Here is a 57671-nt window from a genome sequence, read left to right as displayed (position 1 = left end):
ACGATCGCCTCTAGTTTCAGATCGACTACTCCTAAACTCTCGTTTCTAGTCGCATTGTTGCCTCGAACTTCATACTCACTTGCCATGTTTTTTCTCCTCTGGGTTTAAATGGGCTCACGATCAGATTCGATAAACGCGAGCAATGCTGGGTAGTGCGTGTCTAAGATGAAAGGGCGGCCGGTACGGATTTGCCTCTAAGAAGCCTGTTCAAAGGCAGGTTGATATGCAAAGAGGCCCGGAACGCCGCCAGTCATCAGAAACAGAATGGCTTCACCTGCTTTGTAGGCTCCGCCGCGAACGGCCGCTAGAAGACCCGCGAACGCTTTACCGCTATAGACCGGATCTAGCAACAGTCCTTCCGTTCTGGCTATTGTCCGAACGGCATTCAACATTGCTGAGGTCGGAAGGCCATAACCATCACCGAGTTGATCACCACGAACGTGAATCGCGTCCGGGTCGATCGATTTCGTTGGGTCAAGGAGCGCTAGCGTCGCTTTGGCAAGCTCGTGAGTACTAAGTTGTGCTTCCTTAGCCGGATTAAGAACGGAATACGAACTGATCATCGCGGGATTCATCCCAAGCAAAGCAAACCCAGCCGCGAGACCGGCGTGCGTCCCGGAGCTTCCGTTGGGAACGATGATTTGGGTAAAGCCGCCTTCAATTTCTTGCTGCTGCTTCATAAGCTCTACTGCACAATCGGCATAACCAAGACATCCGACAGGATAACTACCGCCAGACCCAACCAGATAGGGCCGCCTGCCCTCACTCTTCAAAACTTTGACTCGATCCGTCGCAAACTCCACGGCGCTCTCCGTACCAGAAAGCAAGTGAATTTTCGCTCCAAAGATTTCGTTGAGGAGCATGTTGCCGTTGCGCCGATACGCTTCATCACTCCGGGGTACAACCTGGGTCAGGACCAGTTCGCATGTCATCCCAATATGCGCTGCAGCTGCCGCACTGAGGCGGCAGTGATTTGACTGCAGGCCACCGACCGTGATGAAAGTATCGGAACCTTGCGAAATCGCATCACCCAACAGAAATTCGAGTTTCCGCAGCTTATTGCCGCCTCCACCGAGACCCATCAGATCATCTCGCTTTACATAGAGCCGTACGTTGGTTTCCAACTCCCGCTCAAGGCGGTTCAACCGTTGAATTGGCGTGGGGCTGTTGAAAAGCTTCTTATGTGAGAAGCGCTCAGAAATAGGTAAGTTCTGTGAATTCATGCTTCACGCCCTCTTTATTTATGAGATCAATAGGCGACGACGTCGATGGCAATCTCTGGATCAGCCGAACGTGAACACAAAAACTTCAGCTCCAGCGTCGAGAAATTCGATGTCAAACTGCCGGTCAGCAATAGGCTCTGGTTGTCGAATGAGTTGATAGAGTCGCTGTTCGATGATCGTGCCGTTACCCTCAGGATCGATATCCCCTCCGTGAGCGGCGAGTGGCGGCTGTTGATCAATGAGCACGCGGAATCGCACAGATGCTCCTCGGCTAGCCGGTCCCATGACCAGGTGAAGATCACGAGCATGGAACCGATATGAGATGCTCCCATTCATCTTGTTGAGGACAGCACCCTCTGCACGTATTGTCCAATCACCCGAAAGGGCCCATTGATTGAGTTTCAAGTGCGCCGGGAGAGCATAGTTTTGACTCTCATTTGTTGCCGCCCCGCCGGGTGATTCAAAGCTCTCTGATCGCTCGTAGCCGACATAGGTTTCCGGAGATCGCAAGCTGTTCCAATTGGCAGGAGCTTCCACGCCACGCGCGTCGACCGAACTAAAGCCACTAGCGACGCTCGTTTTTCCGATTTCCCTGAGCAATTGTTGGACGACCAGTTCGGCTCGATCATAGTTGCCTTCACCGAGCTGATGATGGCGAATGCGTCCGGTTGCATCCCCGAAGTAAAGCGCTGGCCACGCGTTGTTATTGAAGGCGCGCCATATCGCATGATCGTTATCGATCGCGATCGGATAGTCGAGCTTCATGCTTTTTATGGCCCAGCGAACGTCATCGAGGTTCTTTTCAAATTCGAACTCCGGTGATTGGATACCGACGACTACTAATCCCTGATCTTTATACTTCGCCGCCCATGCCCTGAGATAAGGAAGTTGACGTAGTGAGTTGATGCACGAGAAGGTCCAGAAGTTAATGAGAACGACCTTTCCGCGCAGGTTTGCGGTGGTGAGCGGCCGCGAGTTCACCCACTCTGTCGCGCCGGCGAGAGAGGGCATCGAACCTTCCGGAACTAGTCGAACCGCGGACTCGTTCGATTGGGCATTGGCGCAACCGGTCAGACCGAGGTGGGTGGCAACAATCGCCATTGCCGAAGACCCCAGAAAGCGGCGACGATTTTGCTCGAGTTTTGTCGGAATTTGCCGCTCTGTCGGTAGAAGCTTAGACCGCATTATTCAGAACCTCGGGATTGCCTTTCATGACGGCGGTGCACGATGACCACCACCGCCCGGTCATGTCTGGTTTTCTCAATAAAATCCAGCCATTCGGACACTTGCGATCACACCATAAACATTAGGGAGAATCTATGGGACAAAGGTATTGACCTCACGGTTTTGCCCCGAACCGGGAACGACCCTCGGTAAAACCGAGACCAAAGGATGATGGACGCGTGCCCCAAAAGAGGCGCATCCTTATCGGATGGGGCACGAGGCGCGAAGTACCGGAAAACCGGACGATCCAGGATGTGCCACTAGGCCCGACGACTCGTCTATCGGTGAGGCTCGATTTCGCGAAATTTTAGATGGAATTCCCGGGTTAGTGATCACGGCGGCCGCGACGGGCGAACTTGAGCTCTTTAACCTTCAGGTTCTGGAATTTTTCGGGAAGACACCCGATGAGCTACGAGACTGGACGGTAGGCGCGATCGTCTACCCTGATGACCTTGCCCGTCTGGTCGAAGCCTTCACGCTTTCGATGGCAACTGGCTGCCCTTACGACCTCGAGTATCGTCTTCGTCGCTTCGACGGCGTCTACCGGTGGTTTCATGGTCGCGCCCTTCCAGTCCGAGACCCGGAGGGTCATATTCTCAGCTGGTACTTTCTACTAACAGATATTGAAGATCGTCGACGAGCAGAATCTCTATTGGCCAGCGAGAATAGGCTGCTCGAGATGGTTGCGGGCGGTAATTCAATATCGAAGATACTCGACGAGCTTTGCGGGTTTGTCGAAGCCACGGTTACCGGTTCCTACTGCAGCGTCGTATTAGTTGACAGCACTGGAACCCGCCTAGAGCACGGTGCAGCGCCTAGTCTTCCGTCTACCTTCGTCACCGCCATTGAGGGCCGCCCCGTAAACATTGAATCTGGCCCGTGCGCGATGGCAGCTTACCTCAACGAGCAAGTAATCTCCGCGGATCTCGCCTTGGAAACGCGCTGGAAAGAATACGAATGGTGCCCCATGGCATTGGCGCACGGACTGCGATCGTGCTGGTCGACTCCCATTTCTTCCACGATCGGAAAGGTTCTTGGCGCATTCGCGATCTACTACACGGAACCGAGAATACCGACAGTCGAAGACCAAGTCCTAATCGCCCAGTTCACTCACATCGCGAGTATCGCCATCGAACGGCAACAGTCACAAATGTCGCTGTCGCGGGCACTTCATGAACTTAAGACATCGGAAGGCCGATTTCGCACCACCATCGACGCTATACCCGGGCTCGTTTGGAGCGCCGGTCCCGACGGAAACGTCGACTTTCTGAGTCAAGCGTGGTGCGACTACACTGGCGTCGGCTTGGAGGGCGCAGGTGGGTCGGGCTGGGCAAAGACTCTTCACCCAGAGGATGCGGAGCGATTGACAGGCTATTGGGCATCTTTGTTGGCGTCCGGAGAGTCTGGCGAGTTTGAAGCGAGGTTCCGTCGTTTCGATGGCAGCTGCCGCTGGTTCTTGATTCGGACCCTTCCATTACGAGATGAGACTGGCCGAATCATCAGATGGTACGGCTTGAACACGGATATCGAAGATCGCAAACAGGCCGATTCTCTGCTTGCCGGCGAGAAGCGTTTGTTAGAGAGGGTTGCTAGCGGTACCCCACTGGGATCGATTCTCGAAGACCTTTGTCACTTTGTTGAAGCCACTGTCACTAGCAGTTATTGCAGCGTTCTATTGGTCGACCCAACACGCACTCACCTTCAGCACGCAGCTGGGCCGAGCCTCCCGATCAATTTCAATGCGTCTGTTGATGGCCTTCCTCTAGTCGTCACATCGGGACCCTGTGCGACGGCGGTGTGCCTGAATGAACAGGTGATCGCTGCCGACATTACCCTTGATAGACGGTGGGCAGAATACGCATGGTGCCCTATGGCTTTGGCGAACGGATTGAGGGCTTGTTGGTCGACCCCCATATCGTCGACCAACGGAACAGTCATCGGGATCTTTGCCATCTACTACAAAGAACCCAGAACGCCCACATCTGAAGACCAGGCCCTAATCGGCCAGTTCACCCATATTGCGAGCATTGCAATCGAGCGCGCGCAAGGTGAGGCGGCGTTGACACGCAGCGAAGCATTTCTTGCAAAGGCTCAGCAACTTAGCCTGACCGGAAGTTTTTCATGGCGAGTCGCAACCGGCGAAATAACTTGGTCGGAGCAGGCCTATCGCATCTTCGAGTTTGACCCGGTGCGGGCAGTGACGCTCGAACTCATCGGCTCCCGCGTTCACCCGGACGACATCCCATTAATGCACGACATGGTGGCCCGCGCGCAAGCCGGCAAAGACTTCGAGTACGAGCATCGGCTCCAGATGCAAGATGGTTCGATTAAATACCTCCATATGATCGCTCATGGAATTGTGGACGAGGTGGGTCAAATGGAGTACATCGGTGCTGTCCAGGACGTAACGGAACGTCGGCTATCGGACCAGGCGCTGAGCAAAGTTCGTTCGGAGCTCGCCCATGTGGCCCGGGTCACAAGTCTAGGAGCCATGACCGCATCCATCGCGCACGAAGTGAACCAGCCGTTATTCGGCATCGTGAACAATGCGAGCACCTGTCTCCGCATGTTGGCGGCCGATCCTCCCAATATCGATGGAGCACTCGAGACCGCGCGACGCACGCTTCGCGATGGAAATCGCGCCTCTGACGTCATTAAGCGGTTGCGCGCGCTCTTCAAGAAGACGGAAGCGATTGCCGAATCTGTAGATCTAAACGAAGCTGCGCGCGAGGTAGTGGCGTTGTCGCTGAGCGACTTACAAAGAAACCGCGTCGTCCTACGTTCGGAACTCGCCAGCGACCTCCCGCCCGTTATTGGCGATCGTGTCCAACTTCAGCAGGTGATACTGAATCTTCTGCGAAACGCATCCGACGCAATGAGTTCCGTAACTGACCGTCCCAGACAACTGGTGATTAGGACCGAGGGAGACGAAGGCGATCGTGTGCGTTTGACGGTCCAAGATACAGGGGTGGGACTGGATTCCGAGGCTATTGATAAGCTCTTCCAAGCTTTCTACACAACAAAGATTAGCGGTATGGGAATCGGGCTTTCAATAAGCCGCTCCATCATCGAGAAACATCACGGACGTCTATGGGCAGCGCCGAATACCGGTCCCGGAGCTACATTTTCTTTTTCAATTCCTCGAGGACCCGGGGCTGTAACCGGTGTCGACAGTCTCGACACCATTAGGACGCCCGCCGCCGCGACCGAAGCGGCCGCGTCATGGGGAACCCGTAATGTCTAGACCTTCACTCGTGTCACTTGTAGATGATGACGAGTCCGTACTCGAGTCACTTCCTGACTTGCTGAAGGAATTTGGCTTTGCGGTCAATGCGTTTTCATCTGCTGAGGAGTTTCTTGCGTCCGGCAGCGTCAGCGCAACTAAATGCCTGATCCTCGATATCGCCCTGCCCGGCATGACCGGCCCTGACCTTCAGCGGGAGTTGACTCTTCGGCGGCAAGAGATCCCAATTGTTTTTATTACAGCAGATGAAGATGAGACCATTCGACCGCGCATGCTCGAACGGGGCGCGGTCGACTGCCTTTTCAAGCCGGTTAGTGAAGCGACCCTTCTCAAGGCACTTGACAGGGCCCTCTGCGTAAACTGACTCACAAGTCGCATTGTCTTGACGAGGACTTATGAACATAGCAACGGGATTTCAACCTGCTTCGAGACCATTACATATGCGCCAAGCGACACCTACCGTGTTTGTTGTAGACGACGACATCTCCGTACGCGAATCGTTGGAGTCGTTGATACGTTGCGCAGGCTGGCGTCCCGAGGTGTTCGCTTCTGCGGAGGAGTTCCTTTCCTGCCCTCGGACCCCAACTCCAAGTTGTCTAGTCCTAGACGTCGGTCTTCCTGATCTCAATGGCCTCGACTTACAGAAGCGCATTGCCCTGGACCGCATTGATATTCCCATTATCTTCATCACTGGGGCAGGCGATATTCCAATGTCGGTTCAGGCCATGAAGGCGGGTGCCGTCGAGTTCCTAGAAAAGCCGGTGAGCGAAGATATTCTATTAGGCGTTATCGGAAATGCTATCGAACGAAGCCACATTACCCTGGGCCACCAAGAAAAAATGCGAGCGATCCGCGATAGTTATGCCTCACTCACTCGCCGAGAACGGGACGTTATGGCACTCGTTGTGACTGGCCGCTTGAACAAACAGATCGGCGGAGAACTCGGCATCAGTGTGATCACCGTGAAGACTCATCGAGGCAATGTTATGCGGAAGATGAAAGCCGACTCTCTCGCAGACTTAGTCAAAATGGCCGTGCGGCTCCGCCTGACGGTTGCTCCAAAGGTCTAAGCTTGAATGCGCCGAACTCGTTAGGGCTAGAGAGCTTTATCGATTTTCCCGTTCTTTGACCTCCGTATTTCACGGCCAGGCCTTCTTCAGACGCGAAGAGCGTGTGGAAAGTTCCTTTCAGTACAGCGATCGCGAGGACGCTGCAGAGTGTGCTGATCATTGACCGACGAGTTCCGATATGGAATCAGTATTCTGATAGATCGCGACTCCAAACCGCCTCGCGCTGTTGTCTACTCCGAGAGAAGTTGTATCCATCTCTTTGGGTCGTGTAACGATCGCCAGTTGCACTGGATAGGAGCAGTGCGGGCAAGATGTTGGGTAAGTTGAGCCCTGTACCCCGCCAACCGGATGACAAAAGGCTCGCAGGCATTCTGGGCACGATAAAGCTACGGCTGGCCCGCCACATTCATGAACCGGCAGGTTAGCCACCCAAATCGGTACCGGGCACGCATCCAGTCCCGTGAGTCTCTCTCGTGGATCGACCCTAGGATCTCAAACAGTCGAGCTGCGCCATTTGAACCTTTGGCGTAAAACGCGTCCGCCGCCACACCTGGAGGAACGAACACGCCTGAGTACGCTCCACTCATGGCGACGACTGCGATTGCTGGGAATCGACGTCGGACGACCGACAGGAGTTCGAACCCCGACATGTCGGGCATATCGAGATCAGATACGAGAATTCCAGGAATTCGATCTCTTACCATTGCCAAGGCCGAGAATCCATCTGATGCCGTACGAACGGTGTAGCCCCGTCTTCTCAATATTTCTGAAAGCCCATAACGGATTGTCGGATTGTCATCTGCGAGGACAATATCACTCATCTTTTTCGTCATCGTTTCTCCTAGCGTTGACCGCCCGACTCGTATCGCCCTGCAGGAGAACTCAGGGATAACTTCGGTATCAGATTGTGTCGAGCAGCCTCGAACGTCTCCCAATCAGCGAGGTCCGGCAGTGAGGGAATGGTGATTGTCTCGCCCAATTCGAAGCCGGCAATTGCGGCTTCGACCATATCTTCAGCATTCATGACAACTTCTGCTGGGAGTCCATCGAGTGGGGTCGCGGACAGGTCCCAGAAGTCTGTCGCGGTCGCACCCGGCACGACCGTCTGAATGCGGATACCGCGCCCGCTGAACTCCTTGTGGAGTGAAAGGCCAAAGGCCAGAACGAAAGCCTTGGTGCCTCCATAGACTCCATTCAACAATTCAGGAGCAATACCGAGTGCCGACGAGATGTTGATAACCGCTCCTTTGGCCCGTGCCACAAATGCTGGCATGACCGCATAGGTCAGCCTCACAAGAGCGGTAACATTGACTTCGATCATCTGATCAATTCTGTCGATATCGGCGGCGAGGAACGGTGTTGGCACACCTACGCCTGCATTGTTGACGACAAGAGTGATACCTGCATCCGTCCGTAAGACCTGCTCGACCTGAGCGAGATTTGCTCGGTCACCCAGATCCGCGACAATAATCTCAACGGAGCGGCCGGTATCTTCCCTCACGCGCTTCGCTACCGCGCTGAGGCGCTCTCGACTCCGAGCGACAAGGATGAGATCATATCCACGGCTCGCTAGCTGATCGGCGTAGATAGCACCTATTCCAGAAGAAGCTCCCGTTATCACCGCCGTACCCTTTGAGCTCGAACGGATGAGGGCCTTACTTAAGAAGCGCTGCCGCTCCCTATTGGTTATTGCGGACATCGTATTTCTCCAATGTGTTTGAATTTGATTTCGTCGCGATGACATGGGCGGACGTGCGCACTCAACACGCACGCCCTACGTCGCTCTAACTGCGTAATGGATGGAACGCCGCTCGCATTTCTTGGGAGAACAGCGCAGGCTGTTCCCAAGCGGCGAAATGACCGCCCTTCGGAGGCCGGTTGTAGTAAATTAGCTTCGGATACGCCTTCTCTGACCAACTTTTTGGGGCTTGGTAAATCTCGTCCGGAAACGCGCTGACAGCGACCGGGATGGAGACGCCCCTCGGATCAAAAAAGCCCCCCTTATATTCCCAATAGAGGCGAGCCGCGGAGACCGCAGTCTTGGTCAACCAGTAGAGCGTAATATTTTCAAGAACATCATCCCGTGTCAGCCCCTCCGTCTGACCGTCGAACACCTGAGCGATGAGAGCTTGACTACTCGCGTCGTGATCCAGGATCCAAGCGGCCAATCCGATTGGCGAATCCTCAAGGGCATATAGCGTTTGAGGGCGGCCCGACATCTCTTGCGCATACCCGAGGCCATGCTTGTAGAAAAAATCGAGCTGCTCCCACGCCCGATCCTCGTCGGCTGAAAGTGTGTATGGCGGCGGTTGTCTTAGCTGGAGTGCCTGCTCAATATCCGCCGGGACAGTGGCCGCCATGTTAGTGTGAATCCCAATGAGTTCGGGAGGCAACTGCAGAGCCATCATTTCCGTAACCGAGTTACCCCAGTCCCCCCCTTGCGCGACGAAGCGACTGTATCCAAGGCGTTTCATCAGTATCGTCCAAGCGCGAGCGATGCGGTTCGGATCCCAGCCAGTTGCAGTTGGCTTTCCCGAAAACCCATAACCCGGTAGCGAAGGGATGACTACGTCAAAAGCATCTTCTGCCGTTCCACCAAATTTTGTAGGATCGGTCAACGGACCAATGATCTTCAGTTGTTCAATGATCGATCCAGGCCAGCCATGGGTGATGATTATCGGCAACGCGTTCGCATGTTTTGATCGGACGTGAATGAAATGGATATCGAGCCCGTCGATCGTCGTAACAAATTGCGGCAGGGCGTTTAGCCTCGCCTCAACTTTCCGCCAGTCATAATCCTCTTCCCAATATTTCGCGAGCTTTTGCATGGTCGCGAGTTGGACGCCTTGCGTTACGTCGCTCACTGTTTCCTTCTCTGGCCACCGCGTCGCGGAAATGCGCCTGCGCAGATCCACGAGGTCCGCTTGGTGAACGTTGATACGGAAGGGGCGGATGGATGTCGCTCCGCCACCCGTATTCGACCCTGTGCGGACCGGAGCGCTCTGTGCAGCGCGAGCGTCAGTGGATCGGGCCAGGCCGAGAACGGTGACTGCGCCTGCAGCAGCTGAAGTGGCAAGAAAACTTCGCCGAGTCGATACGATTGTTTCGAATTCTGTCATGATCTTTCTCCTTAAGAAACTGCCGCTGCACGCATCCGTTGAATTAGATCCGTTACGCAGTTGTGATCACACCAGAACGGTTGGGGCGAATCTATGGGACAAAGGTATTGATTGATACCTTGGCATGAGTTGTTCAGAGCCGACCAATTTGGCTAAGAGCGAAGAAGATCGCACGGCTGGTTAATCGCCGAGGTGGCCCGGATCTGATGCGCAATTGGGCGAGTGTTTGATTGATGACACTAGGTCCAAACGCCTTCAGACCGGACGGATCAATGGAAGTTCCAAGATATCCGGACCGGCGGCAAGAGGAATCCACGTCGACTGTTTCCCGATCGGCATCTGCCTTGCGGGCTATGGATTGAGCAAATATTCTTCGATCTTCCGCAGGGTCTAATCTGCCTTCGGCCTGCATACTGTCGCGCAGTGCGGCAAAATCATTCAAAGCCATTTGCTTACTGGCATCTAGGAGTCTTCTCATCTCTTCGCCTTCGGCTCTAAGCTCGGAGACGCTTCCAGCGTTTAGCACTCTGACGATCGCATTGTTGATAGAACGGATGACATCTTCTTTGCTTGGCGGGGTCTTGAAGAGACACATTCGGAAAAAATCGTCGGACCACGGTAGAACCCCACAAGCCTCGGGATTATGAACTCGTGGTAGCGCCTGGACTCCCGCAAATGCACTCTCCGCATCCTTCGTTCCCAACTGAGACAGCAATTCAAGAATTGCAATAGGCGCGAGTAGCAATTGAACGGCTATTTCCGCCGGCACGCTTTCGGTGTGGAATGCCTGGCCGAAATAATGAAGGACGTTTGTATCGGTGTATATCTTCACCACGTGGGGCATCTCCTTCGTTCATTGCCCGTCAGACAGTGACATATCAACTATGGTTAGTCATTTTCGACCGCTATGGGTTCGTTGAAGCTCCTAGAGCGAAAACTCGGGGACAATGATTTTATCCATTCCCAAAAGTTTCGCGGCTGAGACCGTCTCGTGTTCATCACTGTATTCACTTTTCCGAATCCGATAGTCATGCCTGAGGACGAACGCCAGTTTTAGATCGAACCTGTCTAGCGTGGATTCCAGCCATGGGCGATCGCTCACAGAAAATAGCCCATGTCCGTCGTACCGAAACTTAAGTCGACGCAATGGACCGTTAATCCAGCTGAATCCTGAAAATACTCTGCGTCCCCCACTCTCCATACTCCAGCTGTGTGTGTCTGTTACCGCCGAGCCATTTTGTGCGAGAGGTGCAGACGGAAAGACAAGAGATTCCAGCCCTCGCCAATATTGCCAGCAATTGATGTTGGCGGAATGAATCCTTCCAAGCAAAGGAAGAAGTAGAAGATCGCCAATCTTAATTCCCTCGTGGTCGTCTGGCGTCCATTCCGGCAAGGGCGCATCGAAGATCGAAAGCAGTTTGGGATGAAGGCTGTCAAGGGACCAGGTTGGTCGTTGTAACAGGCTGAAGATCCGCTCAGCGCTCGGAAGCTGTTTCCCCGCAACTCGGTATCCAAATGGAATCAGAGAGAAGTGGGAAGATTGCAGATCTTCCTTTTCCGAGATAAGCGGCCCCTCTGCGAAGATGAGGGTTCCTTCGTCTAGCGCGGTGAGTGCGAGAGCACCAGTCCTCTCCCAGTCTTCGGAAGATTGCAGGTTCTCCACGGTTTGGGAAGCCTTAGGCCACCACTGCGGCCGTTCCTTTGAACCTATATCCCAAAAGCTGAGATCAAGAGGACAGACGATCGCAGAAAGTTCGCGGAGGGAAGATTCATCAATGACCCTTGCCGACGCCAGAGCTTCGTGAACTCTAAGGTACGCCGACTTGAAGATCTCAGTCGTGAGCGAAGATCCACACGGAATGATGCCGTCGCGATGGTCGGATACGTACCTGCCAAACTCCCGAGCATCCGTTCGATTGCCGATTTGCTCGCTCAGACGATCGAAGGTCCAACCCCAGAGTCGCAGGGCATCGGTGTTCGTGGAACGAGCGATGTCGCTCAGATTGCGGTGGTAGATCGGAGCAACATACGCCTGGTTGTATTTCGTAAAAAACTTGCTCGGAACATAATCGGACGGGCAGGCGAAGACCTCAAGGGCATGGCTGGAGAGATCATGGTTGGATTTTTCAGTCATAATTTCATGCTCCCTAAGACCAAGTCCAAGGCGGCGCAGCGCACCTTCAGGTGCGGTACAAGTTCGGAATCGGGCCAAGCATAACCTCGATTGCGGGCGTATACGATTGGATACAACAGCGTAATGAGTTGGGATTCGAGATGGCATGCTGAAAGGCGATTCTCCAACTCACTTCGAATCGGTCCACTCGTTTCCTGGTTGAGCAGTAATTCTCCCAGGACTTGAGCCGCGCGGGAGCGCACCTCGGGATGAACATGGAAGAGCCTCGTGAACAGCGTGGCAAGAAGGTTGCTCTCGTTGCGAGTCCAGAGGACCACAGGCAGTTCAAGGTTCGCCATCAGTTCGATCAACCTCTGGACACCTGCTGCGATGAGTTTCACGGCTTCCTCTGGACGGCCCACTGAGAAAAAGACTTGCGCACCTCGTCGCACTGGCAGTGCTCCCAAGCGTTTGCGATATCCCGTAGATTCGACCGTTCTGTGAATGAAAAGATCAACGTGCTTCGGAAAGTGCTTTTGAAGGTAATTAAAGACAGTCTCAGTTTTTTCCGCTTGCGTGTAAAAGCTATTCCAAACGTGAACCTCTAGTGCTCCGGCTATCAATGCCTCGAAGGCCTGCGCCGGACCCTCGAATTCGAGCACCAGAGGGAGAAGTCTGAGTTTCAGATCTCCTGACCAGGAACGTACCAAGCGCTGGTTTACGGCCTCGTTCATGCAGTCGTAAGCAGCTTTGCGGTCCTTGAGAATCCAGAAGTCGAGCCACTGTTCGCAAAATTCCTTCATGTAGTGATCGCTCCGATTGCGCGTGCAGAATTCGATGAACTGCTGAGGTGGAACCTCCTCGGGATTTGTTGATCGCACCACTGATTCAATGAGTCCCAGTCCCTTTTCCTGCATGGAATGACCGGCGTTCGAGTTCGAAGACGTGGGAACTTGAAGAATGGGATCGTGGTCGACGGCGCGGAGTTTGGTGGCCAAATCCGCTGCGTCACTGTCCTGTGTCGCGCGCTTGGCGATTTGATAGCGAGTAGCAGAATCAATCGCACTGGATAGAAGCGAAGACACCCACACATCCGATATCTTGCCGAATTCAGCGATCTTTTCGTATACGCTTTCTGCCTGGTAGAAGCGTTCTTCGTCCATCATTTGTTGATAGATCGCTGCCGCGATTGCCGAAGAACCCAATTGCATGCTGATGCCGGCGAATTCTTCGACGAGGTGGCTTGTTTCATCTCCATCGGTCACGCGTCCTATGACGTTCACCGCCGAAGCAATACGATCCAACAAGGCAGGCAATTCAGCGATCCCATGCTGAACAGCGAGATTGAGGGCTTGCAGTAGTTCGTGGAAAAAGATGTCCTTGTGATTTCCGTAACCGAGGAGATTGTCGATGGCGTTTCGCAAGGAGCGTTCACTCAGCTGAGGAGACCCGACTCTTCGAGCAAGAGTTGCAACTTCCAAATAAGCTTCAGCGCGTTCAGGAAACTCTAGGAGGCGCGTTTGTAGAGCTTGCAAGCGGGCTTCGACAAACAGCACAACGGACTCTTGGTGAAGAATTTGAGCATCGCAGCTCAATAGAAGCTGGTACTGGTCGTACTCTTCGAATCCGCTAATAGACTTGATCTTGGCCAGCGTGCCGGAGTCCACTGTCTTCTTTTGGAATGTAAAACGGAGAGTGAGGCAATCGCCCAAGATGCCTCGCAGCGCGCGTTTGTAGCTTGTCCAGAGCTCGTAATCTTCCCAGCTAGGGTCGCCGGGAGTGATGAGATCGACCTTGTCGAGCTCCGACAAAGGAGTACAAAGGTCGAGATCCGCTCCCGCGAGAGCCTCTCCCATAGCGAAGCCCATCGAGGCGACGTGACCGGCTGTTTTGCCGGCCCAGCCTTGTGTGCGAACGTCCTTGATCCAGGACTCCAACGCCGCGCGATCGCCAGCGGAACCGGCAAGAAGACCGTTAAGCCACGCGGACCGAAGTGCTCGGCTGAGGGCAGCGCGTTCGTCATCCTTGAACCTTTCGATCGACAGAGGAAGTTCCGGGCGCTTAGGCCACGTAAAACGTGTAGGACTTGTTTCTTTGAGAATGAGCTTGTAGCCCATTTGAGCCCAGGACCCCTCGCCATAGGCTCGGGAGGTGTATGTTCCGGGTTGCGAGAAGCTGGCAAACGCGATCTTCTCACGTAGCTGGCCTCTTTGATCCTGCGTGACAGGCACCACTTCGACCGCGGCTAACGCGTTGGTGAACTGCTGCGAGGTCAAAAGGGCCGAGATGTAATCTTGCGACACGGAGAAGCGGGCTGGTTCCAAGTTGAAACGGCTGATAAAGGCAACGACTTCTTGCAAAGAGGTTCGGGCGATAGCCAGCGCACTCACGTAATACTTGGCTGCGCCCTCCAGAGCGGAAGCATGATTCATGCCCCCCTTTGCATTGGCGATAGCTTCAAAGCGCTCGAGGAGTTCGTCAATGATCGATGGCAACTCTTCGCCGGGCGCGCGGTGTGCGAGTTCCAGCAAAACGTCGCTATTGTCCCGGCTGAATTCGATGAAAGGCAGCACTCCTGGAGTTCGATCCAGCCTCTGAAGGCCGACCATTGAAAGCGCGTCACTCCAGATGGTGTCGTTAGCTTCTGGGTTGTATTCCATTTGATCCGCTGACATGCCGCGGAAGAGTGCTGTGCCGTAATCAGACTGCAGCATCGCGGCGTGACACGCCAAGCGGAGCAACTCTTCAATGGTATGAAGCGGATTTCCATCCTTGATCGAGTCGATGATCCACGTTCGATTCGTCGATTCGATCAGAGGTACAGGATTGCCGGCTTGGAACTCCTTCGCATTGAGCCAACGCCAACGCAGCGACGGATTCGCGTGCTCTCGTAGCCATTGAATCAGGCGTTCTAGGCTGACTGCTTTGTAGGTTTCGGTCTCCATGTGGTTGGTGACGAACTCCTGAAAACTGGCATGAAAGAGCGTGAGACCGTGGGAAGTTTCATTGACGAACGGCCGCAGACTTTCAAGTGCCCGCTGTAGATCCGGTGCCGTTCCACTAAACAGAGCGGGCATCGCTTCGCGAGGCACTGCAAACCCTGCGACAGCCAAGACGATGGCGAGAACCTTCGTTTCCGGGCCAAAGGTCTGCCAGATTGTCTCGTAGTAACTTCCCAGATCTCCGCCATACGGTATCAGCTGATCGAGGCTGTGCTCCAAAATGATGCTCTGCCGACTGATGTCCTCTAGTTGGATAAGGCAATAGTGAGCGTGCAAAGGCAGGCCTTCCGTGATCTCAACGAGGCGATTCGCGACAGACTCAATCGCGTGTTCCGGAACGTCAATCGCGGGATGGGTCCTCAACATGGCCTTGCAGTCGTCCATGTTCATCCGAGGCACAGGATACCGGCGTTCTGAAGGTATTTGTTGAAAGAGAGCGCGCACCCTTGCCGACGTGATGTGCCGCGTGCCGAAGATAATCGAGACATGCGACGGTGGCGGTAAGAGCTGCTTTAGGATCAGCGCAAGTTCATCCTCATCTTCGGTGCGGAGCACATGATCGAGCCCGTCCAGAAGAATGACTAACCTTCTTCCGTCTTGGTGGAGTTCAGCAGATGCAGCGGTGAGGATGTCATTGAGCTTATCGAGCGAAGGGTTTATCGGTACATCGGTATATGTTTCCAACTCCGCGATGAGAGCGTCGGCCGTCCGACGTGAATTCAAGCGCTCGAAGATGGAGTCATCGTTACCATCGAGGAAGTAATGATGGCGAATGCAGGGGACATTTTGGAGCTCCAAGTATTCAGACAGTTTTGCTAAGAACGTGCTCTTGCCGGAACCGGGTACGTCGGACAGGATGTAATCGCCACCGTCAAGCGAAAGCAACTGCTGCGCGAACGCCTCCAAAAGATTGCCGCCGAGTGGAACGTAGTCAGGGGCAACCGGGAAGGCTTCGCTCAATCGCTCGACCTTGCGCCAGCCGCATGCCCGTTTGATGGTTTCGAGGTCGACTTTGATCGTAGTTCCGTCGGCGTTTCGCCGCGTAGACCAGATCGAAATTTGATCTAATAGAGATGAGAAACCCTCAGACGTTATGTTGAGTTGGTTCGCCCGTGCTCTTAGCGCTTGCTCCGCTGGATCGATGTCCGGGCTGTTGAAGCGGAACGCGATGGTTGCCAGGAATGCGTCGAGGCGTTCGGAAGCCTTACCAGTCTGATTACGGAATGATTCGAACGTAGTCGAGTTGTTGTGGCGGAGCTTGGTGGACTCAATCTTCTGCGGAAATCCAGCACTGAGGACTGCAGCGAAGTCCTCTGCCGGTGGTCTGTTTGTATGGAGGACGGCCTCAATTGATTTGTATTGCGGGTCACTTTCAACAGACAGCCAGGACTGAAACCATTTTTCGAAAAGTGAGCGGCTCCGTGAGGTTTTCCTATAGAGTAGATCGTCGAGTGACAGGCCAGGTCTATCGGGTCTTTCGGTGACGTGCTTTATCTGAACAACAGACAAGGTCTTATCCGACCTAAGGACTACTACATCGTCGAGGAATCCGTATTCCTCGGCTTCGAATTGAATCCAAAGGAAGTCCGCCGGATGCTCCAACCATGACAAAGCCGCATCCATTCCGTAGAGGTCTTGGTATTGGAACCCCTCGCGAAGTTGTCCGGATTTTGTCAGTGGTGACATCGACAAGTTCATCACCTTTAGAGAAGCTCCCGTAATGCAACGAATCGGGCCCGTACCTCATCCCAGGACGGGTGTGAGCCGAAGCAGAGGACTTCGCATTGACCCCTATATTCTTGGCCGATCTGGACAAGAAGCTGTTCATTTGGAAAGAGGGCATCACTGTTGGCGAAGCTCATCTGCGCAGGATGAAAGTAGCTTTCGGGAAAATGGGCATTGCTGATGAGGTCGTAGTCCCGTTTGATAGCGGCGTATTCCGTTGTTCGGAGCATCTCCAGAACTTCGGGCTGCTGGGAGAGCTGGTAGAGATCGTAGTAGTGCCGTGCATAGGTTCCCAGAGGACGTCCATCCCGTTTCAAAAGCTCGATCTTGCTGTGAATCGCGAACATCTTTTCAACGAAGGTGCGCCTGAAGTGCAGTAAGCGCATTGGAAAGGAGCTTTCATCCTCCGCGCCGAGCGTGACTCCTGTCTCCAAGAGGAACTCACTCAGATAGGAGGTGAGTTCGACGTTCGTGGTAGGTTCTCGACCGCTGGCGGTGCCGGCTTCAAGCAGTACTCTGTTTGCAACTTCGCCTGGGCCACCGTAAAGCTGCGGATAAGAGAAACGGTCGTTGCGTCCGAAACTGCCGATGGTCCGGCTCTCGTCTGGCAAGAACTCCAAGGCGGGGTGTGAGGCGACCGCGTCCCGGAGATTCTTTAGTTCGCGGTCGATACCCCGTTTGGTGAGTGCTGGTTCGAAGGCGAGTGGGTCAAGAAAGATGTCGATGTCTTCTGAAAATCGCTGGATGATGTTCCAGCCTTTGGAGAGACTGGTCCCTCCTTTGAAGATGACCTTATCGCCTGCGATTGTAGCGATGATGCGCAACACCTCAGTGACGTAATAGTCCTTTTCAATAATTGCTGGGCGCAATCCTCGCGCCGCAAAATGTTCCGCGGCACGAAGAATCGCTTGGGAGAAATCGGGATGCTCAAAGAGTCTCACGTTGTGAGAGCTCCTTTGCCTGCCATTTGCGTGCGTGCTTCAGAGAGGCGAAGTATCCGAAATCGAACCGGGACAATGGATTCAGAGAAGTTCGCAAACGTCTCTGGGCGCCTGGATGCTGACCAAGCTCCTCTGCAAATGCCCCAAGGAGAGCGCGAACGCGAGGTGGCTCCGAATCGGCCACTTTGAGCAGACGCTCCAGCAGGCGATCGGTCTTAAGAAGGGCCAATGTCTTTTGGGTCGTCTGTTCGGGCGACAACTCGCTGGACTTGCCTCTCTTGCGCAGGAAATCGAGCAAGGCTGCGTCTTGTTGGGAAAGGTTTTTCCACGCCTCGGGGCGGCGTGAATGAACTTTGGTTTCGGTACCGATGAGCTTTTTGGGAAGGCTTAAGGAGTTGGTTGCAACTTCACTACGTTTGGGGATTTGGGTTGAGAAGCCGAGCAAATTAGCGGCTGCGATCCCGGTTGGAAAGATCGCTTTATTCTGTTCCGCCAATTTCTGTATGGCTCGGGGGTTTGGGCGGCTAGGACCAAAGGGGGTAGGGCGGGACCGATAGTAGATTCCTTTACTCAGCCGTTGCAGGGTCCCGTTGCGGGTAAGACGCGAGAGTGTCTGGGCAACGGCGGGAAAAGGCTGCTCCCGAAAGTCCTCGTGACGCCACAACCGCTCCCCGCCGCGTTCGATCTTGCTGCGGATGGAGCTGGCGGTACTGCGGGTTTTGGCGGACTGTGCCATATCCCTACTGTGTGTCTTTCATGATTGAGTGTCAAGTTTTTTTGCGATAAAATTTGACACTAATCAAAAGAATCTACATGTTTTCAATGGCTTGCCATGTTTAGCTACGAAGATAGCCCCAAGCAGACTGAGACTAAATCGCAATCCCCGGCTCCATTTCGATCGCTGAAGTTTTGGTCACACTATGTCCGAGGCTGGTCGTGAGCGAAGAAGCATTATTCGTGAAGACATGGGCGTCGTGGGCGGCGCGCGACACGGAGACGTATGCGAATCGCGGGTTTATCAGCTCGGGGTGTACGTTGGTGTCGATGTTGACGAGCACTCGGTCAGCGGTAAGTCCCTGGGAGCTGTGGCTGGTCACGGCATAGCCGTGGTCGAAGTGCCGCATCTGGTCGGCGTCGAAGGCAACGGATTTTCCGTTGTCCATGCGAACGGTGAGCTGCCCGTTGCTGGTGATCTGTTCGACGGTACCGAAGTCGCGGTTGGCAACGCCTAACTCTTTGGATGGGGCTGTGAAGCTTAGACGGTCGCCCACCGCAAACTCTCGTTCCAACTCGCGGTAGATGGTTACACCGTATAACCGCGCAGGGTTGTAAGTGACCGTGGTTCCGTCCTCTTTCTGGACGGTGAGCAGGTTGTCTTTCGGCTCGGTGGCGATAATCTTGGTGTAGCTTTGCTTTTCAATGCCGATGTCCTGACTGCCTCGCGGATAGTGGAGTACATCACCCACGGCATATCGAGCGGCCCAGGTCCGGTCGGCTCCGGTCATATCGGAACGCGGCGCGAGAACGCGCATCGCATGATCTTCCCTGGCGACTGTGCCGAGGGCCTGCAGCTCAGAACGCACGGCCTGGTTGATCTGACGGCGCGAAGCGTTGTCCGGCGAGACGACGATAGTGTTGTCCGGATTGGCGGCGTAGCTTCGCGCAATCGCGCCTATACGCTGCTGGGCATCGGCAATCTCCGTAATGCGCCCCTGTTGTTCCAACAGGGCGATGCCCTCCGCGACTTCGCCGCGCGACAGATGCTCGACCGCTTTGAGCAGGTCCGGGGCGTCTCGTTGACGCACGATCTGGTCAAGTTGGGTGGTCTTCATCCCAGCGTTGACCAACTGCTCGAAGGGTTTGCCCGCTTCGACGCCCTGATGCTGACGGGTATCTCCGATGAGCAACACGCGGTCGTTGGATTCGAGTTTGGCGAGGAAGTCGCGGACCTGTTTCGTGCTGGCAAGACTGGATTCATCGAGCATGTAAAGATGACGGTCGGGGTTCGGCTGGCCGGAACGGACGAGAAAACCCTGTAGGGTGTCGGCAGAGATACCGGCGGCGCGGAGCTGGTTGGCGGCGCGGGATGTCGGAGCGAAGCCTTCGACGACATAGCCCCGTTTTTCGGCTGCTTCACGAACCCATTTCAGAAGGGTCGTTTTTCCGACACCAGCCCGTCCCTCCAGCCCTTGCACGACATCGCGCGAGGTCAGAATTTCCTCGGCGGCAGACCGCTGTCCGGCATTGAGATGCTGCTGCTTTTCGGTATGAGCGACGGCAGATTGTATGGACATGATCTGCTCGGCGCGACCCTGCCCCTGTTGCATCCGGCGTAGGATTTCTTTCTCGGCACGGATCGTTTCGGCGGTCGTGAAGCTGCGGCCTGAGTCGTGCTTCTGTCCGGGCACAAGCTGGAACTCACCTGCGGTAACACGAGCCTCAAACCCAGCGCGAACTTCCGAGTACGTTATTTCACTCATACCGCGTCGCAAAGCGTCGCGGAAGAGGTCGCGTTCATCGGTGACGGCCTCGCGCTCAAAGCTGCGGTCGCGGGCATAGGTGACAGCCTGCCGTGCAACCTGTTGCGAACTCTCCCGGTCATGCTCGGGCGCATATTCCTGACCACGTTTCCGTGCTTCCAGCACAACTTTGTCGGCCTGGTTGCCGAACCCGGCGGCGATCTGTCGATGAGCGGCCAGCACCTCGGCGGGTGAGTGGATTTCCTTCTTATCCCGGGTGGAGTGCGCGGCGATCTGCGCGGCCTCCGGCCCCTGATAGCCGGTCTTTTCCAGATGTTCGCGTATCTGCTGGCTGCGGGGGCTGGAGGCGTCAAGGTACTCCTGGGAATAGCCTTTGATCTCCGGTGCGCCACTGCGTCCCGGCTCAATCTCGTAGCCAAGACTGCGGAGGCGATACGTCAGTTCCGATTGATAGACGGCAGTGGCAAACTGTTGTGACTCGAACAGGCCACGTTCCTGCAAGGCCCGCGTCTGTCCGTTATCGCGCACGGCGACATTGAAGATGACGGCGTGTGTGTGGAGCTGCGGCGCGGCGTAGCCGTCCACGGGGCGCGCGGTGTCATGCTCGAACTTCGCGGCGATGAACTCGCCGGTGGTTTCGGCGGCGTGGTTGCCGCCGATGCGGGCTTGCGTGTACCTTTCCAGTTCGCTCAAAGCGACGTTCACCGCTTCCCGGTGCGCGTCCCTCACCCGGTCATCCTCACCGACGAGCGCGGTGAGTGAAACCGACTTGGGTGCGGAGAATGTGGCGTCCCAACCGGCACGATGTTCTACCGGCGCAACTGTCTTCCCATCCGCGCCTTCGTACTCCTGGACGACGCGATGACGTACAAGCTGTTCAGCGGTGTGGGGGTGCTGGCCGTCCGCAAGCCGCGCAAAATGCTCCTCCTTCACGGCCCCGGCAAGGTCAAACTTTTCAGCCAGCTTGCCATGCCACTCGCCCAAGGTCCGGTCGTCTTGCTTCCAATAATTCTGTTCATCAGACATGAACTCTTTGGCGTGGTACGTCTGCGCCTGCGATGCGGAGAGAGGTTTGGAGATCGTCAACATAGTTAATCTCCCAACGAGAATCCTGTCTCGACCGGCTCGTCTTCGCTATCGCCGGGAATGCTGGTTGCCGTTATGTCAGCAGACTTCGGCGGCTTCTTCGTCAGCGTCTTCGGATCGAAGGTAAGGTCATCGTCGTCCAGCGGACGCGGCACAAACGCGGGCTGCGTGGCGGGAATGTCGTGATAAACAAACGAGAATCTGGCGACGTGGTTGCCTAATTTAAGAAAGGCGTGCCGGTCGGGGAGACCGGAGATTTCCGAGTCCAACACCAACGGCTCGACCTGGCGCTGCACACTGAAATTATTGCCTGCCCGCAGCCCGGTGGAGTGCGTCTCCTGCAGCCGCTCGATCTCAACTTTGCCGATGGCGTTCGACATCCACTCGGCGGCCTTGGGCTCCGTGGTTTTAAGGAATATCTTCGTGGCCGGCTGCGACAGCATGACCTCAGCGAGATGACCGTAGATCATCTCAAGCTGGGCCTTACCCTGAAAGCCAAGGATGAGCGGGTTCTTCGCTTTTCTGTTCTCCGTGATCGCAGTATGCAACTGCGGCAGACGTTGCAGACTCGCCAGCTCGTCCAGCACGAACCAGACGGGATGCTGGCTCTCTTTCGGCTCGTTCAAAAGACGCAATACGAGCAGGTCAATCCATAGGCTGTGAAGCGGACGCAGGGCCTCGCGTTCGCTGGGCTTCGACGTAAGGAAGATCCATCCTTTGCGATGGTCTGCCCATTCGGTCGCCGTCCAATGGCTTGCGACCTTGTCTTTCCGTGGAAGTATTCGCAGGCTATCGGCGATCAACCCGAGTGAGGCCAGTACGCCGTTGCGCTGCTGCTGCGCTCCCTTCGCAATCATCATCGCCATCTCCGTGTTCTGGACGCGGCGGTCGATTTCGTCGGGGTTCGCCATCCACTCGACCAACTCCTGCGGCGTGGGGCCGAAGGTCAGCAGATGGGCAAAGATTTTCTGCGGAGTCTCGGTGAAAAACTCGCCCTTCTTATCCGTGGTCGGTTGGTATAGGGACGCGGCAATCGCTCTGGCCTCGGCGCGGCGGCGCAACTCTTCGGACGGTCCCCAATAGGGGCAGCGTGCATCGAGCGGATTCAAAATGATGTCGCCGCGGCTAGGGTCATAGAATCGCTGCACAAACTCGCAAGCCGGGTCGTACACGATGGCAGAATGACCGCGCTCCCTAATCTGTACGAGGAGCTGCATAACCAGCCTGGACTTGCCCGCGCCGGTATCGCCCATGATCTCGATGTGCTGTCCTTCGGCGCGTTGCGGGATACGCATGAGGTGCTTCGACTCGGTGGTTGTGAACCCGACGCCATCGCCTCGGACGGCTTTGTTGAAGCCTTCTGGTGACACGAGCACCGGCCCTTTCAATAGCCGCCCGTACTTCATCTCTTTGAGCCGCCGAACGTCTTTGCGGACAGCGAACGGAAGCTGGAGAAGAAACACGGCGAGCCCTGACCACAGCGGTATGCCGAAGATGCCCAAGAGAGAAGCACCGTCATAAACGAAGCGGCGAAGGTAGTCATGAAGAGGGCGGTTCATGTAGGCAACCTTCGGTCCCCGATAGAGAAAGGCGATGCCGGAGGCATGGGCCGCTGGGGAGAGCGCCAGGGGTATCGGCTTGCCGATTAGCTGCGGTGTAGAACCGGGTTGCACGTCGGCTTCCGTGACAGGACGGGTGTGACGCTGGCGGTCGGCTACCGTAACAAGCTGGTACTCGCTGCTCTGGCGGATGGTGCCAAGGAAGCCCGTTTCGGCATAGCAGGAGAGATAGTAGCGTTGCAGCGGAGTCATGACAAAAGCGAGGTGGAGGTAAACGCAGACGACGGTCACCATGAGCGCAACGAACACGGCTCCGAAGCTGTAGACGGGATAGTGCGGCGGGTGAACGATGGTCTCTTTGCGTCCCCATTGTGTGTCGGTCATGGCTGTTCTGTCATCCCTTCCGCATAGCTGGCGAGCATGTCTGCGGCCGCTTTGCGCTTATTGGTTTTCACGTACCGGAGCATTTCTTTGAACTGCTCCGGTGTCATCTTTTCGCCTCGCAGCAACGGCTCAAGGGTGTTGATGAGCAGGAGACGCAGGGCTTGCACTTCGGCAAACAATGCCGCACCATCGCCGTGTTGCGGTCCGTTCGTGGCATCCAACAGAATCTCCCGCGCCCACTCGCGGAGGTTCTTTCCGCTGCTTGCGGCAACCCGCAATAGCGCTCTTTCTTCAGTGCGGGTAAACCGCGTGGCGATGCTCTGCGTGCGGGTCTCCCGTCCCTTCAGCCGCTGGAGGCGGCCTTCGATTTCAGAGGTCTGTGAAAGCATCGCTGATCCTTCTGAGGCCAGCTTCTGGCGCGGTTCCCAATGGAACCGCCAGAATTTAGCCTCGGCGGCAAGCCGCTTGTTTTCTGTATGTTTCCTGCTGGAACCAAATTGGTTCCAAACGCAACCCTGCGAGGGATGGAGTGTCAACATTCTTCCGGTGCGAAGCACCGCTGTGCTTCTGCCCCGGAATGAAATGGAGGATCATGCGCTCTTCGCCGGCGACAGGGGAGCGGCGACAGGCCCCGGAAGATGCTTCGGAGCAGACGGCTCTGAAGCCTCCGCAGCTGGTGCTTTCCGGATACGCAATGTCGAGGCGACTTTCCGGGCTTCTGGACTCTTCAGGAAGTCCTGGAAGTCGCGATCCTTGCTAAAGACATAGGCCAGAGCTTGCTCGACGACATCATCTGCGCAAGCGCGGATGAATGCCGCGTACTGATCAACCTGCGTTGCGGTTGAATCAGTGAGACGAATCGAAGCGCTGATCTGACGGGTTTGGACAACTTCTAGCAGTGGCATTGTGGTTCTCCTTTGAGGTATGAAGTGAATTGAACTTGTTGCGGGAAATCATCCGCTGCGCTGTGGTCGCAATCTCTCGTGCTCTGGAGGAGCAAAGACCAGGCGCAATCTGCGGCGAACGCCGGCGTTTCACCATGGCGATTACGTCCTCAATCCCCTGCCCTTCCAGCAAGCAAATGCGAGCAGAAGCAATGTCCACAGTGCGCCGCGCATAGTAAAGCGCGTTCGGCTTGTCCGGGCGTCGGGAAGCGAGCGCGAGCGTGATCTTGTCGCAATCTTCTCCGACGGAAAGCTGTTGGAGCACCCACGCCCAATCCCTCTCCGACGGGGTGTTTTTGTAGGATGGGTAATTGCGCGTCACGCCGCGAGGGGTTGGCACGGATACGACAGCGGAGCCAGTCAGCCGGAAGTCGTCGGGGTGATAGCTCGCGTCGCCGAGGTATTCAACGGTGACAGTGTGCGCGGGATCGTACTTGCGATTGTGGAATCCAGGTACGCGAAGGACGCGATTCCGATCGGTGCAAGCCGGATCCCCGCCAAAGGCTATGGTGAGGAGTTTCAGATCTTCTTCCTGCTGGTCGAAATCGAACCCTTCGACCCTCCAAAGCACCTGATACTTGTTCGGAGATGTCGACAGAATTGCGGTCGGAATTGGGACGGCGTCCGATGTCCGCAGAGCGGTGACCCGTTCATCTCCATCGACGTCGATGTCGATATAGAGATGGCGCACCTCCGCGATGCAGTCCTTCGTCCGTCTACGGCTGCCGGCGCGTAACGGATTCGCGGCGACATAGACGTTTGCTCCGTTCTGATTCTCGTGGCGAAGCCATACAAGATATCTGGAAGACAACGCTTGCTCCAACCGGACGACGCGCTGGGGCACAGACGTGGGGTTCTCCCTACGGAGGAGAACTGCAATCGTCTCGGCAGGGTTGAAGCATCGGGTTAGGAATTCTTTCGCGATTGTGGTATTCATTGGGCGCCTCAAAGGTTGGGAAGCCCGGGGTTTACCGGGCTCCCGAGTTGACGGAAGGAAAGCGGCTTATGCGGCCGCTTCCATAGGAAGTTGGGATTCGGTCTCCTGCTCCTCCGAACCGGCCTTTTCTGCCCGGTCCAGCTTGAGGATTGAACTTACCCGGATCTCCCAGATGGTCTTCTTCTGGGCTGGCTTCTTGCCGACCTTCTCCGTCTCGTACTCCCGGCTGCGAAGCTCGCCCTCCACCTGCAGATGAGCGCCTTTCTTCAGCGTGCCGGCGAACTCCGAGAGCTTGCCGAAGACCACGCAACGGTGCCATTCGGTGTGCGAGATGTACTGGCCGTCTTTCTTGTAAGAACTCTTGGTTGCCAGCGAAAGTGTGGTGAAGCTGCGGTTGTCGTTGGAGCGAACCTCTGCGTCGTTGCCGAGGAATCCGATGAGGGTGACTTTGTTCTGGTACATGGTGGTGATCTCCGTTTCGTTTTGAATTGCCCGTATCCTGCTCGGGTCACACCTGGCGAAGCCTAGCGAGTGGGCCCGGCTCCCAAGTGCCAAGCTCTGCATTTACGGAGGGTCCATCACGGATGGAAACCGTAACCCGTAGGGCGACGAAGTCGAAGCAGAGGAGCGCCGAGCCGCAGGGCGCCGGATAGCCCCGAAGCGTGACCCCGAGTAGAGGACGGGATAAGAGGCGGATGAATCCCATTGGACCGAAGTCACCCGTTCGTTTCTCGGCGGCGGATGTTCGCCCAAATCGCAGCTCCACACTGCTGGCTAGAGTTCTGTTGAAAGACGGCATTTTGCCACGGCCGTTGCGCCTTTCGCGGCTCAGGGACGGCACGCGCGGGGCGTTCAGGGACAGGTGGGGCTTTGCTGCCGAAATGGGAGCATGAAGGGACATCGGAAAGACCTCAGATTCGGGTTGGGTTCTCTAGCGTTTGGACGGGACGTTAGGCTGCGGAAGCGCGGTAGACCTCCTCCGTCTGGAAGCTCTGGTCTGCATGGGTGTAGCCATTGACGGTTATCAACTCGCGGACTCGTCGCCGGCCTGTGTGGTCGCGCTCGCAATAGAGCACGAAGTCGATGGCTTCTGCGGTCTCCGACCGGATGAAAGCGTGATTTAGATTCGGCCTTGCACTCAGGGCAAGATTAGAGAGACGACTGAGAGCATCCCACGCAGATTTGGCATGGATCGTCGATAGCGTTCCGCCGTGGCCGGTGTTCATGGCCTGTAGCAGGTCGTAACCGCATTCGTTCCGGATTTCTCCCATGATGATCCGGTCAGGACGATGACGAAGAGCCGCGGCCAACAGTTCACTCGGAGTGATGGCAACCTGCCCGGGAATCTCTTCCACGGCCTCCCAGCGAACGGCATTCTTGTGCGCGATCTTCAGCTCCGCCGGCTGCTCAATGATTAGCAGGCGCTCGTCCTCCGGGATGTGGTCAAGGAAGGCCTTCATCAGTGTCGTCTTGCCTGACCCGGTTCCGCCGCTGATCATGCCGTTCTTCTTTTTACCGATGAACTCGACGACGGTGTCCCGAACCTGCTTCGGCATGCTGCCCGATGAGATCAGCTCATCCGAGGTGTACCAGCGGTTGAATTTGCGAATGGTCAGCGTGGGGCCGTTGATGGACGAGGGCGCCCCGACAACAGCCACGCGGGAGCCGTCTGGCAGGCGGGTGTTGAGAATTGGGTTCTGTGTTGTGAGGTCCTGTCCAAGGATCCGAGCCACCCGCTCAATGGCCGCCTGCAACCGATCGTTGGTATATGGCGTGGACAGTGGAATATGCTGAACGACGCCGGCCCGATCCGCATAAACTCCCGTGGTCCCATTGATCATCAAATCGGAGATCGAAGGGTCGAGGAGCAACGCACGCAGTTCTTCAGGAAAGAACGGAAGAATCAACTCGTAGCTCATCTGGATTCTCCCTCTGCTGGCTTCGGCGCTGTGATCGAGACCGCGGCTGTTGTACCCGGCGGTATCGGGTCAACCGAAAGCCGATTCTCGTGAAACTCGGTAATGGTCAATCCGAGCGGATTGATCGTCTCAAATTGAGGGAAGATCCGGGCCTGATCGCTGACCTGCTTGGGATTGAGGTAGTACGTCACGCTGAGCAGCCAATGTTCCGTCCGTGGCTCCCGCGAGTTCCTCGGCGAGTAGAGCTTATCCAGGGTGACAAGTGCCGTCCCCCGAGCGATCGTCGCGCCCTCAATCGTCTCTTCGGACATGGACGTGATGGTGACGTTCTTCACCTCCACATCGCTCTGTTCAATCTGCCCTCCGACGACCTGAGAGACTAGGTGACTTTGGTTGTCCTGGGTCATTAATTGCGAGGCTAGAGCCTGGGACAAGAAGTAGTAGTTGAGCGGGTACTTCTTACCAATTGTTTCCCGGGCAACTGTATAGCGATAGTTCGCCCAATCCGTCAGATACGTACGCACCTCGCCTTCGCGGGGGCTGTAGTTGAGGTCGGTGTATTGGATGGCCTGCGCCCTGCCCATCTCATCTATTCGGATATACCGGTTGGCGATGGGCCGATGAGCCAGAGAGAGGATCAGACCAAAGGCCCCGAGCAGGAGGATCGTTTCTGTGCCAATCACGAACCTGCTGAGTTTGCGCTCGGCGTAGTGGGATGAATAGACTTCGTTCCCGATCTCATCGGCAAGCATCGCCTGATTCGGAGTAAGAGGAATCTCAATTGGAAGAGTGCGGCTGGACATGAGGCACCTGATTCCTTTCGGCGACCGCGCGAAAAACCACGGTGGCGTAAATTGCCCCTGCAACTAAGCACCCGAGGAGGACGATCAGAACTAGATACCGAAATGGTCGTGTTAGCCCGAGCCTGCGAAACGCCAACACATGGAGTAGAGGTCTGAACATGGCTTATGCTCCTCCCGCGATTACAGCTGTTGATACGACGTTGCTGATGGCGCTTCCCATGCTTCCCGCCATACCCGCTGCCCCACCGAAGATCGCCTGCGTCATGCTCGGGATGAAGAGCATGTTGACGATGAAGGCGATGAACACCATGGTGCACGGGATGAGATTGGCGAGCCACATTTCCATCGAATAGTTGCCGTTGAAGGTTTGCTGAATGAAGGCGTTCATAAATCCTGACCAAACGAAGATGAAGGCGGCGGCAACAGCGCGGATCATGGCAAAGCTTATAAGCACGTCGAGAAAGTGGAAGAATTTCGCTCTAAAAGTTCTTGTCATCAGCAGTGGGACAAAGATCGGTCCAAAAAGCGCCGTCACTCCGTAGAGGATGAAGGCGCTGCAATTTATAAGAAATAGGATGGCGGAAGCGAGTCCAAGGAGTATCTGGACAAGGAAATAGCAGAGGATTTGAACGGGTGCGGTAATGCTTGGCATTGCTGTGTTGTCGCCGGCGGTTTTGAGCAGATGGAGGAGCGAGTCCAGGGAGCTCTGGTCGAAGGCAGCGACCATTGCCTGAGCAATATAAGAAAAGAAGTGATTGATGCCGAAGCTCGCGCCAGGAAACGGGTTCACCCAGTAGTTTTCGAGCAGGCAGCAGATGATGAGTTGCAACAGGAACTTCGTCAGATCACCGGCTTGTACGGGTTGATGGTGCAGGCGAAATGTCATGGTGGATGTTTGCCAATTGATGACCATACTTATCAGGGTGAAGAGAGCAATGCAGCTGAGCTCCGTCATGCCAAGCTGCGTGAGCGCACCACCATTCTGTGTGGTGAGGTTCGTCAAGTTATTGGTGAATTGATAGAGCCAATCCACACCGGAACTTGCGCTCGGAAGTGCCTGTGTTAACAACACAATAGAAGCCATGACGGTGTCTCTCTCTGGTTTAGGGGATGTACGTCTTCCAGGTCTTACCTTCGTGAGCGGCGGCGGAGTTGTGGCGTTTCTTATCCGCCTCGACCTGCCTCCGGAATGCTTCGTCTCTTTCCTTTTGTTCCTCAGCGTTTTTCTGCTGTTGCTGGAGAATTGCGGATGCCCTGGCGACGGCTGCAGCGGTCTTCTCCGCTTGATCTCGTTGATAAATCACGGCACCGCCGATGACGGTCAGTGCCGCAAGGATTGCAAGGAGGATCTTCGTGTTGATGACGTTCAGCATTGGGTCTCCCGGATTACGGCAGGTAGCTCTGCCATGTACTTCCTTCATTGGCTGCGCTCGTGTCGTTTGCCGCTCGCTGTGCCTGAACCGCTGCAACCGTGTTCAAGTCCTGAGCGGCGGCATTCCGCTGTTGCATGTTTGCCACAGTCATCTGCGAAGCAAGACAGATCTGCATCGCCGCCTGAGACTGCATCTCCGTCAACTGTTGAGCCTGAGCGGCATTGATCAGGTTCAACTGCTCGACTTCACTATTCGTTGCCGACGTCACGTCGAACTGTTGCTGAGACAGGGCGCTGTTTGCCGTGGCGTTCTGGCTGCGTGCCGACCGGTACTGCCCGACTGCGGTTAGGCAGTCCGGCGAGACGGAATCGGACATTTCGACCATGGCGAGTTGGGAGAGCTGTGGGCTGTTGCCCACTGTCTGACCCTGGAGATAAGTGCTGGTGGTGCTGTTTACCGGGACACTGGCCGTCGTCCAGGCCGTCGTCGAGGAACTGGGCGAGTTGCTGTTCAGGGCAGCGCTGAACCCAGAGGTTTCACCAAATGTATTGGTAACGTGAGCGTTTTCGAGAGCGTTGAGGGTGGTCTGCCACTGCTGCTTGAAGGAAAAGTGGGTGACGTTGTTCTCGATGGTATGGAATTGATTGAGGGCGGTGGTCGCTTGTGAGACGAGGCTCGCGTAGCTTGTGGGATCGAAGACGATGTCTCCCATACCAAACAACGCGAAACTCGGCATGGTGGTCGCGAGCAATAATCCACCCGCGATCAGATACTTCTTACGAATTTTCAGTTTGTAGTTCATGGCGGCTCCTGCACGGTTAGGGTTCATTGCACTCAGAGCAGACAGTTTCTGTGCACTCCGAAAGCTTGGAAAACCGATTCTTCCGTGTGCTCCTTCCCTGCTCCCCGACAGACAGGTCGGCGTTTTAGTTACAAGGCCGGATCGACACGATGTTCCGCATACGAAGGAATCAGGATGTCGGTGCCGATGTACACACGGGCGCGGGACCCTTCCTTAAGCGTGATGATGGGCAAACGATTCAGGAAGTGATTCAGGATCTGTTCCCCTTCGTTCGCCGATTGCGCGGAGATGCCATTCCGGATCTGGGTCGAGGGAGAGAGGACATTGCCGTCATTACCAATCTGCGCAAGTCCACCCAGACCCCCTACTATCGCCGCGGCCGCGAACGCCTGGAGGTAGCGGTTGTCTACCTTTGTGGCGAGGCCAGTAGTTCCCAGCGGGTCGAGGCCGATATATTTGTCCAGCTCGATCGAGAACCCGTCAGGGCAAACAGCTCGGTGGAATGTGACGAACATCTTCCGCTGCTGGGCATTGCTAACACTCTGTACCGTTCCGATCAGGCGGGTGCCCTGGGGCAGGAGAAGCTGTTGATGATCGTGGGAATAGTAGTCGGTGGTAAGCATGATCAGGATCGGCCCGGTCAGGCCACCGTCAATGTGATTGGTGACGACCCCCTCGAAGACTGTTCCCTCGAAGACCCGGTAAAGCCTTCCTTGATAGCTGTCGAAGCTATATGGCGCCATCGGGTCGGCCTTGCTTGCCGACTTCCCTTCTCGCAGCCCTGTCGGCTTTGCAGCTTCGGGCATGTCGGGAGCAGGAGCATCCCCTGAAGCCTTCGAAGGCCCCTCCTCCCGTTCAGATAGGCCAGCGGCCGTTGGTGAGATCACTGGGACAGCAGAACTTACATGGCTGAAATCGATGGCGACGGTGTCGCTGTTCAAAGCATCCTGATGTAGCTTCTCGCGTTCCAAGACCTTCTGCTTGGCTTCAGCGTCAGCCTGGGATCGGTCCGAGGTTTGCTTTGGCGCGTTGGGGCTATCGCCGTAGATCGCATCCCTTTGCGCGGCCGTCATATTCGGCGCCCCCTTTGCTTCGGGACCAGGGACGGCCTCCGCCTGCTGAAGTTGTTGCATAGCAGCTGCGAGCTCCTGTTGCCGCTGCTGGTCTGCGGCATCGTTGCGAGCTTGTATCTGCTGTTGGGACTGAAAACTGGACACCTGTTGCGGGTTCGCAGTAGCTGGGCGCATCGGCAATGCACTTGCCGGTGCCGATCTCTTCTTACCGCTGAAGAGGCTGGATACGTTGGCGATACCGATCATCGCTACGATCGCAATGAGCGCAATCATAACCGGCGTGCTTTTCTTGACCGGACCTACAGCCTCACGCTGGGCCGGAACGGTTGCAGGCGAGTTTTCGTTGAGTTCAGGCATGGCTAGTTCTTCTCCCCACTTCCGGTAGAGGTCACATGAAAGTCCACACGTTTCTTACCGATCGCAAGGTATCCGTTGTCGAGTTCCTTTGGGACCGTATAAAGTCCGTCGCTGTAGTCGAAGTTGATGAGCGAACCCTTGCCGTCTTTCAGCTCATAAAGCACCGGCGTTTCCTGGAATTGCCCGCGGAGGTAGGTAAACTTGTCATCTCGCCAGATCTGCTGCAGACCCAGCTCCTTCGCCTTTTTGGCGTCCCAGGTGTAGTCGAAGTGGAGGCTGCCGGGATACTGGCTCCGGTAAGCCTCGGCTTTGACCTCTTCGGCCTTGAGCTCGGCGGTCTGCGCCGCCCTGGCGACGGCGGCATCCTGCTTAGCCTTCTCCAGTTCAGCTGCCGGTACAAAGACCGGCATTGCCACCAATCTGTCCTGGGAAGCCTTGTCCCCTAGCAGAAGGAAGATCTTCGAGTCGAAGTGGCTGTCGGCATCGCCCGAAATTTCCTGGAGCTGCAGGGTGTACTCGTTTCCGTGATCCGAAACGATGTGGATGTCGGTCGTGACGCTGGCGAGTTTGGGCTTGACGCTGATAAATCGACTGGCCACATGTCCGGCGTCGAAGACCCAATCGACCGTGTCTCCGCCGAAAACGGTTGCGACCTTCTCCTGATCCGGAAGCAAGATAAGGGTCGATTGCAGCAGGCCGGCGCGGATCACCGGTGGGGCTTGCGCCTCGGTGACCGTGACCGACCGGGGCGCATTCGGCTCAAGGTGTCGGGTATCGGGTTTAGCCGAGGCCTTGGCGATCACGCAAGTAAGGGAGAGAACGGACGTCACGGCGAGAATCGTTGGCGGTTTCATAAGGCCCTCTTTTATGGCAATGGATTGGCTACACTGCCTCTCCCTGGGCGAAGCGAGCGATGCCCTCGGAGAGTCCGTACTTCGCTACCAGCTTGGTCCGGCGTACCCGGTCTTTCGGTTTGGTCGAAAATGTCGCATAGCTGCGGCTGTCTAAATTCAGCGTCACGACCTTGGTAAGGCCATCGCGCCGGATGTAGAGTCCCTCGCGATCCTGAAGACTCTCAAACAGGGCGATCTGCTGTTCGTTCATCTTGAAAAGCTCGGCATACCGCTTCCGGTTGAACGTCGCATCCTTTAGGAACAGAAACGATGTGCAGGAGTTCACGATACTGTCGGCATTGGCTCCCAGGTCATCGGCGGACTGGCCGATCAGGGTCACGCCGCCTAGATTCTTGCGGACGGTCTTGATGGAGGCCAACGCCCCGTCGAGCAGCTGCTTGTTCTTCATTGAAGAGAAGATCTCTTCGATCAGGATGTGTTTCGGAACCCCGAGATTGGCGGGATTGAAGAGAACGTCATTGATGCGGCGCAGTAGCCAGACCATGAGAGGCTCGATGAGATCGGCATACTGCTCGTTGTTCACTCCCTGGAAGTCGAAACACTGAAGGCGAGAGAGGGAAAGACTGTCCTCGATGTTGTCGAATACGGCGTTATAGATTCCCTTGCCCACCCACTTCGATAAGTAGCGGTCGAGCTTCTTCGGGAGGAAGAGATTGGATAGCCGGCGATTAGCCGTGTCGAGCAGGTACATATCCTGAACCGCTTTATGTATTACGTCGTCGTCCTCGGGCTCTAGCTCCGCGCCTCCATTTGTCAGCAGCAACTTCACGAACGAGTACAGAAACTTGATGTTGGTTTCGGTCGGCTCCAGGGCGAACGGATTCACGCGCGGACCGTCCTTGCCGACACGATCGACCTTGCCACCATAGAGTTCGACTACACTCTCGTAGCTGCCTCCGATATCGAAAATGTAGGTGAATCCGCCGTATTTCTGTTCCAGGGCCACGAGGGCGTTGCCATGGACCGACTTCCCGGTCCCTGTCGGACCGAGGATGAGCATGACCCGAACACCGTCCACATACACGTCCTGAAAGAACGGCGTCCGTGTGCGTGTTTCGAATACATTCAGGTATTCGTTGTCGAGATCTTCACAGTGCGGGTGTCCGATGTGAGGAGCGAACACTGAGGAGAGCCGCGCGTGGTGGTCTTCTGCTAGCCACATCGGGAAAACATTGAACTTTTGGTTGCCAGGAAACATCGCGTAGAACGCAGACAGATTTCCAAGGGTCTCTTCCATGACTTGTGCGCGAGCATCCACAAAGGCGCGGTGCACAGCGGGAGCGACCGTGCGAAGCTGTTCCGGACTATTTGTTGCGACGAGGAGCCTGAGCGAGAACTCGCCTTGCGCCTTCTTGTCGAGCGAACGGATGACATCGCTGAGATCGTCGACATTGTTGTTGGCGGCCCTTGCCCCTGCGCCCCTATCTAGCGAGGCCGTGTCCCGTCCGCTCATCACGCGAGTCAAAACTCCGACCTTGAAGAAGGAGATGAACTTCTCCTGGGCGTCTATCTCACTGCGAGCAGCGGACGTCGACTTCACGCGCCATGTCGAGCAAAGCACACTGTCGCAGTCGAGTGTCAGCAAATTCGAGAAGAGGCACGGGCGCGAAGCCTCAGGCGTTGTCTTCAGCGAGAACATCTGGACATGCCGTTTACCGACTTGCACGTGGTCACTGTGCCAGGCAACAGCGCTCTTTACAATCTGCCGGTCCACGCCTGTGTCGCTGTGGAGTTGATCCTGGCCAGCCCACTCCTCGAGGTTGAAGATATAGCTGAAAAACTGGAAGGCGGCGTTCTTCCCGAGGAGGCGGAGTCCAAACGAACTGCCGAGGTGCCCTAACAGGAGCATTGCGGTCTTTTCGAGGTTCGAAAGCATTCGCGACGTTTCTACCGCATTATCTTTCGGCGTCCGCTGGAATTCCTTCGCCTTCGACGGCTCCAACGTGAGGCACCAGTGAAGGTCGATGCGACGGAAGGCAGCATTCTGTCCGAGGAACACAAGACGGTCACTTGCGAAAGCATCGGTGACCTCGTTTAGATACTTCTTTTGCCGAGGTAGCGGAAAGCCGGACATGACCCGCGTGTATTGATAGAGGCAGGAGCCTTCTGGTAGTCCGCGCAAAGCACCCTCGATCGAGCGGACGCGCGATTCCAACTCCAGGTCGGTCAGGCCTTCCTCGTCGACTCCCGTGAGAGAGAACAGGCATCCGTAACCGCCGCCTTTCAGAGCAAAGACGCTCGGCCCGACAAAGCGCGATATCGGAACGATGCTGCAGGCGGCGCCGGCCTTCACAAACCACGGATTGTGTTTGAGTCGTTCAGTGTTTGCGCGGGTCATAATAGCTCTTCTGGCTGAGGGCGAGACCCCAGAGTTGGAACATCTTTGGGTGGTTGCGAACGATGAGCCAAGCACCGCCGGCCAGCGTCGGGAAAGCGAGGATTGCCAGCATTCGGAACCCAACGAGGAAAACCGTTACCGTGACGAATACGATCGCCATCCATGCTGAGAGGTCCAGGCCAAGTTTGGCCCTCGGTCGATTCAGCGCTTGGTTTATGGGTAACGGCTCTCCCCGCTTGGTCGTTTGCATGGCAGCTCCTACATCGACTGCCCGGTGAGAGAGCCGATCCAGCCCGCTCCCCAACCGAGTACTCCGGCGCCGAACAGCGCACCGAAGAGACCCGGAATAGCATCTTGAAATCTTCCCGACATCATGCGGATTCCGGCGAAGATCAATCCGCCAAAGCAGATGATCGCTCCGGCGTATATCGCAAAAGTCTTAAAAGTTCCCATAAGCGTTTGGGCGCCCGAGAAATCCATGGTGCCCTGCGCTTGGGCGACACTTGCGAACGCAAGCGCGAACAGAGCTGGAGCCATCATGCGACCGCTCTGGGCGAGCCGACGCGAGATGGGTTGTGTCCACTTATTCTTGAGTGGCCAGGTGGGAGCGGAAAACGTTTGAAGAGAAAAAACGAGACGCTTGTTGCGGGACATCGGCACCTCCAGCGACTGTGATCCAGTCGGGTATGCCAGGAAAATAAGACGTAATGATGCCCTGCGTCCAATTCATCTTTTCGATGCTGCTATCAGTCCGAAAGATGGGCTTTCAGTCTTTCAGATTGCATCGAAGAGTGACTGGCTTTCGAAACTGTTTCGTTTTACGGATTGCGGCTTCTTCCGGGTCATGCCGCTCGCTGGGGGCGAGACTTTTTTAGGAGCCCAAACGGAGCCGTACTCGCCTGCACGCTTCTTTAATTCACGTAGCAACATGGCGAGAGCGGGGTGCTGCGAGATTGGCTTCAGCACAAGTGCCGTATCAATCGTCCACTCGGCTCCGTGGATAGGGCGGGTTGTGAGCCCGGGAAGCAGGCGAGTGCCCGGACGAACCAAAGCGTAACACTGCCTCTCTTGCACCATCCATTGAATGTGCTCCCTGTTCGTCGTTGGATGGCTCTTCTTAGGCTGTATGCCCACACCCTGCAAAAGTTCCAGCATCCGAATATATGCGATGTGGTGAACCTTGGGGTATTGAAAAAGGGACAGCTTGCCGTTCAACAGATGCGTAGGAACCGCTTCATGAGAAGCCAATGGATCATCGCTACGCATGCAAACGGAGAAGACTTCGCGCTCGACAATGCAGGTCATCAAGTCTGAGCGGTGTTCTATAGGCAGCGTCACGAGAGCGCCGTCTAGTTCACCACTTTCGACCCGAGCCTCAAGAGACAAAATGTCGTCGCCGTCGGAAAGGATGTCGCAATATGGAAAGATTCGGCGGATCGTATCGGTGATCGAACCTAACGTTCGCTTTGCTACCAGCGATGAGAAGCCGAGATTAAGAGGTGTGATTTGCCCAGTGCGGAGCGCCTTCAGCATCTCGATGACTTCTTCTCGAAGAATCAAGAGGTCTCGTCCGGCGACCAAAAGAATTTCACCATAAGGGGTTAGAGAAACTCCATCTCGATCCCTGTTGAAGAATTCAAGTCCTAAGAACTCCTCAAGTTGCTTGATTTGCGTGCTGATGTTGGACTGCGTCGTATGGACGCGGTTGGAAGCGGCAGTCATCGTTCCCTCTTCCGCGACCGCTTGAATGTACTTTAGGTGACGAAACTCCAATTGATCTGAGTCGCTCATATGGCCCCCGATTCCCAGCAAAAGCGGTGAACCTACTAGACGCTGATCGTTCTCACGCCCCCATAATGAACATTTTCCACAGAGTACCTTGATAGTTAACGCTTGGTCAACACCATTCTTCTTAGAGATTGCGCCATCGTTGCAAAGAATTGGACTTTTGGTGACTTCGGACCGACTCTGTGGGTGACGGAGTCAGTTTCTAGCGATACTCCGTACGTCCATAGCGTCTGCGGGAGGAGTCAATATGAGGTTTCACAGTTTAGCTATCGAGAGTTCGGGAGACCCAGCGTTCAACGGCCTGGCGAAAGCTCTAGCAGGCGAAGTCGCGACGCTACTCAAAGCCGAACTCAGCCGGCTTTCGTCAATAGATGTGCAACCCGTACTTCTCGACGTAAAACGGACGGCCATTTATCTGGGCAGGTCGGAGCAGTCAGTCCAACACCTCATCTTCCAGAAAGAGTTGCCAGTGGTTCGCAAGGGGCGTCGAGTCCACCTTCATCGCAGTGATCTTGACGCCTGGATAGAAAAAAACAAGTATTGAATACGCGCTAGCACTTTCGTTACACTACTCCTATGGCGACCAGTAACTACGGAACGGGGACCATCTACCAACGTGGAGACGTATGGTGGGTCAGGGTTTACGTCGACAACAGGCCGGTCTCGCGATCTAGCAAATCAACGAAGAAGTCAGACGCGATCAAGTTGCGTGATCAGATGCTTGCCAAGAAGCACCGCGGTGAGATTACAGGTGGAACACCAGACAAGGTCCTTATCGGTGAACTTCTCGACGATGTTCTAAAAAGCGACATTGAAGAATCGACCCGGTACATCTGGAAAGTCGTGGTGGAAAAGAACCTCAGGCCGTTCTTTGGCTCCATTCGTGCCGCTAGGCTCTCAACGGACATAATGGAGCGGTATCGAGAAAAGCGCGTCAGTGAGGGCTGTGCTGAATCGACAGCAAATCGTGAGTTGTCTGTATTGAGAACTGCATTCCACAATGCTAGGAAGCGAACTCCTCCGAAGGTGGTTGTCGTTCCCTACTTCCCTATGGTGCAGGAGACGACCGTTAGGAAAGGCTTTCTTAGCGACGACCAGTACGCAGCCCTTCGTGATGCGCTGCCGGACGAACTAAAACCACTCTTCGTGTGCGGATACGTCACGGGCATACGCAAGGGTGAACTAACAGACATTCGATGGCAGCAAGTTGACTTCGACGGAGAGCTTCTCGCTCTGGAACCAGACGAAACGAAAAACCGTGAGGGCCGTACGGTGCCGATTCTCAAGGGTGACATGCGTAATTTGCTGCTCGCGGCGAAACGGGATCGAGATGAGAATTGGCCCGAGTCGCCTTGGGTCTTCAGCCGGGAAGGAAACAAGATCAAAAGCTTTCGCGTATCGTGGCAAAACGCCTGCAAAAAGGCTGGAGTCGCCGAACTCCAGTTTCACGATTTGCGTCGTTCGGCCGTGCGGAACATGCGTCGTGCGGGAGTACCGCAAGTGATACGCATGAAGATTAGTGGGCACAAAACTGACTCAATGGAGCGGCGTTACAATATCGTAGACGCCGAGGATTTGGGCATCGCTAAAGAGTTTATGGAGCGCCGCATGAAGATGGCGGAAACTGTCACGGTTTTGTAACGGTTGTACGAAACGGCGTGAAACTCGGGGATACCATCGCTCTATAAGATTGAACAACTTAGACACCACGAAACTCCATAAAACGTTCTGTTTTGGCTTGAGGTGCTAGCGCCGCAAGGCATAGGGGTTCAAGTCCCCTCCTCCGCACCAAATTTTGGAATAGAAGAAGTCGACCTACATAGGTCGACTTTTTTGCTGCCCTCGTGAAGGTTGGAGCTGCCCCGGACGCAACAACGGCGCGTCATCGACGCGCCGTTGCTCTTGCAAACTTCAGAAGCTCTACGCGAACGAAGAGACCGCAGCCGCTTCATCATCCTTGACGTCGAACACCGTCACCAGCTTCGTGATCACGAGCAGGTCGCGCACCTTGCTGGTCAGGTTCAGCAGCTTCAGCTCGCCGCCCGCATTCTTCACGCCGGTGTAGGCGCTCACCAACTCACCAAGCCCCGAGCTGTCGATATAGTTCACCTCAGCCAGGTTCAGCACAATCTTTTTCTTGCCCTCGGCCAGTAACTTGTGCACCTCTTCACGCAGCGTCAGGCCGCCCTCGCCCAGGGTGATCTTCCCACTCAAATCCACAATGGTTACGCCGCCCACTTCCCGGGTCGTAAATTTCATGCTCATGCTGAAAGCTCCTTCTTCACTCGGTGTTTGATCAATTCAATTTCCGTGCCGGGATTCAACTGGTGAAAGTGTACCTCATCCATGATGGCCTTCATCAGGAATATCCCTCGCCCCGAACTGCGCAGAATATTCTCCGGCGCCAGCGGGTCGGGCACCGAATCCGGATCCAATCCCGGTCCTTCATCCGCGACCTTAATCCGCAGCGCCTCGTCATTCAGCTCGTAGCTTACGTGCACCTGCTTGGCCGGGTCCTTCTTGTTGCCATGCAGGATCGCGTTGATGACGGCCTCGCGCACCACCATCGCGATCTGACTGGAGGTGTCTTCATCGAATCCAGCCTCACGCGCCAGCCCCTCGGCCTTCGCCTCCACAGGGTCCACGCTCGAGAGCTCAGACTCCAGCGTCATGCTGCCACGGTTTGTCGTTGAATCGGTCAAGACCGCCCGTCCTCCAGTGGAGTGTACCCTGTCCGATTCCAACTACGGAACAAGGGCCTACAAATATTTGTGTTTCTATCGAGATGCGCACTGGCCGGAAGGTCGCGCCATGAGCTAGGATCACTGACATGCCGGACAACATAGCCATGGACGACCGGGACGAAGCGCTGTTTGCCCAGCAGCAGGTTGCTCGGCTGCAGGCGCTGCTCGAGGCCAGCCGGCTGATCCATTCGACCATCGTTCTTGACGATGTATTGAACACGGTGCTTAAGATCGTTGTCCGCGAGCTGGAGTTGGACGGGGCGTTTTTCAAGCACTTCCTCAACAGCTATGGCGATGTCCCCCAAACGTTCTCCGTTCCCGACCGCGATGCCGTTGGCCACCCGCTGGTTGAACGTACGGGCGACACAGACCTGTGGACCCGTTTTCCGCTACACGACAAGGCGGGCGCAACCTTCACGGAACTGATTGTCATTCGCCCGGCAGGTCGAACGCTGACGCTGGATGAACTGGACTTCATTGAAAGCCTTGCGATCCAGGCTGCGGTAGCGATCGAGAACGCTCGTTTTCACGAACGGACAGTGCAATGGCAGCGGGTGGAGAGCGACCTGGCCTCGGCGCGCCAGGTCCAACGCAGTCTGCTGCCGCAGGAGATGCCGAATATCCCGGGCTATTGCATGGCTATCAAACAGGTCACGTGCTATGAGGTGGGTGGCGACTACCTGGACATCGTGCCGATGGCCAACGGGAAAACCACGATTGTGGTGGCCGATGTGGCGGGCAAAGGATTGGCGTCGGCATTGGTGGGTACAAGTTTCCGCTCGGCGTTCCGGGCCATGGTGAACTCGGGTATTCCTCTGCTCGAGATCGCGACGCGCATGAATCTTCTGCACTTCAATGAAGGGGAGCAGTCGAGGCGGCGTTATGTCACTGCTTTCTTTCTCCAGCTGGATCCCGAGACCGACACGATGGACATTGTGAATTGCGGTCACAATCCGGCGTTCCTGATGTCGCTGAGCGAACCTGGAAGCGAGCCTGTGCTGCTCAAGAAGATTGGAGCGTCGGGGACGCCGGTAGGCTTGTTGCCTTTCAGTACCTACGAGGTCGAGAGTTTCTCTTTACCCGTCGGGTCCCGGCTACTGCTTTATACGGACGGGATGACAGAAGTATTTCGCAGCGACGTGAAGGGTGGGACTGATGACGAGTTCGGCGAGGATCGTCTGCTGCAGACGTTTCTAACGTGCCCGGCGTGTATTCCGGAGAAGATTCTGGACACGGTCTGGTCGACGCTGGACGAGTTTGGCAATCAGGAACAGTCCGACGATATGACCGCTATGGTGTTAATGAGAGAAGCGTAAGCGAGGCTGCCAGTGAGCGATAAACCGAACCGCCGCAAAGGCGATAAATTCAGCAACAGTATCGAGCTGCGACTTCCCTCGCGTCTGGGCTACGAGAAGGTAGCGATGAACACCGCGGCCAGCGTGGCGCGCCTGATGGGTTTCAGCGACGAGCGCGTCGATGATCTCAAGACCGCCGTCGCCGAAGCCTGCATTAACGCGATGGAGCACGGCAACAAGCTGGACGAGGCGCTCATCGTTGGGGTGATTCTGTCGATGGACGCCAACTCGCTTGAGGTCAAAGTCACCGACAATGGCAAAGGTCCCCAGAGCAAGACCGACGCCCCTGATATCGACAAAAAGATGCTGGGCGAAGAAGACGCCCGTGGCATGGGTATGTTCCTCATTCAGGCCCTGGTAGACGAGGCCGAGTGGGTCAGTTCTCCTCCCGCAGGCAGCTATGCCCGCATGGTCATTCACCTCAGCAACCCGCCGTCTAACGCGCCCGTCTAGCTATAGAATGATCTCGACAACGATCCAGATAGTGGAGAGAGCATGCCCGAATTAGTTACCCGCGTTACCGTCGAAGAACTCCCTGCCGCCGCGGGGGATCCCATCACCGTGATGCGTTTTTCGGGCGACATTACCAGTGCCTCGCAACCAGCCGTGATGGGCACCTACGAGGGTCTGCCAGATAGCGTCAAACGCATCCTTTTAGACTTTTCAAAGGTGGAATACCTCAACTCCAGCGGCATCGCGCTGGTCATCCAGATGATGATCGCCGCCAGCAAAAAGGGCCAGAAGATCCATAGCTTCGGACTCAGCCCTCACTTCAAAAAAGTCTTCACCATGGTCGGCATCACGAAGTACACCACTCTGCATGAAGATGAGGCCACCGCCTGCGCCGCGTTTGATTAGGTTGCGGGCGTGAGCATGCTGTCCTGCACGGCGTTCGGAGCTATTCCGGCTTGAGAGTGGCTTGTTGCCAGTGATACACTCAAGGATGGAATACGGTGTCTGCGCCGCAATGCGCAAGGTTAGTTTTCGGCACCATCCGACTATTTCGCCGCTCTTGCGGTCCTAAGGCTAATGCTTCGACCATGTTTATTCTTCTAGTGATCCTGCACGTTATCGTTTGTCTGTTCCTCATCGGCGTCGTCCTCATTCAACAGGGAAAGTCGGCGGACCTTGCTGGCGCGTTTGGCGGACAGGGTTCACAGACGGCATTCGGACCTCGCGGTGCCGCGAATTTGCTTACGCGCCTCACGACGTGGTCGGCCATTATTTTCATGCTGACTTCCATTGCGCTGACCGTGGTGATGTCGCGAACGAGCAGCAACCGGTCTGTGCTGTCGAACCTGCCTAGCCAGTCGACGCCTGCGAAGAAGTAATTGTTAGCGTTCAATCTCCAAAGCGCGGGCTGCCAGCCTGCGCTTTCGCTTTTTTAGGCCAGACTGTATTGAGCAAAGGAGCTCCGGTGATTCGCGAAACCTTGGCTGTGGGATTACTCGGCTGCAATTGCTCGATTCTTGGCGACGAGCAAACCCGGGAAGCCATCGTTGTGGATCCCGGATACGACATTCCTCAGATCCTTGCGCTGCTCGCGAAACATAAGCTGACCGTGAGGAAGATCCTGGTGACGCACGCGCATATTGACCATATCGCGAGCGCAGTTCAGTTGAAAGAAATCACCGGTGCGCCGATCCTTTACAGCCAGGCGGACCTGCCGCTAGTGGCGATGATGGACGCGCAGGCTGGGATGTTTGGATTGCCTGTGCCCACGGTTCTTCCGCCGGATCATTCGCCCGCGGATGATGAGGCTGTTGAAGTTGGCGGGATCAAGGGGAACGTGTTGTACACGCCCGGACATTCGGAAGGCAGCCTTTGTCTCTATGTACCTGATGAGCATCTGCTGCTGGCGGGCGATACATTGTTTGCCGGAGGAGTCGGACGCACCGATTTCCCGGGAGGAAATACCGGGAAGCTGCTTGCGAGTATTCATGACCGGCTGTTGACCCTTCCCGATGAGACTCTCGTGGTTCCTGGACATGGTCCGATGACGACCATTGGGGCCGAACGGCAGACGAATCCGTTTCTCGTGTGAGGGGAGGACGGCGGCGTCTACTGTTTCGGGAGAAGTGAAAGGCCTGCTGCCCAGATTTCGGGGGGAGTTAGAAGGCTGACTACTGCTCTTGCATCACCTAGGCCATAGAAGTCGCCGGGCTGCACGAGTATTCCGCGATCGAGCGCGGCAGCTACGAATTCCCTGCCCTCAAGCGTGCGCGGGACGCGAAGGACTGCCGTCCAGCCGGCCTGCAGTGCGAGCCTTTGGACGGCGGTTCCCTCAAGATGGGTGTCGAGAAGTACCAGATTGGCGCGCATGCGTTCGCGAATCTGTTGCTGTAAGGCGTGGCGTGCTGCCAGCCAGTTGGGCAGAGCATGCTGCACCGGAGCGTTCATCGAAAGGAAAGTATCGGCGATGATCTCGATGCGCTGCATCGCCTCGTCTACTAGCGAGAAAGGACCGCAGGCTACGATCCAGGAGGCTTTCATCTGCGGCAGGCCGCAGACTTTGCTGATGCCGCTCAGGACGAAGGTGAGGCAGCGGGATTCTCCGGTCGCAAAACTCGGCTGAGGTCCTGCGATGGCATAGTCGAGAAAGACCTCGTCGACGATCAGGGCTAAACCGCGGGCTGCACAAAGGGTCTCAAGCTCGGCGCGTTCCTGCTGCGAGGCAAAGTTCCCCGTTGGATTATTGGGGTGGACGAGGATAATTGCCTTCGTCTTGGCAGTGATGGCTGTTTCCAGAGCGTGGAAATCGATGGACCAGCCGTGTCCTGAGGCAAGGTCGGCATTCGGATCGTAGAGCAGCGGATACTCACGAAGCTGTACGTCATCCAGCCTCGCGATGAAGTCGAAGAGCGGATAGCTTGGGCTGGCAACGAGTACCTCGTCGCCTGGATTGCAGAGGATGCGGAAGAGAAAGCTGTAGGCTTCACTGGTGCTTGTGGTGAGGCAGATGTGGTCGAGCGGAATGCTTGCTCCGGCGTCGCTGTAATAACGCCCGACTGCTTCGCGAGCCGTAATCATGCCGAACGGTTCGGGCTCATATTGGAGAGCTCCGGGATTGTGCAGAGGGGCAAGAAGCGCGGCTTCGTCGTACTCGAATCCGCAGTGCGTTGGGTTGGAAAGGGTGAGGTCAAGGAGCTCGCGGCCTGACGCGCGGCGCTCGCGGATTGCCGCTGTCAGCTCATTCTCAGCAAGGTTCCAGTTGGTGCGCTCGGAGAAGTTCATCAGGCCTGTTCAAAGTCTCTCATGTCGCATCGATCGATCCGCTCGCCCATAGAATGTAAGTATGGCGGATGAATCAAAGATCAAGATCAGCGCGGTGTTGTTTGACTATGGGATGGTGCTCAGCAGCGTTCCGGAAGAGCTACATTGGCGGGCCTTGGAGCGGGTTTTGGGCGCTGAACAAGCTGACTTTCAGACGGCGTATTGGAAGTACCGAGATGCTTATGATCGCGGCGCGTTGAGTGCGCAGACTTATTGGGAGTCCGTCGCCAGGGAGCTTGATAAGCCTATCGACGCTGAGGTTTTGCGTGCCCTGATCGATGCCGACACTGTCGTTTGGACGCAACCAAATGTGGAGATGATGGAGTGGGCCGCGCGGTTGAATCGGGCTGGGATCAAGACCGGAATTCTTTCTAATATCGGCGATGCGATGGAGCTTGGCGTACTCGGGCGCTTTCCCGCGCTGGGTGAATTCACACATCACACGTTTTCGCATCGGCTCGGAATTGCCAAGCCGGATGCGGAGATTTATCGGCATGCTGTGGTGGGGCTGGGAGTGCCGGTGGGGGAGATTTTGTTTGTCGATGATCGCGAGGAGAATATTCTGGCTGCGCGCGCCGCGGGGATGGCGGCGGTGCATTACTCAGGACACGAGGGGTTCGTGGAAGAGATGCAGCGGATCGGGCTTGGATCGTTACTCTACGTTTAGCGGCTGGAGTTCGATGGGTACGCGCTCCACGATCTCAATGCCAAAGCCCTGCAGCGCGGGGACGTGCTTCGGGTGGTTGGTGAGCAGGCGGATCTTGCGGATGCCGAGGTCGGAGATGATCTGGCCACCGAGGCCGACCTGGCGGAGGATGCGCTGGTCGGGGGCGCCAAGAGGCTCCGGCTCCGCGCCACGGATTGTACGGTGGATGCAGAGCTTTGCGGGGTGAGCGGAGCGGTCGATGGTGAAGCCGCGCTGGGTGTGGTGAAGGTAGATGAGGGCACCGACGCCGGCTTGGGCGATCTCGCGGAGGCTGGCGTCGACAGTTGCGCGGCAGTCGCAGGCGGTGGAACCGAAAACATTGCCGGCGAGGCAGTGGGTGTGGACGCGGACCAGGACTGGCGTGTCGGACTTTGCGGCGGCGGTGAGGTCGCCGAAGGTGAGGGCTACATGGGACTCGTCGCGCGCGCCCAGATCGCTGACGGTCTGAATATCGCTCTCGTAGGAGAGCATGCGGAAGTCGCCGTATTCCGTGGGTAGAATGCCTTCGGCGATGCGGTGGATGTAGCGCTCGTTGGCCATGCGGTAGCGGATGAGGTCGGCTACGGTGACCATTTTGAGTGAGTGAATCTTGCAGAACTCGATGAGGTCGGGAACGCGGGCCATGGAGCCATCTTCGTTCATGATCTCGCAGATGACCCCGGCGGGGATGAGGCCAGCCATGCGGGCGAGATCGACGGAGGCTTCGGTCTGACCGGCGCGAACGAGGACTCCGCCTTTGCGGGCACGGAGGGGAAAGACATGGCCGGGACGGGCGAGGTCGTTGGGCGAAGAATTCGGGTTGATGGCGACCTGGATGGTGCGGGCGCGGTCAGCGGCGGAGATGCCGGTGGTGACACCCTCGCGGGCCTCGATCGTCTCGGTGAAGGCGGTGCCGAAGCGGGAGGTGTTGTCCTGGGTCATGGGGCCGAGACGCATGTAGTCGGCACGCTCTTCGGTAAGGGTGAGGCAGATGAGGCCGCGGCCGAAGCGGGCCATGAAGTTAATGGCTTCGGGGGTGCAGAACTCGGCGGCGATGGTGAGGTCGCCTTCGTTTTCACGGTCTTCGTCGTCGATGAGGACGATCATGCGACCAGCTTTGAGCTCTTCGAGGGCTTCGGGGATGTCGATAAATCCAGCGGCGCGGTCAGTCATATCTTTACTGTCTACCGGGGTACCCCTCCCCCTCTAGTTGTTTTTTGCTCCCACTTCTATTGTAGCTACTGGCGTGGGGCACTATGCCAGGCTTTAGAAGTAGCATCTGCCGCGGAATCAGTAGCTTAGGCTGGATTCTTAGCGGCAGGGTTTGACGGGTTTAAAGGGTGGACTCAATCTCAAAGCCCCAGGCTTCGAGGAGAGCTTCGGGGATGTACTTTGAGTTCTTATTACGGCGGGCCCACTCGCGAAGGCGGGTGGAGCGGATGTACTGGTCGGGGGTGAGTTTGTACTCTTTGACGACCATCTCGAAGGACGTGATGGTGGGGACGACGGGGCCAATGGGCTCCGGCTTGCCCCAGTTGGGATTGCCGCGACGTTTTGCCATGGATTCGGTTCCTCGCTATTCAGGCGGCTTGTTGCCGCAACACTTCATTTTACCACTTTTGGGCGAGTGCAATCGCGGGTGGTTCGCGTGGAAAGCCCGGAGCTGAACGTTTGCGCCAAGCCCCCTCGTCAGGGGTGGTTTTTGAGCGGCGTCGGGGTCACTGTTCCGATTTGCTACAGCATTCCATGTCGGCCTCGTGGTGCCGATACAAGCCTTCAGAAGGGATTAGACCCGCTTGTACCGATGGATGAGCGCCGACGTTGAGATCTGCTCGCAGCTTGAGGAAGACCCGTCCCGGGAGCAACCGTTACCGGGCCCACGGAACATCGACCGAAAGGAAGTTCTATGAGGAAATTAGCGGCAGACCGCAAGCTGATGGCATGCCTGGCGGCAATATTAATCGTTACAGCGATGCTTGGAGTGGCGTCAAACTACGTCCTCTCCGGGGTAAGCCGGACGTTCGAGACGGCGGTGAACTCGACCGCGCAGAAGCTGTGGCTGGCTGGCGACATCAATATGGCTGCAGGCGATATGCTGGCGGCTCAGCGGGGGATTTTGCTGTACACGGATGCGCAGGAGGTTGCTTCGAATGTGAGGCTGTTTGACCTCCGATCCATGCAGGTGGATCGAGATGCAGCGGAATTGAAGTCGCTTTCGGTCAATGACGAGGAACTGAAGATTATTGGCATTGTGGAAGACAGCAATCGGTCTTACCGGAAGACCGTCCATCATGTGATCCGACGCGATGCGATGAATTCCCAGGATTTGAATGAGGTGGCGAACGCCTACAAGAGCATCGACGAGATCACGGACCAGCTCGAGATTCTGGAGAAGAATTATCTGGGTGATGCTCTCGCCAAAACCCGGGTGAGATTGGAGTATGGCCGCATCGCGTTGGGCGGGTGTGCAGGGATTGCGCTTTTAATCGTTCTCCTCGCGCTGCAGGCGGTGCTCAGTATCGGGAAAGCGCTACGAGGGTCGGCGAAAGTAGCTCGCGATTCGGCGGAGCAGGCGCTTGCCTCGGCTGCATTTTCTGAGTTGCTACTCAACAGCATGCCCTGTGCGGTCTGCATATTAGACGTGGATGGAAATCTCAAGCGAGGAAACAAGAACTTCCTCGGCTATTCTCGTGCAGATATGCTTGAAAAAGGAGTCCTGTCCATTGTGGAACCAGAGAGCCTGGGGGCTGTGAAGCAGGCACTCGTGGCTACATTGGAGGAGGGCTATGCCGAAACAGAGGCCTACCTGGTAAGCAAAGACGGAACAAAAATCCCAGCCTATCTAACCCAGACCCGATTTGTATACGAGGGAGAGCCATGCATTCTGGGGGTGGGATTTGATATCAGCAAGCAGAAGAAGGCTGAGCAATACAGCCGCCTGCAGCAGGCGGCTTTGGAGTCGGCGTCGGAAGGAATCGTGATCACGGACGCGGCGGGAAGGATTGAATGGGCCAACCATGCGTTTACCACGCTTACTGGTTACGCATTGGAAGAAGTGCTGGGACTTAATCCGCGCATTCTGAAGTCCGGAATGATGGACCGTGGTTTTTATCGAGCGCTTTGGAGCACGATCCTAGACGGCGAGAAGTGGTCTGGCGAGTTGTGGAATCTGAGAAAAGACGGCAACGTGTACTGCGAAGAGATGCACATTGCGCCGGTGCGGGCTCTGGATGAAACCATCAGCAACTTTGTTGCGGTGAAGCACGACATCACCGAACGCAAGCAAGCGGAGCAAGAGGCGGAGCGCGCGAAGGAGGGGTTGGTATTGCTCAACAAAGAGCTGAGGGAGGCGAATGAACATATTCTCAAAATCTCTCAGACCGACGCGCTGACGGGGCTGGCGAATCGGCGGACGCTTGACGAACGGATGCGTCATGAGATGGCGCGTGCTGACCGGCTGGGATGTGGCTTCAGTGTGATCCTGGGCGACCTGGATCATTTCAAATCGATCAACGACGAGTTTGGGCATTTGGTGGGAGACCGGGTGCTGGTGGCGGCTGCCGGTGTGCTAGCCGACCAGGCTCGACCTTACGATCTCCCAGCACGATTCGGAGGCGAGGAGTTCCTGGTGCTCTTGCCGGAGAGCTCGCTGGAGGACGCCATGATGATCGCCCAACGCATTCGAACCGCTATTTCCGGAGTTGCGGTCTCGGAGGTGACGCGGCAGATCACGATGAGCCTGGGAATCTCTACATGGGGACACGGAGACACGCTGGGCGCGCTGGTGGGCCGCGCGGACGCCGCACTCTATCAGGCGAAGAAGCGAGGCAGAAATCGAGTGGTGGCACAGAGAAGCGATATGCCACCGACAATTGCGGGTCACGTGCTGTCCGTGGACGCACCAGAGGCGTTTGTAAAGATTGCCTGAACGAAATTCGGAGGAGTTGGAGAGGCTGCGCGGTTCGCGGCGGTCTGCCTGGAGGTGATTCCTACCGGGAGTAGCCGAAGACGCCGCAGAGGTTGGAGTTGTTGGTGAGTGCTTCGGTGGTGAGGACGGGCATTTTGGAGGTGGAGAAGAAGGCGAGCTGGAGGGCGCGGCCGGTGGAGTAGGTGGCTAGCCACTGGGTGTCCTCGCCGCCGCAGAGAGTGCCCTTGTGGAGCAGCTTCTTGTCCGAGGGGATGCTGAGACGGTAGAGGTTGCCGCTGCCTGGGGCGTCGGCGCCGAAGGCAGCGCTGAGTTCGGCCGGGGTGAGGGCGCGGATTTGCGCAATCCAGTAGGTGGAGAAGTTGATCGAGATCTTTTCGTCGCTGAGGGCGACGTCGCCGGTGATGTGTTTGGCGGTGGTGCTCGCGGCGCGCCAATAGCCTGCGTCCTGCGCTACGGACGGTAGAGAACAGGAGAAAGAGCAGGCGAACACAACAGACAACAGCTTGAAACGCTTCATGATTTAAGCATGACACTCGATGAGCGGTTGAGCAACCTAATGCGGCGCGGGGATAGCAATCTGATGAGATTGCGCGGCATAGGGGTTGCGGCTTGGGATAGGAGTGTACGTGGATGGGAGATTGATATCGGGAGCTGGGGGAGGGAGGGTAGAGTTTCTGTACCATGGAGAGGCGCTGTCGGTTGAGTCTGTGCAGGGTTTGGTGATCATTGGTTCCCTGCTGACACCCACGGGTTGGGTGGCGGCTTCAGGTTTGGTGCCTGTGAGGCCGGGAATTGTGGCGAACCGGAGCGAAGAATTCATGGACCGAGCGCGATCGGCTGACCTCAGCTTCCATTTTTGTCATTGCGCACAGATCTCTGGTTGAGTACAGTACCTAGCACGATGGACTGGCGGAGCGAGTGCGCTTTTCTGTCGATGGCTACCCGTCCTACCCGCTGAGGAGGATCCATGCAAAGACCTACGCTCGCATTGGTGGTATTCGTCTCGCTTCTTGGACTTGCAGGAAGCGCAAAGGCTGACACGATCGATTTCAGCTTTGTTTCCACGCCGAACAGCAGCGGAACCTACGTCGACGCTTCCGGGACGCTTACGGGGAGCCTCACGTGGTCCACCAACCCGGCCGATGTAAACGTCTTTCTGGAGACTGGTGGAACGATCACGGCCGTCAGCAATGTTCCACCCTCACCCTTCGTGCAAGGTAAGTATCCGCTGATCCCCGAGCTGAATGGCTCGTCGGATCTCGGCGGCAGCAGCGGTGGCTTCCAGTTTAGCAATTCGCCTAACGGGATAATCGTGTCCAGCATCGGAACCCTCGATGATGGCGTGGATTTCTATATGCCGGGGGAGGACAATGTTGGCGGCAAATTCTTTTATGTGATTGACGCGTCAGGCCTCAATGGAGCGCCGGGTAACAGTGAGATTATCGCTACTGATGACGGTTTTAGCTTTTACTACCAAACCAGCGGCACGCTGACGCTGTCGGGACAAGTGGGGGCATACGATCTGACCCCCGAACCGCCCTCGTGGTTGCTGCTTGGAAGCGGAGTTGTCCTGCTCGGCTACTTCTTTTATCGGAGACCGCTGGCCGTCGAGCACTTGTCATGACGACGGCCGGTTGACGATTACTGGTTGGGTGGCGGGGGCGGCGTGTTGGTGATGGGCTCGGGCGCGGCTTCGGGCTTAGGGGCGGTGAGGCCGGGGATGGCCGGAGCCTGGGTGATGGTTCCGGAGGCGGCGTCCGTGATGCTGATGTTGTAGCGGTCGAGGGTGGTGGCCATAAGTTGGAGCAGCGCGGCTCGATCTTTGGCGTAGGCCGCAGTGGCTGAGATGAGGGAGTTCTCGGCAATGGCGAGGTTTCTTCCCTGCTGCAGAACGTTGGCGCTGGTGGAGGCGCCGAGCTTGTACTTCTTCTGCTCGGCGATGAGGCTCTGTCCGGCGTAGTCATGCTGGGCCTGCGCGGCGGCTACCTGGGCGCGGTCGTTGGTTAGGGCGTAGCGGCTGTTGATGATCTGGATGCGAATCTGGGTGTAGAGCTGCTGGAGACGCATCTCGGATTGGCGGAGCTCCATCTGGGAGCGAACCTGATCGGCCTGTGCGGTGCGATTGCGCAGGGGGATGGTGAGGTTGACGCCGACGCCTTTGTTGGGTGAGCTGTTGTTGATGAGGTTGTTGAGCGCTGTGCCGTAGCTGATACTCGGGAAGTAGCCGGGAGTGTAAGGCTCACCGGTATTGAAGTCGATAGCGTCGGGGTTCTGGGCGCCGGCGAGGCCAGTGCCTCCGTAGAAGGCGAAGGCGTCGAGTACGGGAAGGAGGCCGTTCTTTTCCGCCTTGATGGTGATGCGGTTGTTCTTCATGTTGAGAACAGCCTGCTCGATCTGGGGGTTGTTGGCGTAGGCGTCGGCGATCAGGCTTTCGACCGGCTGGTCTTCTTCGGGGAGGCGATCGAGGGCTACGCGGTCGGTTGGAACGATGGGCGCAGCGGAGATCTGGGGATCGTTGAGGTTATGCGCGATCGCCTGCTTCATGATGAGCTGTTGGTATTCGAGATTGGTTTGCGAGGCAATAAGAGCCTGCTTGTCGGCGGCGACGGAGGCATCGGAGTTGACGACATCGAGCGGGGCGAGGGTGCCGATCTGGAGCTGCTTGCGGTTGTCCTCGGTGAGTTGAGTGGACTGGGCGAGAGCGCGCTCCTTGGCCTGCTCGTCCTCATAGGCGCTGACCAGGCCCCAGTAGATGTTTTCGACCTGGTTGACGGTGTAGAGAAGTTGCTGGCGGAAGGCGGAGTCAGTGATGCGGCGATTGTTCTTGGCCTGCAGGATGAAGCGGTCCTGAATGCCGGTGCCGAAGCCCTGGAGAAGATGCTGGGTGACGGTCGCGGTGAAGCCGGTGGTGATCGACGGGCTGTAGGTGTCGAAGGGATTGTTGGAGCTGATGCGGCTGTTATTGAAGCCAACGTTGAAGAGAGTTCCAGTGCCGAAGCCCTGCTGGTAGGTGAAGTTGTAGGTGCTGGTGTCGGTGTAGAGCGAAGGGAGGCCGCCCGAGAAGAGCAGATTGGACTGCTGCTGGCTCTGTGCCTGGTACTCGAGATTGCCGCTAAGGACGGGATCCATGTTGTAGGGGACGGGACCACCGCCGCTGGTGCTGAGCACGAGACCGTTTGCGCCGCTCCCCGTGCCGCCGGTGCCGGTGGAGGTGCCGCCGGGACCGCCGCCGCCGGTGATGGTGGAGCTGGTGCCGCCGAGGGTATTGGTAATGAGGCCGGCGGAGACGCCGCGCAAGCTGGCGCCGGCCCGGGCGCGCAGGATATCGGTGTCGGCGATATCGAGATTGATGCGGGCGATGGCGATGTCGAAGTTGTCCTCAAGCGTGAGGGTGATGGCATCGGAAAGGCTGAGATAGATTTTGCCGTCGCGTAGCAGGTCGTTGAGATGGGGAGTGTCGCCGAGGCGCGGCGCTGGGTAGTTGGTCGCGGTGTACCAGCGTAGCGGGTTCGGGAAACCTAGCTTGCCCTTGCTGTAATCCTTGAGGCTTGAGCGAAGGTAGAGGGGCTCGGTGAACTTTGGCGTAGGTGCCTGAGGGAAGCCTGGAGTTCCCGTGGTGTCGTTCTGAACCGCCTGGGGAACAGCGGGCGCGGTGGGGCTCGCTGGTTGGTTGCTCAGAGTGGTTTGCTGAGCGGCAGCCTGCGCAATGGCGGCTGGGGGTATGGTGCTCACCAACGTAAGTGCCACGCAGACACTCGCCTGCCAATGCCTCAATTTCACGATTCACTTCTCCAGCGTGCAGCTTGATTGGGTTGTAGAGCTGTCGGGCTAATAGGTTTCTAAAAGCTGTCGGTCAATTTTCTATACGGCGATCGAGGCCGGTTGGTTCCAGACGGTTGTGGGAGAACACTCCAAGTATATCCAGTAAAGGGAAATCGACCGCTCAAGATAAGGAGGGTGGACGGCTCACCATGAGAAGGATCGACCTCTCTACAATGGGGAGGAGGCCAGCGCGCGACGATGACTTTCTGGAAGATTGTTCTCAGTTACGACGGGTCGGCCTTCCAGGGCTGGCAGGTGCAGCCGGGCCGGCCGACGGTGCAGGGCACGTTGGCGGCGGTGTTGGAAAAGATGACGGGAGAGCGAGTGCTGCCGCAGGGGTCAGGGCGGACGGACGCAGGGGTACATGCGCTGGCACAGGTGGCGAGCTTTGCGCTGGAGGCGGAGATTCCGGCAGAAAACTTGTTGAGGGCGATGAATCGGTCGCTGCCGCAGAGTGTTCGGGTGCTGAAGGTGGAGGAGGCGGCCCAGGAATTCCATGCGCGACATAGTGCGGTACGAAAAACCTATGAATACAGAATCTTTGAGCGAAGAATGGAAGAGCTGGATGAAGAAAATATCTGCCCCCCGTTTATTGCGCCGTACGTATGGTCTTGCCGGTGGGCGCTCGAGATCCAGGCGATGAAGCAGGCGGCGGCGATGCTGTGTGGGACGCACGATTTCACTTCGTTCGCGGCCGTCGATCCAGATAGGGCAGAGAGAGAGGATGGGTCGACCGGGCCGAATCCGGTGAAGACGATCTTTGCGTCAGAGGTAGTGCAGGAGGATGGGTTGCTGCGGTATCGAGTGACAGGGAGCGGGTTTTTGCACCACATGGTACGGAATATTGTGGGGACACTGGCCGAGGTGGGGCGCGGGAGTTTGCAGGCGGAGGAGATGCAGAGGATTTTGGCCGCGAAGGATCGGGCAGCGGCAGGGCCTACCGCTCCGGCGCAGGGGTTGTTTTTGGTGGCGGTGGAATACGGTGATGTGGGCGATCAGTCCGGCGCGGGGTTGCAGCCATGAGCGCTGTGAACAATCGGAGGATTGCGGCGCTGGCGAGCGATCGTGCCGTGCATCGGGCGTTTGCGTGGCTGCATTTGCATGAGGCGCGGATGCGGCGGTGGCAGATGGAGTTTTTGGGAATTCCGGCGCCGCCGTTTGGTGAGGCGGAGCGGGCGGCGTGGTTCTGCGAAAGGTTTCGCGAGATGGGGCTAGCGGACGCGCGGGTGGATGCGGCGGGTAATGCGGTTGCGGAACTGGGGGCTGAAGGCGCGGGGGATAACGGGCCCGTTGTGATGCTGTCGGCGCATCTGGATACGGTCTTCCCTGTCGGGACGGATTGCGTGCCGCGAGAGGAGGAGGCGAAGATTCTCGGTCCCGGGGCTTGCGATAATGGAGCTGGGTTGACGGCGCTGCTGGGGTTGGCGGCGGCGCTGAAGCATGCGGCGATTGTTCCGGGGTGCACGATTTTGTTCGCGGCAAATGTGGGCGAGGAGGGTGAGGGAGATCTGCGCGGGATGCGGCATCTTTTTGCGGAAGCGCCATATGCCGGGAGGGTGCGGGCGGCGATTGCGCTGGAGGGTGGCGGCGACGCAATGGTGGTGGATCGGGCGCTAGGGAGCAGACGATTGCGGGTGACGATCGCGGGGCCGGGTGGGCACTCGTGGGCCGATGCTGGAAGGGCGAATCCGATCATGACGCTGGCGGCGGCGTTGGTGGAGCTGGGGAGATTGCGGCTGCCGACGCGGCCGCGGACGACGCTGAATTGCGGGGTGGTTCGGGGAGGGACGTCGGTGAATTCGATTCCGGAGTTGGCAACGGCCGACCTGGATTTGCGGTCGGTGTCGGGGATCGAGCTGGACCGGGTGGAGCTGGGACTGCTCGAGACGCTGACGCGAATCGTGGATGCGGAAAACCAACGGAGGGGTGAGGCCGCGTTGAAGCTGCATGTGGAGCGAATTGGAAATCGGGCGGCCGGAGCGCTTGCGGCGAGCTCCGGGCTGGCGATGAGTTTGAAGGCAGTGGATCGGCATTTGGGGATTGCGACCGAGGCCCGCATTGGATCCACCGACGCGAACCTGCCGCTGTCACTCGGGGTTCCGGCGCTGGCAATCGGTGCGGGCGGCGTGGGTTGGGGGATTCATACACTGCAGGAGGGATACGATCCGACGGGGCGCGACCTAGCGCTGCGAAGGGTTTTGCTGCTGCTGCTAGATATCTGCGCGATGACCGCGGAGAGCGATAAGGTGCCTGTCGCGCTAAATGCTGGGATAAACTTTGGGTCGTGAGAACACTTGTACGGATGTGCGTGCTGGCTGGATGGGGCTTGGGGTTTGCGGCGGGGTTACTGGCGTTGGGACAGGCTGCGAAGGCCGGGAATTCAGTGGCGCCCGACACTATTTTTTATGATGGCAACATTCTTACCGGGACGCGGCTGAAGGCGGGCGATACCGACCCTGCGCCGGGGCGTGTGTCGGCCGTGGCGATGCGCGCGGGAAAGATTGTGGCGGTGGGTGGCGATGCCGCAATGCTGGCACTGAAGGATGCGCACACGAAGACGGTGGATTTGAAGGGTGCGTTTGCGATGCCGGGTTTCAATGACGCGCATACACATATGGCTCCGGCCGGGCGGCAGCGGCTCTCGTTGGATCTTGTGAACGTGCCGTCGCTGGCGGTGATGCTCGCGAACGTGCAGGCGTATGCGGTGAAGTTAGGGCCAGGTGAGTGGATTCTCGGCGGCGGATGGGACCACACGAAGTGGCCGGGCACGAAGCTGCCGACGCGGCAGGATCTGGACGCGGTGAGTGCGGGGCATCCCGCGTTTCTGGAGCGAACGGATGGGCATATTGCGATTGCGAATACGGCGGCGCTGAAGGCGGCGGGGATTACGGACGCGACGATGAACCCAAAGGGTGGGCAGATCGATCGCGACGCCGATGGGCATGCTACGGGGATCATTCGCGAAGGGCCGACGATGGCGCTGGTCGAGAAGGTGATTCCTGCGCCGAGCCTGGCGGTGCGGCGCAAGGCGATTGAGCTGTCCATGCAGGATGCGCTGTCGCATGGAGTGACATCGATCCAGGATTTTTCGGACTGGGAAGACTTCCTGGCGATGGAAGAGATGGAGGATCAGGGGTCGCTGCACCTGCGGATCGCGGAGTGGATCGATTTCAATCAGCCGGTTGGCGTGCTGGACGAGCGGCGCGCGAGTCATCCGCCGGATGATCCGTTGCTGCACCTGACGTTTCTGAAGGGGTTTATGGATGGGTCGCTCGGATCGCGGACGGCAGCGATGAATGAGCCCTACTCGGATGATCCGAACAACTATGGGATTGCGCGCTATGACCAGAGCAAGCTGAACCAGATGGCAGCTGTGCGGGCGGCGGATGGATTTCAGCTGGGGTTTCATGCGATTGGAGATCGGGCAAACGATATGGCGTTGAATGCGATGTCCGCGGCCGAGCAGGTTGGGCGGCCGGCAAATGTGGCGGCAGCGCCGAAGAATGCGGGTTCGGGTGTGGTGACGACGGATCCGTCGGTGGCGGTTAAGCCGAAGGATTTTCGGTTTCGGATTGAGCACGCGCAGGTGGTGTCGCCGGGATCGTTTGAGCGGTTTGCGGAGCTGGGCGTAATTGCGAGTATGCAGCCGTCGCACCTGCTGACCGATATGGCGTGGGCCGAGGCGCGGCTTGGACCGGAGCGCGTGAAGCGGGCGTATGCGTGGAAGTCGTTTCTGGATCATGGCGTGACGCTTGCGTTTGGGACCGATTATCCGGTGGAGTCGATCTCGCCATTCCGTGGACTGTATGCGGCGATTACGCGGCAGAATGTCGAAGGAACACAGACGTTCCAACCGCAGGAGAAGCTGACGATCGACGAGGCGATTTACGCGTACACGCAGGCGTCGGCGTTTGCGGAGTTTCGCGAGAAGATCAAGGGGCGGCTGGAGCCAGGTTACCTGGCCGATATGGTCGTGCTGGACCGGGATATCACGAAGGCGTCGCCGCAGGAGGTGCTGCACACACAGGTGCTGCGGACAGTGGTTGCCGGGAATACGGTGTACCTTGCGCCCTAAAACTCAGGTCCCAAAATCCGGACCCGGGGCGCGGAGGCATGTGGTGCTGGCGTATGTGCTGCTGCTGGCAGTTGTATTGGTTTGGGGGATGACGTTTTCGCTGGTGAAGTCGGCGCTGACGGCAACTACTCCGCTGATGTTCAATTTCGTGCGTATGGCGCTGGCGTTCGCGGTGCTGGCGGCGGTGAACTGGCCGAGTCTGCGCGGGATGACGCGGACGGACTTGAAGCTGGGAGCGGCGGCGGGGTTGTTTCTGGGACTGGGTTACCAATTTCAGACCACGGGGTTGAAATTCACGACGGCTTCGAAGGCTGCGTTTCTTACCGGGCTGGTGGTGGTGATTGTGCCGTTGATGAGCGCGATTCCTGGAGTTGCTTTGCCGGGGTCGTTGCGGCCGACGTTCGATACTTACGCCGGGGCGGTGCTGGCGTTTGCGGGGCTGGTGCTGTTGACGAGTCCGCCGGGTGCGGGGACGGCGTTGCTTTCGGGAATTGGTTTGGGGGAGTGGCTTTGCCTGGGGTGCGCGGTGGCGTTTGCGGCGCATCTGCTGATGCTGGCGCGAGCGGCGCCGAGGGTGTCTGCGAGAAGATTGGGGACGCTGCAGATCGGGTTTGCTGCGGTGGTGTTGCTGGCGACGCTGCCGCTGGGCGGGCGGCCGTACTTCCACGGGACGGCGATGCTATGGATCGCGCTGGGCGTGACCGCGGTCCTGGCTACGGCGGCGGCTTTTACGATCCAGAGCTGGGCGCAACAGTATCTCCCGGCGTCGCATACTGCGCTGATTTTCACGCTGGAACCAGTGTTCGCGTGGCTGACTTCCCTGCTTTTCTTTGGCGAGCAGCTGGGGCGGCGGGCGATGCTGGGGGCGGGGTTGATTCTGGCCGGAATCCTGTTGGCGGAGCTGCGGCCAACCTCCCGGGGTAAGAGCCAACTCCTACCCATCGCGGGCGCGTAATCTAGAAGATGCATACTTAAAGACGGAAGCGGGAAAAGACCGGCCGAAGGCAACCCAAACCGGTACACGCCGCGACCTTTCTCCGCCGTTCACGTCTATTACGGTGGCGAACGAAATGCGCAAGCGGCGGACGGCGTAGACCCTATGAGAGCATGGCCGCGCAGGCGCAGAAGTTCACGACATCTAGAAGGCAATCAGAAGCAATCACGAGGATAAATACGACAATGGACTCATCGAATCGATTCGGGCAGGGCTGGCGGGACAAGATCCGCGGCGGACGCCTGGTGACCACTTTTACGATACTTGGAACACTTTCCGCCTGCGTTCTGGCCGGGTCGATGCTGACCGGCCGCGTCAGTGCCAAGCAAGCCGCCGTCGATAGCAGCGATGCAAAACCGCTACAGGTTCCGAATCCA

Annotated in this window: 52 protein-coding genes (2 of these 52 only partly in view); 18 read left to right on the top strand and 34 right to left on the bottom strand. The window is 57.0% G+C overall.

The features are described from left to right. The 3 genes from GSQ80_RS06605 to GSQ80_RS06595 all read right to left on the bottom strand — a co-directional run. Positions 1 to 86, bottom strand: partial view of a VOC family protein gene (locus tag GSQ80_RS06605; protein WP_158786844.1) — the start only. It extends 598 nt beyond the left edge of the window; 86 of the gene's 684 nt are visible here — the first part of the coding sequence; the start codon lies at positions 84 to 86; the stop codon falls past the left edge of the window. Positions 87 to 194: 108 nt separating this feature from the next. Beyond that, positions 195 to 1223, bottom strand: a complete 1029-nt coding sequence (locus GSQ80_RS06600) for a D-cysteine desulfhydrase family protein (protein ID WP_158786843.1) — start codon at positions 1221 to 1223, stop codon at positions 195 to 197. Positions 1224 to 1283: 60 nt separating this feature from the next. Then, positions 1284 to 2408, bottom strand: coding sequence for a redoxin domain-containing protein (locus tag GSQ80_RS06595; protein WP_158786842.1), 1125 nt, complete (start codon positions 2406 to 2408; stop codon positions 1284 to 1286). A 247-nt stretch (positions 2409 to 2655) separates the two neighbouring features. Between GSQ80_RS06595 and GSQ80_RS06590 the strand changes: the two genes are divergently transcribed. The 3 genes from GSQ80_RS06590 (at position 2656) to GSQ80_RS06580 (ending at position 6761) form a co-directional block, all read left to right on the top strand. After that, complete coding sequence (locus GSQ80_RS06590) at positions 2656 to 5691, top strand: PAS domain-containing protein (protein ID WP_158786841.1); 3036 nt, start codon at positions 2656 to 2658, stop codon at positions 5689 to 5691. After that, a complete protein-coding gene (locus GSQ80_RS06585) occupies positions 5684 to 6055 on the top strand; it encodes a response regulator (protein ID WP_158786840.1) in 372 nt (123 codons plus the stop codon). The genes GSQ80_RS06590 and GSQ80_RS06585 overlap by 8 nt, the downstream gene beginning before the upstream one ends. A gap of 76 nt (positions 6056 to 6131) precedes the next feature. Then, positions 6132 to 6761: a response regulator transcription factor gene (locus GSQ80_RS06580; RefSeq protein ID WP_158786875.1), complete on the top strand. Its 630-nt coding sequence runs from the start codon at positions 6132 to 6134 to the stop codon at positions 6759 to 6761. Between the two features lie 386 nt (positions 6762 to 7147). On the opposite strand, the gene GSQ80_RS06575 is transcribed toward GSQ80_RS06580, so the two are convergent. The 24 genes from GSQ80_RS06575 to GSQ80_RS06460 form a co-directional block, all read right to left on the bottom strand. Then, positions 7148 to 7594: a response regulator gene (locus GSQ80_RS06575; RefSeq protein ID WP_158786839.1), complete on the bottom strand. Its 447-nt coding sequence runs from the start codon at positions 7592 to 7594 to the stop codon at positions 7148 to 7150. Between the two features lie 8 nt (positions 7595 to 7602). Further along, positions 7603 to 8460 carry an SDR family oxidoreductase gene (locus GSQ80_RS06570; protein WP_216850155.1) on the bottom strand — a complete coding sequence of 286 codons (858 nt, stop codon included), beginning with the start codon at positions 8458 to 8460 and terminating at the stop codon, positions 7603 to 7605. Between the two features lie 85 nt (positions 8461 to 8545). Further along, positions 8546 to 9880, bottom strand: coding sequence for an epoxide hydrolase family protein (locus GSQ80_RS06565; RefSeq protein WP_158786838.1), 1335 nt, complete (start codon positions 9878 to 9880; stop codon positions 8546 to 8548). A 133-nt stretch (positions 9881 to 10013) separates the two neighbouring features. Further along, positions 10014 to 10712 (bottom strand): hypothetical protein, encoded by a 699-nt coding sequence (locus GSQ80_RS06560; RefSeq protein ID WP_158786837.1) that lies wholly within the window; start codon positions 10710 to 10712, stop codon positions 10014 to 10016. 93 nt (positions 10713 to 10805) lie between these two features. Next, positions 10806 to 12092 carry a hypothetical protein gene (locus tag GSQ80_RS06555; RefSeq protein WP_158786836.1) on the bottom strand — a complete coding sequence of 429 codons (1287 nt, stop codon included), beginning with the start codon at positions 12090 to 12092 and terminating at the stop codon, positions 10806 to 10808. After that, entirely contained in the window at positions 12011 to 16693 is a 4683-nt protein-coding gene (locus GSQ80_RS06550) for an ATP-binding protein (RefSeq protein ID WP_158786835.1), read from the bottom strand. The genes GSQ80_RS06555 and GSQ80_RS06550 overlap by 82 nt, the downstream gene beginning before the upstream one ends. Before the next feature lie 5 nt (positions 16694 to 16698). Continuing rightward, positions 16699 to 17661 carry a nucleotidyl transferase AbiEii/AbiGii toxin family protein gene (locus GSQ80_RS06545; protein ID WP_158786834.1) on the bottom strand — a complete coding sequence of 321 codons (963 nt, stop codon included), beginning with the start codon at positions 17659 to 17661 and terminating at the stop codon, positions 16699 to 16701. Beyond that, on the bottom strand, positions 17648 to 18397 hold the full coding sequence (locus GSQ80_RS06540) for a DUF6088 family protein (RefSeq protein ID WP_158786833.1): 750 nt from the start codon (positions 18395 to 18397) through the stop codon (positions 17648 to 17650). The genes GSQ80_RS06545 and GSQ80_RS06540 overlap by 14 nt, the downstream gene beginning before the upstream one ends. A 133-nt stretch (positions 18398 to 18530) precedes the next feature. Then, positions 18531 to 21230 carry a MobF family relaxase gene (gene mobF, locus GSQ80_RS06535; RefSeq protein ID WP_158786832.1) on the bottom strand — a complete coding sequence of 900 codons (2700 nt, stop codon included), beginning with the start codon at positions 21228 to 21230 and terminating at the stop codon, positions 18531 to 18533. Between the two features lie 2 nt (positions 21231 to 21232). Continuing rightward, on the bottom strand, positions 21233 to 23170 hold the full coding sequence (locus tag GSQ80_RS06530) for a type IV secretion system DNA-binding domain-containing protein (protein ID WP_158786831.1): 1938 nt from the start codon (positions 23168 to 23170) through the stop codon (positions 21233 to 21235). Then, positions 23167 to 23559: a hypothetical protein gene (locus GSQ80_RS06525; protein WP_158786830.1), complete on the bottom strand. Its 393-nt coding sequence runs from the start codon at positions 23557 to 23559 to the stop codon at positions 23167 to 23169. Before GSQ80_RS06525 ends, GSQ80_RS06530 begins: the two co-directional genes overlap by 4 nt. A gap of 457 nt (positions 23560 to 24016) precedes the next feature. Continuing rightward, the gene (locus GSQ80_RS06520) at positions 24017 to 25051 is read right to left on the bottom strand and encodes a RepB family DNA primase (protein WP_158786829.1); all 1035 of its coding nucleotides are present in this window, start codon (positions 25049 to 25051) and stop codon (positions 24017 to 24019) included. 66 nt (positions 25052 to 25117) lie between these two features. Then, positions 25118 to 25513, bottom strand: a complete 396-nt coding sequence (locus GSQ80_RS06515) for a single-stranded DNA-binding protein (RefSeq protein WP_158786828.1) — start codon at positions 25511 to 25513, stop codon at positions 25118 to 25120. A 488-nt stretch (positions 25514 to 26001) separates the two neighbouring features. Beyond that, positions 26002 to 26970, bottom strand: a complete 969-nt coding sequence (locus tag GSQ80_RS06510) for a CpaF family protein (RefSeq protein ID WP_158786827.1) — start codon at positions 26968 to 26970, stop codon at positions 26002 to 26004. Then, on the bottom strand, positions 26967 to 27773 hold the full coding sequence (locus tag GSQ80_RS06505; protein ID WP_158786826.1) for a VirB8/TrbF family protein: 807 nt from the start codon (positions 27771 to 27773) through the stop codon (positions 26967 to 26969). The genes GSQ80_RS06510 and GSQ80_RS06505 overlap by 4 nt, the downstream gene beginning before the upstream one ends. 163 nt (positions 27774 to 27936) lie before the next feature. After that, positions 27937 to 28857, bottom strand: coding sequence for a type IV secretion system protein (locus GSQ80_RS06500; RefSeq protein WP_158786825.1), 921 nt, complete (start codon positions 28855 to 28857; stop codon positions 27937 to 27939). A 19-nt stretch (positions 28858 to 28876) separates the two neighbouring features. Then, a complete protein-coding gene (locus GSQ80_RS06495) occupies positions 28877 to 29146 on the bottom strand; it encodes a hypothetical protein (RefSeq protein ID WP_158786824.1) in 270 nt (89 codons plus the stop codon). Between the two features lie 13 nt (positions 29147 to 29159). Then, positions 29160 to 29948, bottom strand: coding sequence for a hypothetical protein (locus tag GSQ80_RS06490; RefSeq protein ID WP_158786823.1), 789 nt, complete (start codon positions 29946 to 29948; stop codon positions 29160 to 29162). Positions 29949 to 30076: 128 nt separating this feature from the next. Beyond that, on the bottom strand, positions 30077 to 31378 hold the full coding sequence (locus GSQ80_RS06485; RefSeq protein WP_158786822.1) for a TrbI/VirB10 family protein: 1302 nt from the start codon (positions 31376 to 31378) through the stop codon (positions 30077 to 30079). A 2-nt stretch (positions 31379 to 31380) separates the two neighbouring features. Continuing rightward, positions 31381 to 32232: a TrbG/VirB9 family P-type conjugative transfer protein gene (locus GSQ80_RS06480; RefSeq protein WP_158786821.1), complete on the bottom strand. Its 852-nt coding sequence runs from the start codon at positions 32230 to 32232 to the stop codon at positions 31381 to 31383. 28 nt (positions 32233 to 32260) lie between these two features. After that, entirely contained in the window at positions 32261 to 34630 is a 2370-nt protein-coding gene (locus GSQ80_RS06475) for a VirB4 family type IV secretion system protein (protein WP_158786820.1), read from the bottom strand. Continuing rightward, entirely contained in the window at positions 34611 to 34880 is a 270-nt protein-coding gene (locus GSQ80_RS06470) for a VirB3 family type IV secretion system protein (protein ID WP_158786819.1), read from the bottom strand. Before GSQ80_RS06470 ends, GSQ80_RS06475 begins: the two co-directional genes overlap by 20 nt. An 8-nt stretch (positions 34881 to 34888) precedes the next feature. Further along, on the bottom strand, positions 34889 to 35170 hold the full coding sequence (locus GSQ80_RS06465) for a hypothetical protein (RefSeq protein WP_254059491.1): 282 nt from the start codon (positions 35168 to 35170) through the stop codon (positions 34889 to 34891). Between the two features lie 234 nt (positions 35171 to 35404). After that, positions 35405 to 36421, bottom strand: a complete 1017-nt coding sequence (locus GSQ80_RS06460; protein WP_158786818.1) for a LysR family transcriptional regulator — start codon at positions 36419 to 36421, stop codon at positions 35405 to 35407. 244 nt (positions 36422 to 36665) lie between these two features. Between GSQ80_RS06460 and GSQ80_RS06455 the strand changes: the two genes are divergently transcribed. Together GSQ80_RS06455 and GSQ80_RS06450 are read left to right on the top strand one after the other, a co-directional pair. Continuing rightward, positions 36666 to 36962, top strand: a complete 297-nt coding sequence (locus GSQ80_RS06455) for a helix-turn-helix domain-containing protein (RefSeq protein WP_158786817.1) — start codon at positions 36666 to 36668, stop codon at positions 36960 to 36962. A gap of 161 nt (positions 36963 to 37123) precedes the next feature. Next, positions 37124 to 38059, top strand: coding sequence for a site-specific integrase (locus GSQ80_RS06450; RefSeq protein WP_158786816.1), 936 nt, complete (start codon positions 37124 to 37126; stop codon positions 38057 to 38059). Positions 38060 to 38338: 279 nt separating this feature from the next. Here GSQ80_RS06450 and GSQ80_RS06445 read toward each other — a convergent pair whose 3' ends face one another. Beyond that, complete coding sequence (locus tag GSQ80_RS06445; RefSeq protein ID WP_158786815.1) at positions 38339 to 38683, bottom strand: STAS domain-containing protein; 345 nt, start codon at positions 38681 to 38683, stop codon at positions 38339 to 38341. Then, positions 38680 to 39120: an ATP-binding protein gene (locus tag GSQ80_RS06440; protein WP_254059480.1), complete on the bottom strand. Its 441-nt coding sequence runs from the start codon at positions 39118 to 39120 to the stop codon at positions 38680 to 38682. Before GSQ80_RS06440 ends, GSQ80_RS06445 begins: the two co-directional genes overlap by 4 nt. 128 nt (positions 39121 to 39248) lie before the next feature. Here GSQ80_RS06440 and GSQ80_RS06435 point away from each other — a divergent pair, with 128 nt between their 5' ends. The 5 genes from GSQ80_RS06435 to GSQ80_RS06415 all read left to right on the top strand — a co-directional run bounded on the left by GSQ80_RS06435 (position 39249) and on the right by GSQ80_RS06415 (position 42561). Further along, the gene (locus GSQ80_RS06435; protein ID WP_158786814.1) at positions 39249 to 40478 is read left to right on the top strand and encodes a PP2C family protein-serine/threonine phosphatase; all 1230 of its coding nucleotides are present in this window, start codon (positions 39249 to 39251) and stop codon (positions 40476 to 40478) included. Between the two features lie 12 nt (positions 40479 to 40490). Next, positions 40491 to 40970: an ATP-binding protein gene (locus tag GSQ80_RS06430; protein ID WP_254059479.1), complete on the top strand. Its 480-nt coding sequence runs from the start codon at positions 40491 to 40493 to the stop codon at positions 40968 to 40970. Positions 40971 to 41012: 42 nt separating this feature from the next. Continuing rightward, positions 41013 to 41375: an STAS domain-containing protein gene (locus tag GSQ80_RS06425; protein ID WP_158786813.1), complete on the top strand. Its 363-nt coding sequence runs from the start codon at positions 41013 to 41015 to the stop codon at positions 41373 to 41375. Between the two features lie 182 nt (positions 41376 to 41557). Continuing rightward, complete coding sequence (gene secG, locus GSQ80_RS06420; protein WP_158786812.1) at positions 41558 to 41848, top strand: preprotein translocase subunit SecG; 291 nt, start codon at positions 41558 to 41560, stop codon at positions 41846 to 41848. Between the two features lie 86 nt (positions 41849 to 41934). Continuing rightward, a complete protein-coding gene (locus GSQ80_RS06415) occupies positions 41935 to 42561 on the top strand; it encodes an MBL fold metallo-hydrolase (protein ID WP_158786811.1) in 627 nt (208 codons plus the stop codon). A 17-nt stretch (positions 42562 to 42578) separates the two neighbouring features. On the opposite strand, the gene GSQ80_RS06410 is transcribed toward GSQ80_RS06415, so the two are convergent. After that, a complete protein-coding gene (locus GSQ80_RS06410; RefSeq protein ID WP_158786810.1) occupies positions 42579 to 43751 on the bottom strand; it encodes a pyridoxal phosphate-dependent aminotransferase in 1173 nt (390 codons plus the stop codon). 61 nt (positions 43752 to 43812) lie between these two features. Here GSQ80_RS06410 and GSQ80_RS06405 point away from each other — a divergent pair, with 61 nt between their 5' ends. Further along, complete coding sequence (locus tag GSQ80_RS06405; protein ID WP_158786809.1) at positions 43813 to 44457, top strand: HAD-IA family hydrolase; 645 nt, start codon at positions 43813 to 43815, stop codon at positions 44455 to 44457. Here the strand turns inward: GSQ80_RS06405 and ribB are convergent. After that, positions 44443 to 45648 carry a 3,4-dihydroxy-2-butanone-4-phosphate synthase gene (ribB, locus tag GSQ80_RS06400; RefSeq protein WP_158786808.1) on the bottom strand — a complete coding sequence of 402 codons (1206 nt, stop codon included), beginning with the start codon at positions 45646 to 45648 and terminating at the stop codon, positions 44443 to 44445. The genes GSQ80_RS06405 and ribB overlap by 15 nt on opposite strands. A gap of 160 nt (positions 45649 to 45808) precedes the next feature. Beyond that, on the bottom strand, positions 45809 to 46036 hold the full coding sequence (locus GSQ80_RS06395) for a hypothetical protein (RefSeq protein ID WP_158786807.1): 228 nt from the start codon (positions 46034 to 46036) through the stop codon (positions 45809 to 45811). A gap of 345 nt (positions 46037 to 46381) precedes the next feature. Here GSQ80_RS06395 and GSQ80_RS06390 point away from each other — a divergent pair, with 345 nt between their 5' ends. Beyond that, entirely contained in the window at positions 46382 to 48403 is a 2022-nt protein-coding gene (locus GSQ80_RS06390; RefSeq protein ID WP_158786806.1) for a diguanylate cyclase, read from the top strand. Between the two features lie 61 nt (positions 48404 to 48464). On the opposite strand, the gene GSQ80_RS06385 is transcribed toward GSQ80_RS06390, so the two are convergent. Then, entirely contained in the window at positions 48465 to 48920 is a 456-nt protein-coding gene (locus GSQ80_RS06385) for a hypothetical protein (protein ID WP_158786805.1), read from the bottom strand. Between the two features lie 450 nt (positions 48921 to 49370). Between GSQ80_RS06385 and GSQ80_RS06380 the strand changes: the two genes are divergently transcribed. Next, the gene (locus tag GSQ80_RS06380; RefSeq protein ID WP_158786804.1) at positions 49371 to 50027 is read left to right on the top strand and encodes a hypothetical protein; all 657 of its coding nucleotides are present in this window, start codon (positions 49371 to 49373) and stop codon (positions 50025 to 50027) included. 17 nt (positions 50028 to 50044) lie between these two features. On the opposite strand, the gene GSQ80_RS06375 is transcribed toward GSQ80_RS06380, so the two are convergent. Then, a complete protein-coding gene (locus GSQ80_RS06375) occupies positions 50045 to 52183 on the bottom strand; it encodes a TolC family protein (protein ID WP_158786803.1) in 2139 nt (712 codons plus the stop codon). A 240-nt stretch (positions 52184 to 52423) separates the two neighbouring features. Between GSQ80_RS06375 and truA the strand changes: the two genes are divergently transcribed. The 5 genes from truA to GSQ80_RS06350 form a co-directional block, all read left to right on the top strand. Next, positions 52424 to 53248, top strand: coding sequence for a tRNA pseudouridine(38-40) synthase TruA (gene truA, locus GSQ80_RS06370; RefSeq protein ID WP_158786802.1), 825 nt, complete (start codon positions 52424 to 52426; stop codon positions 53246 to 53248). Continuing rightward, on the top strand, positions 53245 to 54513 hold the full coding sequence (locus tag GSQ80_RS06365) for a M20/M25/M40 family metallo-hydrolase (RefSeq protein ID WP_158786801.1): 1269 nt from the start codon (positions 53245 to 53247) through the stop codon (positions 54511 to 54513). Before truA ends, GSQ80_RS06365 begins: the two co-directional genes overlap by 4 nt. Further along, complete coding sequence (locus tag GSQ80_RS06360; protein ID WP_254059478.1) at positions 54510 to 56300, top strand: amidohydrolase; 1791 nt, start codon at positions 54510 to 54512, stop codon at positions 56298 to 56300. Before GSQ80_RS06365 ends, GSQ80_RS06360 begins: the two co-directional genes overlap by 4 nt. Beyond that, positions 56290 to 57255 carry a DMT family transporter gene (locus tag GSQ80_RS06355; RefSeq protein WP_254059477.1) on the top strand — a complete coding sequence of 322 codons (966 nt, stop codon included), beginning with the start codon at positions 56290 to 56292 and terminating at the stop codon, positions 57253 to 57255. Before GSQ80_RS06360 ends, GSQ80_RS06355 begins: the two co-directional genes overlap by 11 nt. A 224-nt stretch (positions 57256 to 57479) precedes the next feature. Next, positions 57480 to 57671 carry the 5' portion of a trypsin-like peptidase domain-containing protein gene (locus GSQ80_RS06350; RefSeq protein WP_158786800.1) on the top strand. It continues 1461 nt past the right edge of the window, so the window shows 192 of its 1653 coding nt (coding positions 1-192); the start codon lies at positions 57480 to 57482; its stop codon lies beyond the right edge, outside the window.

Source organism: Granulicella sp. L46 (assembly GCF_009765785.1).
In the GTDB taxonomy this organism is placed as follows: domain Bacteria; phylum Acidobacteriota; class Terriglobia; order Terriglobales; family Acidobacteriaceae; genus Granulicella.
The sequence above is the reverse complement of the archived record's forward strand: the minus strand, read 5'-3'. Positions and strand labels throughout refer to the sequence as shown.

Excerpts from the sequence above, each read along its gene's own strand:
- GSQ80_RS06525 (WP_158786830.1), bottom strand. The coding sequence starts at position 23,559 with ATGCTTTCACAGACCTCTGAAATCGAAGGCCGCCTCCAGCGGCTGAAG.
- GSQ80_RS06365 (WP_158786801.1), top strand. The coding sequence starts at position 53,245 with ATGAGCGCTGTGAACAATCGGAGGATTGCGGCGCTGGCGAGCGATCGT.
- GSQ80_RS06480 (WP_158786821.1), bottom strand. The coding sequence starts at position 32,232 with ATGAAACCGCCAACGATTCTCGCCGTGACGTCCGTTCTCTCCCTTACT.
- GSQ80_RS06490 (WP_158786823.1), bottom strand. The coding sequence starts at position 29,948 with ATGAACTACAAACTGAAAATTCGTAAGAAGTATCTGATCGCGGGTGGA.
- secG (WP_158786812.1), top strand. The coding sequence starts at position 41,558 with ATGTTTATTCTTCTAGTGATCCTGCACGTTATCGTTTGTCTGTTCCTC.
- GSQ80_RS06580 (WP_158786875.1), top strand. The coding sequence starts at position 6,132 with ATGCGCCAAGCGACACCTACCGTGTTTGTTGTAGACGACGACATCTCC.
- GSQ80_RS06600 (WP_158786843.1), bottom strand. The coding sequence starts at position 1,223 with ATGAATTCACAGAACTTACCTATTTCTGAGCGCTTCTCACATAAGAAG.
- GSQ80_RS06550 (WP_158786835.1), bottom strand. The coding sequence starts at position 16,693 with ATGAACTTGTCGATGTCACCACTGACAAAATCCGGACAACTTCGCGAG.
- GSQ80_RS06455 (WP_158786817.1), top strand. The coding sequence starts at position 36,666 with ATGAGGTTTCACAGTTTAGCTATCGAGAGTTCGGGAGACCCAGCGTTC.
- GSQ80_RS06465 (WP_254059491.1), bottom strand. The coding sequence starts at position 35,170 with ATGATGGCTCCAGCTCTGTTCGCGCTTGCGTTCGCAAGTGTCGCCCAA.
- GSQ80_RS06575 (WP_158786839.1), bottom strand. The coding sequence starts at position 7,594 with ATGACGAAAAAGATGAGTGATATTGTCCTCGCAGATGACAATCCGACA.
- GSQ80_RS06570 (WP_216850155.1), bottom strand. The coding sequence starts at position 8,460 with ATGTCCGCAATAACCAATAGGGAGCGGCAGCGCTTCTTAAGTAAGGCC.
- GSQ80_RS06565 (WP_158786838.1), bottom strand. The coding sequence starts at position 9,880 with ATGACAGAATTCGAAACAATCGTATCGACTCGGCGAAGTTTTCTTGCC.
- GSQ80_RS06485 (WP_158786822.1), bottom strand. The coding sequence starts at position 31,378 with ATGCCTGAACTCAACGAAAACTCGCCTGCAACCGTTCCGGCCCAGCGT.
- GSQ80_RS06510 (WP_158786827.1), bottom strand. The coding sequence starts at position 26,970 with ATGAGCTACGAGTTGATTCTTCCGTTCTTTCCTGAAGAACTGCGTGCG.
- GSQ80_RS06500 (WP_158786825.1), bottom strand. The coding sequence starts at position 28,857 with ATGGCTTCTATTGTGTTGTTAACACAGGCACTTCCGAGCGCAAGTTCC.
- GSQ80_RS06470 (WP_158786819.1), bottom strand. The coding sequence starts at position 34,880 with ATGCAAACGACCAAGCGGGGAGAGCCGTTACCCATAAACCAAGCGCTG.
- GSQ80_RS06410 (WP_158786810.1), bottom strand. The coding sequence starts at position 43,751 with ATGAACTTCTCCGAGCGCACCAACTGGAACCTTGCTGAGAATGAGCTG.
- GSQ80_RS06520 (WP_158786829.1), bottom strand. The coding sequence starts at position 25,051 with ATGAATACCACAATCGCGAAAGAATTCCTAACCCGATGCTTCAACCCT.
- GSQ80_RS06395 (WP_158786807.1), bottom strand. The coding sequence starts at position 46,036 with ATGGCAAAACGTCGCGGCAATCCCAACTGGGGCAAGCCGGAGCCCATT.
- GSQ80_RS06540 (WP_158786833.1), bottom strand. The coding sequence starts at position 18,397 with ATGGCACAGTCCGCCAAAACCCGCAGTACCGCCAGCTCCATCCGCAGC.
- GSQ80_RS06445 (WP_158786815.1), bottom strand. The coding sequence starts at position 38,683 with ATGAGCATGAAATTTACGACCCGGGAAGTGGGCGGCGTAACCATTGTG.
- GSQ80_RS06505 (WP_158786826.1), bottom strand. The coding sequence starts at position 27,773 with ATGTCCAGCCGCACTCTTCCAATTGAGATTCCTCTTACTCCGAATCAG.
- GSQ80_RS06495 (WP_158786824.1), bottom strand. The coding sequence starts at position 29,146 with ATGCTGAACGTCATCAACACGAAGATCCTCCTTGCAATCCTTGCGGCA.
- GSQ80_RS06595 (WP_158786842.1), bottom strand. The coding sequence starts at position 2,408 with ATGCGGTCTAAGCTTCTACCGACAGAGCGGCAAATTCCGACAAAACTC.
- GSQ80_RS06530 (WP_158786831.1), bottom strand. The coding sequence starts at position 23,170 with ATGACCGACACACAATGGGGACGCAAAGAGACCATCGTTCACCCGCCG.
- GSQ80_RS06585 (WP_158786840.1), top strand. The coding sequence starts at position 5,684 with ATGTCTAGACCTTCACTCGTGTCACTTGTAGATGATGACGAGTCCGTA.
- GSQ80_RS06385 (WP_158786805.1), bottom strand. The coding sequence starts at position 48,920 with ATGAAGCGTTTCAAGCTGTTGTCTGTTGTGTTCGCCTGCTCTTTCTCC.
- ribB (WP_158786808.1), bottom strand. The coding sequence starts at position 45,648 with ATGACTGACCGCGCCGCTGGATTTATCGACATCCCCGAAGCCCTCGAA.
- GSQ80_RS06435 (WP_158786814.1), top strand. The coding sequence starts at position 39,249 with ATGCCGGACAACATAGCCATGGACGACCGGGACGAAGCGCTGTTTGCC.
- GSQ80_RS06515 (WP_158786828.1), bottom strand. The coding sequence starts at position 25,513 with ATGTACCAGAACAAAGTCACCCTCATCGGATTCCTCGGCAACGACGCA.
- mobF (WP_158786832.1), bottom strand. The coding sequence starts at position 21,230 with ATGTTGACGATCTCCAAACCTCTCTCCGCATCGCAGGCGCAGACGTAC.
- GSQ80_RS06380 (WP_158786804.1), top strand. The coding sequence starts at position 49,371 with ATGCAAAGACCTACGCTCGCATTGGTGGTATTCGTCTCGCTTCTTGGA.
- GSQ80_RS06390 (WP_158786806.1), top strand. The coding sequence starts at position 46,382 with ATGAGGAAATTAGCGGCAGACCGCAAGCTGATGGCATGCCTGGCGGCA.
- GSQ80_RS06425 (WP_158786813.1), top strand. The coding sequence starts at position 41,013 with ATGCCCGAATTAGTTACCCGCGTTACCGTCGAAGAACTCCCTGCCGCC.
- GSQ80_RS06460 (WP_158786818.1), bottom strand. The coding sequence starts at position 36,421 with ATGAGCGACTCAGATCAATTGGAGTTTCGTCACCTAAAGTACATTCAA.
- GSQ80_RS06405 (WP_158786809.1), top strand. The coding sequence starts at position 43,813 with ATGGCGGATGAATCAAAGATCAAGATCAGCGCGGTGTTGTTTGACTAT.
- GSQ80_RS06475 (WP_158786820.1), bottom strand. The coding sequence starts at position 34,630 with ATGACCCGCGCAAACACTGAACGACTCAAACACAATCCGTGGTTTGTG.
- GSQ80_RS06590 (WP_158786841.1), top strand. The coding sequence starts at position 2,656 with ATGGGGCACGAGGCGCGAAGTACCGGAAAACCGGACGATCCAGGATGT.
- truA (WP_158786802.1), top strand. The coding sequence starts at position 52,424 with ATGACTTTCTGGAAGATTGTTCTCAGTTACGACGGGTCGGCCTTCCAG.